Origin of the sequence: Streptomyces luomodiensis (assembly GCF_031679605.1) — a bacterium.
GTDB classification, from domain to species: Bacteria; Actinomycetota; Actinomycetes; order Streptomycetales; family Streptomycetaceae; genus Streptomyces; species Streptomyces luomodiensis.
In genome coordinates, this window is the sequence record NZ_CP117522.1 from 1,662,638 (window position 1) to 1,719,209 (window position 56,572).

At 73.1% G+C, this 56,572-nt stretch carries 50 protein-coding genes and 3 pseudogenes (2 of these 53 cut by a window edge); 33 read left to right on the forward strand and 20 right to left on the reverse strand.

Annotated elements, in window-relative coordinates; translation table 11 throughout:
- The 7 genes from dhaK to PS467_RS06915 all read left to right on the forward strand — a co-directional run.
- Positions 1 to 877, forward strand: partial view of a dihydroxyacetone kinase subunit DhaK gene (dhaK, locus tag PS467_RS06885; RefSeq protein ID WP_311034463.1) — the 3' portion only. It extends 116 nt beyond the left edge of the window; only the last 877 of its 993 coding nucleotides appear in the window; its start codon lies beyond the left edge, outside the window; it ends in the stop codon at positions 875 to 877.
- Between the two features lie 57 nt (positions 878 to 934).
- Entirely contained in the window at positions 935 to 1,570 is a 636-nt protein-coding gene (gene dhaL / locus PS467_RS06890; protein WP_311034464.1) for a dihydroxyacetone kinase subunit DhaL, read from the forward strand.
- Positions 1,567 to 1,983, forward strand: coding sequence for a dihydroxyacetone kinase phosphoryl donor subunit DhaM (gene dhaM / locus PS467_RS06895; protein WP_311034465.1), 417 nt, complete (start codon positions 1,567 to 1,569; stop codon positions 1,981 to 1,983). The genes dhaL and dhaM overlap by 4 nt, the downstream gene beginning before the upstream one ends.
- 695 nt (positions 1,984 to 2,678) lie before the next feature.
- A complete protein-coding gene (locus PS467_RS06900) occupies positions 2,679 to 3,758 on the forward strand; it encodes a polyprenyl synthetase family protein (RefSeq protein WP_268970623.1) in 1,080 nt (359 codons plus the stop codon).
- On the forward strand, positions 3,755 to 4,678 hold the full coding sequence (locus PS467_RS06905) for a terpene synthase family protein (RefSeq protein ID WP_311034466.1): 924 nt from the start codon (positions 3,755 to 3,757) through the stop codon (positions 4,676 to 4,678). Before PS467_RS06900 ends, PS467_RS06905 begins: the two co-directional genes overlap by 4 nt.
- 13 nt (positions 4,679 to 4,691) lie before the next feature.
- Positions 4,692 to 6,053, forward strand: coding sequence for a cytochrome P450 (locus tag PS467_RS06910; protein ID WP_311034467.1), 1,362 nt, complete (start codon positions 4,692 to 4,694; stop codon positions 6,051 to 6,053).
- Between the two features lie 83 nt (positions 6,054 to 6,136).
- The gene (locus PS467_RS06915) at positions 6,137 to 7,498 is read left to right on the forward strand and encodes a cytochrome P450 (protein WP_311034468.1); all 1,362 of its coding nucleotides are present in this window, start codon (positions 6,137 to 6,139) and stop codon (positions 7,496 to 7,498) included.
- A 53-nt stretch (positions 7,499 to 7,551) separates the two neighbouring features.
- Here PS467_RS06915 and PS467_RS06920 read toward each other — a convergent pair whose 3' ends face one another.
- Positions 7,552 to 8,766: a cytochrome P450 family protein gene (locus PS467_RS06920; protein ID WP_311034469.1), complete on the reverse strand. Its 1,215-nt coding sequence runs from the start codon at positions 8,764 to 8,766 to the stop codon at positions 7,552 to 7,554.
- Between the two features lie 137 nt (positions 8,767 to 8,903).
- Between PS467_RS06920 and PS467_RS06925 the strand changes: the two genes are divergently transcribed.
- Positions 8,904 to 9,584, forward strand: a complete 681-nt coding sequence (locus PS467_RS06925) for a TetR/AcrR family transcriptional regulator (RefSeq protein ID WP_268970628.1) — start codon at positions 8,904 to 8,906, stop codon at positions 9,582 to 9,584.
- 4 nt (positions 9,585 to 9,588) lie between these two features.
- On the opposite strand, the gene PS467_RS06930 is transcribed toward PS467_RS06925, so the two are convergent.
- Together PS467_RS06930 and PS467_RS06935 are read right to left on the reverse strand one after the other, a co-directional pair.
- Positions 9,589 to 10,191 (reverse strand): oxygenase MpaB family protein, encoded by a 603-nt coding sequence (locus PS467_RS06930; protein ID WP_311034470.1) that lies wholly within the window; start codon positions 10,189 to 10,191, stop codon positions 9,589 to 9,591.
- 97 nt (positions 10,192 to 10,288) lie between these two features.
- Positions 10,289 to 11,455, reverse strand: a complete 1,167-nt coding sequence (locus tag PS467_RS06935) for an acyl-CoA dehydrogenase family protein (protein WP_311034471.1) — start codon at positions 11,453 to 11,455, stop codon at positions 10,289 to 10,291.
- A gap of 188 nt (positions 11,456 to 11,643) precedes the next feature.
- On the opposite strand from PS467_RS06935, the gene PS467_RS06940 reads away from it, so the two are divergent.
- From PS467_RS06940 to PS467_RS06950, 3 genes are all read left to right on the forward strand, one after another.
- Positions 11,644 to 12,597, forward strand: coding sequence for a LysR family transcriptional regulator (locus tag PS467_RS06940; RefSeq protein ID WP_311034472.1), 954 nt, complete (start codon positions 11,644 to 11,646; stop codon positions 12,595 to 12,597).
- Positions 12,598 to 12,865: 268 nt separating this feature from the next.
- Positions 12,866 to 13,738: an HTD2 family dehydratase gene (locus tag PS467_RS06945; RefSeq protein ID WP_311034473.1), complete on the forward strand. Its 873-nt coding sequence runs from the start codon at positions 12,866 to 12,868 to the stop codon at positions 13,736 to 13,738.
- 208 nt (positions 13,739 to 13,946) lie between these two features.
- Positions 13,947 to 15,440, forward strand: coding sequence for an MFS transporter (locus PS467_RS06950; RefSeq protein ID WP_311034474.1), 1,494 nt, complete (start codon positions 13,947 to 13,949; stop codon positions 15,438 to 15,440).
- On the opposite strand, the gene PS467_RS06955 is transcribed toward PS467_RS06950, so the two are convergent.
- From PS467_RS06955 to PS467_RS06965, 3 genes are all read right to left on the reverse strand, one after another.
- On the reverse strand, positions 15,434 to 17,965 hold the full coding sequence (locus PS467_RS06955; RefSeq protein ID WP_311034475.1) for a GAF domain-containing protein: 2,532 nt from the start codon (positions 17,963 to 17,965) through the stop codon (positions 15,434 to 15,436). The two genes, PS467_RS06950 and PS467_RS06955, sit on opposite strands and share 7 nt — an antisense overlap.
- 404 nt (positions 17,966 to 18,369) lie before the next feature.
- Positions 18,370 to 19,176, reverse strand: a complete 807-nt coding sequence (locus PS467_RS06960) for a 3-hydroxybutyrate dehydrogenase (RefSeq protein ID WP_311034476.1) — start codon at positions 19,174 to 19,176, stop codon at positions 18,370 to 18,372.
- 55 nt (positions 19,177 to 19,231) lie between these two features.
- A complete protein-coding gene (locus tag PS467_RS06965; protein ID WP_311034477.1) occupies positions 19,232 to 19,711 on the reverse strand; it encodes an NUDIX hydrolase in 480 nt (159 codons plus the stop codon).
- Between the two features lie 212 nt (positions 19,712 to 19,923).
- Here PS467_RS06965 and PS467_RS06970 point away from each other — a divergent pair, with 212 nt between their 5' ends.
- Complete coding sequence (locus PS467_RS06970) at positions 19,924 to 20,946, forward strand: O-antigen ligase family protein (protein ID WP_311034478.1); 1,023 nt, start codon at positions 19,924 to 19,926, stop codon at positions 20,944 to 20,946.
- A gap of 151 nt (positions 20,947 to 21,097) precedes the next feature.
- On the opposite strand, the gene PS467_RS06975 is transcribed toward PS467_RS06970, so the two are convergent.
- A complete protein-coding gene (locus tag PS467_RS06975; protein WP_268970638.1) occupies positions 21,098 to 21,655 on the reverse strand; it encodes a hypothetical protein in 558 nt (185 codons plus the stop codon).
- Positions 21,656 to 21,753: 98 nt separating this feature from the next.
- On the reverse strand, positions 21,754 to 22,548 hold the full coding sequence (locus PS467_RS06980) for a glutamate racemase (RefSeq protein WP_311034479.1): 795 nt from the start codon (positions 22,546 to 22,548) through the stop codon (positions 21,754 to 21,756).
- 80 nt (positions 22,549 to 22,628) lie between these two features.
- Here PS467_RS06980 and PS467_RS06985 point away from each other — a divergent pair, with 80 nt between their 5' ends.
- Complete coding sequence (locus tag PS467_RS06985) at positions 22,629 to 23,870, forward strand: glycosyltransferase (RefSeq protein ID WP_311039778.1); 1,242 nt, start codon at positions 22,629 to 22,631, stop codon at positions 23,868 to 23,870.
- A 46-nt stretch (positions 23,871 to 23,916) separates the two neighbouring features.
- Here the strand turns inward: PS467_RS06985 and PS467_RS06990 are convergent, their stop codons facing one another.
- On the reverse strand, positions 23,917 to 25,284 hold the full coding sequence (locus tag PS467_RS06990) for a TerD family protein (protein ID WP_311039779.1): 1,368 nt from the start codon (positions 25,282 to 25,284) through the stop codon (positions 23,917 to 23,919).
- A 241-nt stretch (positions 25,285 to 25,525) separates the two neighbouring features.
- On the opposite strand from PS467_RS06990, the gene PS467_RS06995 reads away from it, so the two are divergent.
- Positions 25,526 to 26,026: a DUF6643 family protein gene (locus tag PS467_RS06995; protein WP_268970641.1), complete on the forward strand. Its 501-nt coding sequence runs from the start codon at positions 25,526 to 25,528 to the stop codon at positions 26,024 to 26,026.
- Positions 26,027 to 26,424: 398 nt separating this feature from the next.
- On the opposite strand, the pseudogene PS467_RS07000 reads toward PS467_RS06995, so the two are convergent.
- Positions 26,425 to 27,118: pseudogene (locus tag PS467_RS07000) on the reverse strand (response regulator).
- Positions 27,119 to 27,242: 124 nt separating this feature from the next.
- A complete protein-coding gene (locus PS467_RS07005) occupies positions 27,243 to 27,692 on the reverse strand; it encodes a cyclic nucleotide-binding domain-containing protein (RefSeq protein WP_311034480.1) in 450 nt (149 codons plus the stop codon).
- Between the two features lie 246 nt (positions 27,693 to 27,938).
- On the opposite strand from PS467_RS07005, the gene PS467_RS07010 reads away from it, so the two are divergent.
- The 5 genes from PS467_RS07010 (at position 27,939) to PS467_RS07030 (ending at position 34,544) form a co-directional block, all read left to right on the forward strand.
- Positions 27,939 to 28,364 carry an ATP-binding protein gene (locus PS467_RS07010; protein WP_311034481.1) on the forward strand — a complete coding sequence of 142 codons (426 nt, stop codon included), beginning with the start codon at positions 27,939 to 27,941 and terminating at the stop codon, positions 28,362 to 28,364.
- 87 nt (positions 28,365 to 28,451) lie between these two features.
- Positions 28,452 to 29,339 (forward strand): universal stress protein, encoded by an 888-nt coding sequence (locus PS467_RS07015; RefSeq protein ID WP_311034482.1) that lies wholly within the window; start codon positions 28,452 to 28,454, stop codon positions 29,337 to 29,339.
- A 113-nt stretch (positions 29,340 to 29,452) separates the two neighbouring features.
- Positions 29,453 to 31,201 carry a sensor histidine kinase gene (locus PS467_RS07020; RefSeq protein WP_311034483.1) on the forward strand — a complete coding sequence of 583 codons (1,749 nt, stop codon included), beginning with the start codon at positions 29,453 to 29,455 and terminating at the stop codon, positions 31,199 to 31,201.
- An 88-nt stretch (positions 31,202 to 31,289) separates the two neighbouring features.
- Entirely contained in the window at positions 31,290 to 31,892 is a 603-nt protein-coding gene (locus tag PS467_RS07025) for an Rv1733c family protein (RefSeq protein ID WP_311034484.1), read from the forward strand.
- 213 nt (positions 31,893 to 32,105) lie between these two features.
- A complete protein-coding gene (locus tag PS467_RS07030; protein ID WP_311034485.1) occupies positions 32,106 to 34,544 on the forward strand; it encodes a right-handed parallel beta-helix repeat-containing protein in 2,439 nt (812 codons plus the stop codon).
- Here the strand turns inward: PS467_RS07030 and PS467_RS07035 are convergent.
- Positions 34,514 to 36,925 carry a hypothetical protein gene (locus PS467_RS07035; protein WP_432280548.1) on the reverse strand — a complete coding sequence of 804 codons (2,412 nt, stop codon included), beginning with the start codon at positions 36,923 to 36,925 and terminating at the stop codon, positions 34,514 to 34,516. The two genes, PS467_RS07030 and PS467_RS07035, sit on opposite strands and share 31 nt — an antisense overlap.
- A gap of 189 nt (positions 36,926 to 37,114) precedes the next feature.
- On the opposite strand from PS467_RS07035, the gene PS467_RS07040 reads away from it, so the two are divergent.
- Both PS467_RS07040 and PS467_RS07045 read left to right on the forward strand, forming a co-directional pair.
- Positions 37,115 to 37,960 carry a DeoR/GlpR family DNA-binding transcription regulator gene (locus PS467_RS07040; RefSeq protein WP_311034486.1) on the forward strand — a complete coding sequence of 282 codons (846 nt, stop codon included), beginning with the start codon at positions 37,115 to 37,117 and terminating at the stop codon, positions 37,958 to 37,960.
- Between the two features lie 24 nt (positions 37,961 to 37,984).
- Positions 37,985 to 38,455, forward strand: coding sequence for an SRPBCC family protein (locus tag PS467_RS07045; RefSeq protein ID WP_311034487.1), 471 nt, complete (start codon positions 37,985 to 37,987; stop codon positions 38,453 to 38,455).
- A gap of 79 nt (positions 38,456 to 38,534) precedes the next feature.
- Here the strand turns inward: PS467_RS07045 and cds1 are convergent, their stop codons facing one another.
- On the reverse strand, positions 38,535 to 39,656 hold the full coding sequence (gene cds1, locus PS467_RS07050) for an L-cysteine desulfhydrase Cds1 (protein WP_311034488.1): 1,122 nt from the start codon (positions 39,654 to 39,656) through the stop codon (positions 38,535 to 38,537).
- A 179-nt stretch (positions 39,657 to 39,835) separates the two neighbouring features.
- Here cds1 and PS467_RS07055 point away from each other — a divergent pair, with 179 nt between their 5' ends.
- The 3 genes and pseudogenes from PS467_RS07055 (at position 39,836) to PS467_RS07065 (ending at position 41,767) form a co-directional block, all read left to right on the forward strand.
- Complete coding sequence (locus PS467_RS07055) at positions 39,836 to 40,168, forward strand: hypothetical protein (protein ID WP_268970650.1); 333 nt, start codon at positions 39,836 to 39,838, stop codon at positions 40,166 to 40,168.
- Positions 40,169 to 40,356: 188 nt separating this feature from the next.
- Positions 40,357 to 40,812, forward strand: a pseudogene (locus PS467_RS07060) (ATP-binding protein); the annotation flags it as partial.
- Between the two features lie 367 nt (positions 40,813 to 41,179).
- Positions 41,180 to 41,767, forward strand: a complete 588-nt coding sequence (locus tag PS467_RS07065) for a DUF4865 family protein (protein ID WP_311039781.1) — start codon at positions 41,180 to 41,182, stop codon at positions 41,765 to 41,767.
- A gap of 85 nt (positions 41,768 to 41,852) precedes the next feature.
- Here the strand turns inward: PS467_RS07065 and PS467_RS07070 are convergent, their stop codons facing one another.
- Positions 41,853 to 43,082, reverse strand: coding sequence for an ROK family protein (locus tag PS467_RS07070; protein ID WP_311034489.1), 1,230 nt, complete (start codon positions 43,080 to 43,082; stop codon positions 41,853 to 41,855).
- Between the two features lie 17 nt (positions 43,083 to 43,099).
- On the opposite strand from PS467_RS07070, the gene PS467_RS07075 reads away from it, so the two are divergent.
- From PS467_RS07075 to PS467_RS07095, 5 genes are all read left to right on the forward strand, one after another.
- Entirely contained in the window at positions 43,100 to 44,389 is a 1,290-nt protein-coding gene (locus PS467_RS07075) for an MFS transporter (protein WP_311034490.1), read from the forward strand.
- 84 nt (positions 44,390 to 44,473) lie between these two features.
- Positions 44,474 to 45,208: a maleylpyruvate isomerase family mycothiol-dependent enzyme gene (locus PS467_RS07080; RefSeq protein WP_311034491.1), complete on the forward strand. Its 735-nt coding sequence runs from the start codon at positions 44,474 to 44,476 to the stop codon at positions 45,206 to 45,208.
- Positions 45,209 to 45,261: 53 nt separating this feature from the next.
- Positions 45,262 to 45,747, forward strand: coding sequence for a DUF4442 domain-containing protein (locus tag PS467_RS07085; RefSeq protein WP_311034492.1), 486 nt, complete (start codon positions 45,262 to 45,264; stop codon positions 45,745 to 45,747).
- Positions 45,748 to 45,793: 46 nt separating this feature from the next.
- On the forward strand, positions 45,794 to 46,036 hold the full coding sequence (locus tag PS467_RS07090) for a DUF6332 family protein (RefSeq protein ID WP_311034493.1): 243 nt from the start codon (positions 45,794 to 45,796) through the stop codon (positions 46,034 to 46,036).
- Entirely contained in the window at positions 46,036 to 46,941 is a 906-nt protein-coding gene (locus PS467_RS07095; RefSeq protein WP_432280721.1) for a DUF2797 domain-containing protein, read from the forward strand. Before PS467_RS07090 ends, PS467_RS07095 begins: the two co-directional genes overlap by 1 nt.
- Before the next feature lie 27 nt (positions 46,942 to 46,968).
- Here the strand turns inward: PS467_RS07095 and PS467_RS07100 are convergent.
- Positions 46,969 to 47,178, reverse strand: a pseudogene (locus PS467_RS07100) (LuxR C-terminal-related transcriptional regulator); the annotation flags it as partial.
- A 450-nt stretch (positions 47,179 to 47,628) separates the two neighbouring features.
- Positions 47,629 to 48,834: a geranylgeranyl reductase family protein gene (locus PS467_RS07105; protein WP_311034495.1), complete on the reverse strand. Its 1,206-nt coding sequence runs from the start codon at positions 48,832 to 48,834 to the stop codon at positions 47,629 to 47,631.
- A 169-nt stretch (positions 48,835 to 49,003) separates the two neighbouring features.
- On the opposite strand from PS467_RS07105, the gene PS467_RS07110 reads away from it, so the two are divergent.
- Positions 49,004 to 50,365, forward strand: a complete 1,362-nt coding sequence (locus PS467_RS07110) for a dipeptidase (protein WP_311034496.1) — start codon at positions 49,004 to 49,006, stop codon at positions 50,363 to 50,365.
- A gap of 110 nt (positions 50,366 to 50,475) precedes the next feature.
- On the opposite strand, the gene PS467_RS07115 is transcribed toward PS467_RS07110, so the two are convergent.
- A complete protein-coding gene (locus PS467_RS07115; protein WP_311034497.1) occupies positions 50,476 to 51,558 on the reverse strand; it encodes an NUDIX hydrolase in 1,083 nt (360 codons plus the stop codon).
- A 305-nt stretch (positions 51,559 to 51,863) separates the two neighbouring features.
- Positions 51,864 to 52,841 carry an ROK family protein gene (locus PS467_RS07120; protein WP_311034498.1) on the reverse strand — a complete coding sequence of 326 codons (978 nt, stop codon included), beginning with the start codon at positions 52,839 to 52,841 and terminating at the stop codon, positions 51,864 to 51,866.
- 143 nt (positions 52,842 to 52,984) lie between these two features.
- On the opposite strand from PS467_RS07120, the gene PS467_RS07125 reads away from it, so the two are divergent.
- Positions 52,985 to 54,058 carry a LacI family DNA-binding transcriptional regulator gene (locus PS467_RS07125; RefSeq protein ID WP_311034499.1) on the forward strand — a complete coding sequence of 358 codons (1,074 nt, stop codon included), beginning with the start codon at positions 52,985 to 52,987 and terminating at the stop codon, positions 54,056 to 54,058.
- A 159-nt stretch (positions 54,059 to 54,217) separates the two neighbouring features.
- On the forward strand, positions 54,218 to 54,670 hold the full coding sequence (locus PS467_RS07130) for a hypothetical protein (protein WP_311034500.1): 453 nt from the start codon (positions 54,218 to 54,220) through the stop codon (positions 54,668 to 54,670).
- Between the two features lie 40 nt (positions 54,671 to 54,710).
- Here the strand turns inward: PS467_RS07130 and PS467_RS07135 are convergent, their stop codons facing one another.
- Positions 54,711 to 55,094: an SHOCT domain-containing protein gene (locus PS467_RS07135; protein WP_311034501.1), complete on the reverse strand. Its 384-nt coding sequence runs from the start codon at positions 55,092 to 55,094 to the stop codon at positions 54,711 to 54,713.
- A gap of 178 nt (positions 55,095 to 55,272) precedes the next feature.
- On the opposite strand from PS467_RS07135, the gene PS467_RS07140 reads away from it, so the two are divergent.
- Complete coding sequence (locus PS467_RS07140; protein WP_311034502.1) at positions 55,273 to 55,905, forward strand: GAP family protein; 633 nt, start codon at positions 55,273 to 55,275, stop codon at positions 55,903 to 55,905.
- A gap of 32 nt (positions 55,906 to 55,937) precedes the next feature.
- Here PS467_RS07140 and PS467_RS07145 read toward each other — a convergent pair whose 3' ends face one another.
- On the reverse strand, positions 55,938 to 56,572 hold the 3' portion of the coding sequence (locus PS467_RS07145) for a hypothetical protein (protein WP_311034503.1). Its footprint extends 583 nt past the window's final position; the window shows 635 of its 1,218 coding nt (coding positions 584-1,218); the start codon falls outside the window, past its right edge; it ends in the stop codon at positions 55,938 to 55,940.

The window sequence follows — 56,572 nt, forward strand, 5'->3', positions numbered from 1 at the left end:
CGCGCCCGTCGAGGGCAAGGTGGCACTGGTCTCCGGCGGCGGATCGGGGCACGAGCCGCTGCACGGCGGTTTCGTGGGGCCCGGCATGCTGGACGCCGCCTGCCCCGGCGAGGTGTTCACCTCCCCGGTGCCGGACCAGATGGTGCGCGCCGCGGCGGCGGTGGACAGCGGCCAGGGCGTGCTGTTCGTCGTCAAGAGCTACACGGGCGACGTGCTCAACTTCGACATGGCCGCCGAGCTCGCCGAGGACGAGGGCATCCAGGTCGCCAAGGTCCTGGTCAACGACGATGTGGCGGTCGACGACGGCCTCTCCACGGCGGGCCGGCGCGGCACCGGGGCCACCGTGTTCGTGGAGAAGCTCGCGGGCGCGGCGGCCGAGGAGGGCGCGCCGCTGGAGCGGGTGGAGTCCATCGCCCGGCGGGTGAACGAGCTCTCGCGGAGCTTCGGGGTCGCGCTCAGCGCCTGCTCGACCCCGGCCAAGGGCGGCCCCACCTTCGACCTGCCCGCGGGCGAGCTGGAGTTGGGGGTGGGCATCCACGGCGAGCCGGGGCGTGAACGGCGGGCGATGATGACCTCCCGTGAGATCGCCGACTACGCGGTGGAGACGGTGGTGGCCGACCTGCGCCCGGACAATCCGGTGCTGCTGCTGGTGGGCGGCATGGGCGCGACCCCGCAGCTGGAGCTGTACGGCTTCGCCGCCGAGGTGCACCGGGCGCTCGGCGAGCGCCGGGTGGCGGTGGCGCGTACGCTCGTCGGCAACTACGTCACATCACTCGACATGGCGGGCGCCTCGATCTCCCTGTGCCAGGTCGACGAGGACCTCCTGCGGCTGTGGGACGCGCCCGTGCGGACCGCCGGGCTGCGCTGGGGCGCCTGAGGCCGGCCGGTTCCGATACGAACGCTGTCGCCGTTGGCTACGACCGAGGAGGCGCCTGTGTCCAGCAGTGAACCCGCCGTCGACGACGTGCTCGACACCCCTTTCTTCCTCCGCTGGCTCACCGCCGCGGCCGCGTCCGTGAGCCGTGAGGCGGCCCGTCTCACCGACCTGGACGCCGCGATCGGCGACGCCGACCACGGCACCAACATGCAGCGCGGCTTCGCCGCCGTGACCGAGGCGCTGGAGAAGGAGCCGCCGGGCTCGCCCGGGGCCGCGCTGATCCTGGCCGGGCGCCAGCTGATCTCCAAGGTGGGCGGCGCCTCCGGACCGCTGTACGGGACACTGCTGCGGCGCGCCGGCAAGGCGCTCGGCGACGCCGAGCGGATCACCCCGCAGCAGCTGGCGGACGCGCTGCGGGCCGGCGCGGACGCGGTGGCCCAGCTGGGCGGCGCCGCGGCCGGCGACAAGACGATGCTGGACGCGCTGTTCCCCGCCGTCGAGGCGCTGGGCGCGGGCGCCGGGTCGTTCGCGGCCGCGGGCGAGGCCGCCGAGAAGGGGGCGCTGGCCACCGTGCCGATGACGGCCCGCAAGGGCAGGGCCAGCTATCTGGGTGAGCGCAGCGCCGGCCACCAGGACCCGGGCGCCACCTCCTCTGCGCTGATCATCGCGGCGTTGGCGGAGGCGGCCCGATGACCGACGAGGGTGAGAAGGAGCTGGTCGGGATAGTCCTGGTGTCGCACAGCGCGGCGGTGGCGGACTCGGTGGCCGAGCTGGCGAAGGAGCTGTCCGGCGGTGGCGCGGCGCCGGTCCGCGCCGCGGGCGGCACCCCGGACGGCGGATTCGGCACCAGTCCGGAGCTGATAGCCGAGGCGGCCCAGGCGGTCGACCGGGGTGCCGGGGTGGCGGTGCTGGTGGACCTGGGCAGCGCGGTGCTGGCCGTCAAGGCGCTGCTGGCCGAGGGCGACGAACTGCCGGAGGGCACCCGATTGGTGGACGCGCCGCTGGTGGAAGGCGCGGTGGCGGCGGTCGTCACCGCCTCCACCGGGGCCGATGTGGACGCGGTGCTCCAGGCGGCCACGGAGGCCTATGACTACCGCAAGGCCTGAACGGTCCGGGCCACACGCCGGACGTCCAGCGCCCTATTGAACGGGGCCCCGCCGGTGAAGGCGGGGCCCCGTTCAGTTGCCCGTTCCCTCTTGCCCCGTTCAGCTTTCAACGAACTCTCCGCACCCCTATTGCACACCCGCTTATTTCCCTGATACTTCGCACGTACGGGGCGAGTTGCCCGGTTTCGGCCCGCACCGGACGCGGCGGCTGCTTCCCCGCCCGCGCGACCCACAAGTGATAGGCGGGATAGCAGAACGGGCTTCCGAATCCGTCGATCTTGCGTCTAGACTGCACACGTCCATTGGGGGGACCGGCGGCACTCAGGGGGAATACATGGGCGTCATTGAGTGTACCCGCGCACACCTGGCAGCCATCGAACCGATGATGCCCACGCGGATGCCGCGCCGACCAGGGTCCCCTTGCGGCCCGGTCTGTAATCACGTGCGGAAATGACCGCCCGCGTCACCCGGATGGCTCCCTGAGCGCCTGAGCTTCACACCCTTCGCAGCGCGTTCGACATTTCGACCAGGCACCGCAGTCGCGTCATGCGACTGCCTTCATGGTGTCGTGCACAGCGCCATACACCGCATGGGCGGCAGTCCGTCCATTCCACCCGAGCCAAGGGTTTCCGCGTGCCTGTTTTCGTCTCCTTGATCAACGGATTTCGACATCTCGACGTGGAGGAGTCACTCGTATGACCGCACCCACGCTCATCCCCGGCCGCTTGGACGCCGATGCCGTCCGGGAGTCGGTGGACGTCGTACTCGAAGACTTTCTGACGGCCAAGGCCCGTACCACTCCGCAACACCATCTGCCGTATCTCTCCGGACTGCTCAAGGATTTCCTGTCCGGCGGAAAGCGCATACGGCCCCTGTTGTGTATCACCGGCTGGCAGGCCGTCGGCGGCGGCGGGGACGGCGAGGCGGTGATCCGGGTGGCCGCCTGTCTGGAGATGTTCCACGCCTTCGCGCTGATCCACGACGACGTCATGGACGACAGCGACACCCGCCGCGGCCGGCCGACCATCCACCGCACCCTGGCCGCGCTGTGCGCCGCCGGCCGCAGCCCCGACCAGATCGAGCGGTTCGGGGTCAGCGGGGCGGTGCTGCTCGGCGACCTCGCCCTCGCCTGGTCGGACGAGCTCCTGCACTCGGCCGGTCTCACCCCCGCCCAGTTCGACGCCGTGCTCCCGCTGCTGTCGGAAATGCGCACCGAGGTGATGCTGGGCCAGTACCTCGACCTGGCGGCCACCGGCGAGCTGACCGACGATGTCGAGGCCACCCTCACCGTCAACCGGTACAAGACCGCCAAGTACACCATCGAGCGTCCGCTGCACCTCGGAGCCGCCATCGCGGGCGCCGGCCCCGCGGCCATGGAGGCGTTCACCGCCTACGCCCTGCCGCTGGGCGAGGCGTTCCAGCTCCGGGACGATCTGCTGGGCGTGTACGGCGATCCGGAGTCGACCGGCAAGTCCCAGCTGGACGATCTGCGGGCCGGGAAGAACACCACCTTGACCGCGCTGGCCCTGCGCGGCTCCGACCGCGCCCAGGCGGCGCGGCTGCGCAGCCTCATCGGCAATCCGCTGCTGGACGAGAAGGGCGCCGCGACCATCCAGGAGATCTTCGCCGCCACCACCGCCCGGGAGGCCGTCGAGCAGATGATCGACGACCGCCGGACGCAGGCCCTGCGGGCCCTCGACGACGCCCCCTTCACCGCGGACGCGGTCAACGCGCTGACCCGGATCGCCCGCATGGCCACTGTGAGGAACTCATGACGACCGATCTCTTCCCGGCCGGGGCCCAGGACATCAGCCACCGCACCGTCCGCCCCTATCTGGAGGACTGCACCCGCCGCTTCCAGGAGATGTTCGACCGCCATATCGTCACCCGGCCCACCAAGGTGGAATTGACCGACGCCGAACTGCGCGAGGTCATTGACGACTGCAACGCGGCGGTGGCTCCTCTCGGAAAATCGGTTTCCGATGAACGCTGGATCTCCTATGTGGGGGTGGTCCTCTGGTCCCAGAGTCCCCGCCATATCAAGGACATGGAGGCGTTCAAGGCCGTCTGCGTCCTGAACTGCGTGACATTCGTCTGGGACGACATGGATCCCGCGCTGCACGACTTCGATCTCTTCCTGCCCCAACTGCGCAAGGTCTGCGAGAAGTACTACGACCCCGAGGACGCGGAGGTCGCGTACGAGGCGGCCCGCGCCTTCGTCACCAGCGACCATATGTTCCGCGACTCGCCCGTCAAGGCGGCGCTGTGCACCACCTCCCCGGAGCAGTATTTCCGTTTCCGGGTCACCGACATCGGAGTCGACTTCTGGATGAAGATGTCGTACCCGATCTACCGGCACCCGGAGTTCACCGAACACGCCAAGACGAGTCTGATCGCGCGGATGACCACCCGCGGACTCACCATCGTCAATGACTTCTACTCCTATGACCGCGAGGTCTCCCTGAACCAGATCACCAATTGTTTCCGGCTCTGCGATGTGAGCGACGAGGCGGCGTTCGAGGAGTTCTTCCAGGCCCGGCTCGACGACATGATCGAGGACATCGAGTGCATCAAGGCGTTCGACCCGCTGACGCGCGACGTCTGCCTCGATCTGATCTACGGCAACTTCGTGTGGACCATCGGCAACAAGCGCTACAAGGCGGCCGTCAACGACGTCAACTCCCGTATTCAGTAAGGAAAGGGGGACCGTGACTTCCGCGAAGAGCTCCGCACCGCCGGAGCGCCCCTGGACCACCGGCACGGCGCCCGGCTCGGTGCCACTGCTGGGACACACCCTGGCGCTGTGGCGCCGGCCGCTCCAGTTCCTGGCCTCCCTGCCCGCCCACGGCGATCTGGTGGAGGTCAGGCTGGGGCCCAGCCGCGCCTATCTGGTCTGCCATCCCGAGCTGGTCCGCCATGTGCTGCTCAATCCCCGGGTGTTCGACAAGGGCGGCGTCTTCGACAAGGCGCGGCAGCTGCTCGGGAACAGCCTCTCGGTCTCCCGGGGCGAGGACCACCGCTACCAGCGGCGGATGATCCAGCCCGCGTTCCACCCGCCCAGGATCGCCGCCTACACCGCCGCCGTCGCCGATGACACCCGCACCGCGACCGGCTCCTGGCAGCCGGGGCGGACCCTGGACATCAGCGACACCATGCACGCCCTGCTGATGCGGGTCGCCGCGCGGACGCTGTTCTCCACCGGGGTCGACGAGGCGACGATCGACGAGGCGCGCCACTGCCTGCGCATCGTCTCGCACGGCATCTACAAGCGCACCATGGCGCCGTTGGGGATCATGGAGAAGCTCCCCACCCCCGGCAACCGGCGCTATGACCGGGCCAATGCCCGGCTGCGGCAGATCGTGGACCAGATGATCAGCGACCGCCGGCGGTCCGGCGCCGACCACGGCGATCTGCTCTCCACGCTGCTGCGCGCCGAACACCCCGAGACCGGGCAGGGGCTGGCCGACGGCGAGGTCCTCGACCAGGTGGTCACCTTCCTGGTCGCCGGGAGCGAGACCACCGCCTCGACCCTCGCCTTCGTCTTCCATCTCCTGGGCGCCCACCCGGAGGTGGAGAAGCGGGTGCACGCCGAGATCGACGAGGTGCTCCAGGGCCGCTCGCCCGCCGCTGAGGACCTGCCGTCGTTGGAGTACACCCGCGCGGTCATCACCGAGTCGCTGCGGCTGTATCCGCCGTCGTGGATGGCGATGCGGGTCACGGCGGCCGAGACCGAACTCGGTGGCCGGACCGTCCCGGCGGGCACCATGATCCTCTACAGCGCCCAGGCGCTGCACCACAATCCCGAACTGTTCCCCGATCCCGAGCGGTTCGACCCGGAGCGCTGGCTCCCCGACCGCGCGGGGGAGGTGCCGCGCGGGGCGCTGCTCCCGTTCGGCGCGGGCAGTCACAAGTGCATCGGGGACGTCCTGGCACTCACCGAGACCGCCCTCATCGTGGCCACGATCGCGAGCCGGTGGCGGCTTCGCCCGGTGCCCGGGACGGCCTTGCGCCCCGAGCCGAAGGCGACGCTCGAACCCGGCCCGCTGCCCATGGTGTGCGTGCCACGCTGACGGCGCGCCATCGGGGGTCCGCCCCGGACCGGGCGCGCCCCGGACCTTCCGTACCCGACCTCGCGAGTGAAGGACTCTTCCGCATGAGGACCGCGCAGCAACCGGCGACGCGCCACTGGCGGCACGCCCTCGCCCCCGGCGGGCTTCCGCTGGCCGGCCACGCCCTGCTCATGGGCCGCAAACCGCTTCAGTTCCTGGCCTCCCTGCCCGCCCACGGCGATCTGGTCGAACTCCGGCTGGGACCCCGGCCCGCGTATCTGCCCTGTCATCCGGAGCTGGTCCAGCAGGTGCTGGTGAACGCGCGGGTCTACGACACCGGCGGGCCGGTGAAGGAGAAGGCCAAGCCGATCCTGGGCAACGGCCTGATCACCTCCGACTGGGCGGACCACCGCAGGCAGCGCCGACTGGTGCAGCCCGCCTTCCAGGCCGCCCGGATCGCCCGGTACGCGGAGGTGATGGAGCGCGAGTGCGCGGCCGAGTCGACGGCGTGGACGGCGGGCCGGCCCGTCGACGTCAGCCATGAGATGCTCGCGCTCACCGCGCGGGTGACGGCGGGTGCGCTGTTCTCCACCGATATGGCGCCGCATGCCGTGGCCGAGATCCAGCACTGTCTGCCGGTCGTCGTGGAGGGCGCCTACCGGCAGGCGGTCGATCCCACCGGCCTGCTGGCCAGGCTTCCGATCGCGGCGAACCGGCGCTTCGACGACGCGCTCGGCCGGCTCAACCGGCTCATCGACCGCATGATCGACGACTACCGGGCGGCGGACCGCGGCGACCGCGGCGATGTGCTGTCGGCGCTCTTCGCCGCCCAGGACGACGAGACCGGCGGCACCCTGTCCGACCAGGAGATCCACGACCAGGTGATGACCCTGCTGCTGGCCGGGATCGAGACCACCGCCTCGGCGCTGACCTGGACCTGGTTCCTGCTCGGCCGCAATCCGCGGGCCGAGGCCGCGCTGCACGCCGAGGTCGACGAGGTGCTGGGCGGGCGGGCCCCGGTCTACGCCGATGTCCCCCGGCTCGCGTACACCCAGCGGGTGTTCAGCGAGGCGCTGCGGCTCTTCCCGCCCGCGTGGCTCTTCACCCGGACCACCACCGAGGCCACCGAACTCGGCGGGCGGCGGCTGCCCCCGGCGTCGGACGTGCTGATCAGCCCGTATGTGCTGCACCGCGATCCGGCCCTGTTCCCCGACCCGGAGTCCTTCGACCCCGACCGCTGGCTCCCGGAGCGGGCCAAGGACGTGGCACGCGGCGCGTATCTGCCCTTCGGCGGCGGCAGCCGCAAGTGCATCGGCGATGTCTTCGGCATGACGGAGGCGACGCTGGCCCTGGCCGCGATCGCGGGCCGCTGGCGGATGCGCCCGATTCCGGGGACGAAGATCCGGCCGAGGCCGCAGATGAGCCTCACCGCCGGTCCGCTGCGCATGCTTCCGCGGCCGCGCTGAACGCGCTGCCCCACGGACCGCGGTGGCCGTCCGCCGCGGTCCGTCGACACCCCTCAGGCGCCGGCGGCGCGGGCACCGGCGCCGGGAGTGGGGGTGGACCGCACCGGCAGCCGGCGCGGCCCGCGCAGCATCAGGCCGGGCCGCCAGGCGAGGTCGGCCGGATCGGCGTCCAGGGCGAGGCCGGGGCAGCGCTCCAGCAGGGTCCGGACGGCGATGGCCCCTTCGAGCCGGGCCAGCGGGGCGCCCAGGCAGTGGTGGACACCGTGCCCGAAGGCGAGGTGGCCGCGCGGCGAGCGCCGGATGTCGAAGCGGTCCGGGTCGGCGAACCGGCGGGGGTCCCGCGACCCGGAGGCCAGGACCACCGCGACGGACTCCCCGGCCGGAATGGCGGTGCCGGCGATCTCCACCGGCTTCCTGGTGAAGCGGAACGCGGCGCTCTCCACCGGGCCGTCATAGCGCAGCATCTCCTCGATCGCGCCCTCCAGCAGCGACCAGTCGGCGCGCAGCGCGGCCAGTTGCCCGGGGTGGCGGAGCAGCGCGAGGGTGCCGCTGGAGATCAGGCTGGCGGAGGTCTCGTAGCCGGCCACCAGCAGGACGAACGCCATGCCGAGCATCTCCTCGGCGCACAGCGCGTCACCGCCCGCGTCCATGGTGCGGACCAGGGAGCTGAGCAGATCGTCTCCGGGGGCGCGGCGCCTGGACGCGATGAGTTCCGCGAAGTAGCCGGTCAGGTCCTGGACGGCGGCACCGGCGGCCTCCGGCCGGGTCGGGTCGGAGCTGTCCAGGTACCAGCCGTGGAACGCCTTGCGATCCGCCTCCGGCACGCCCAGCAGCTCGCAGATGACGGCCAGCGGCAGCGGCAGCGCGTAGTCCTCGACGAGGTCGGCCCGGCCCGACGGGGTCATCACGTCCAGGAGTCCGTCCGCGATCCGCTGCACGCGGGGGCGCAGGGCCTCGATCCGGCCCGGGGTGAACGCGCGGGCCACCAGCCCCCGCAGCCGGGTGTGGTGCGGCGGGTCGGTCTGCACCATGTTCCGCCCGATGGCGTTGCCGCCGTCGTCCCGCCAGGTGGCCGAGTGACGGATGTCATTGCTCAGCCGGGGGTCGGTCAGCGCGGCGCGGGCCTCCTCGTGGCCGACGACGAGCCAGAACTCACCGGAGGTGTCGGTGCGCACCCGGTGGACCGGGCCCCGTTCCCGCAGCCGCGCGTAGACCGGATACGGATCGGCGATGAAATCCGCGCCGAGCGCGGACAGATCCTGGGGCATGGCGATCCCGTCAGTCGGTTGGTGGCTTCCCCCGAAACCAGAACCGGGGACCAGAACCGGGGACCGTTCCCCGTTCTCTCGATGATCTTAGCACCTAACCGGAGAGATTCCCCCGGTTAGTGTTAGGGTTGCGGGCCATGGGCAGCCGTGTGGAGAAAGAGACACCGTTGCGCCGAGACGCACGGCGCAACCGCGAGATGCTGATAGCAGCCGCCCGGGAGATCTACACGGATCAGGGTGTGGACGCCCCGCTCGACGACATCGCCCGTCGGGCCGGGGTCGGCAGCGCCACCCTCTACCGGCGGTTCGCCGGCCGGGCGGAACTCATCGAGGCGGTATTCGGCGACTCCCTGCGGGACATCCTGCGGGCCGCCGAGGAGGCCCGCTCGGCGCCCGACGCCTGGGCCGGTCTGACGGCCTATCTGGAGCGCATCTTCGGGCTGCTCGCCGCCGACCGGGGCACCAACGACCTGATGACCACCGGCATCCAGGGCGTCCCCTCGCTGGACGCGCTCCGCAAGGAGAACCACAAGACGCTGGACGTCCTGCTGCGCCGTGCCCAGCGGCAGGGCGCGGCCCGGGACGACGCCACCGCGGAGGACCTGCTGTTCCTGCTGGCCGCGCTCGGCCGCGCGGTCCCCGGCTCGACCGCCGCCGCTCCGCTGGCCTGGCGCCGCTATCTGGCCCTGCTGCTCGACGGGCTCCGCCCCGAGGGCGCCCACGCGCTCCCCGCCCCCTCGCTCACCCCGGACCAGCTCGGCGCCGCCATGCTCCAGCTCGGCAAGGCACGGCGGCCGCGCGCGGGGCGCGCGGACTAGCCGGTCAGCGGGGTGGCCGGGCGGCCCGGCGGGCCGCGCGCGCCGTGGGGAGGTAGCGCAGCCGCTCGGGCAGCAGCGGGACGAGGACGCGGACGCGGACCACGGCGCCGAACCGGCGCAGCCGCCGCTCGTCCCGGCGGGTCCAGGTCAGCCCGAGGCGTTCCCGGACGACGGGCGGGAGCAGGCCGGTGGTGACGAACACGTGCAGCCGCGCCAGCGGCCGGCACAGCGCGGGCCACAGGGTGCGCAGCGGCGCGCGGGAGCCGGGGGCGGCGGGAGCCGGGGGGCGCGGATCGAGCAGTTCCCGTGCCACGGCCGTCAGCTCCAGCTCCTCGCGGACCATCGCCTCGAAGTACGGCCAGTACTCCTCGGGCGTCGCGGGCATGTCACGCCGCTTGATGCCGAGGATGTCGCCGAGCCGCAGCAGCTCGTCGTAGAGGCGGCGTTCCTGGCGTTCGTCGAGCGGGCGGGCCAGATAGCGCGCGGCCCGCAGGAAGGCGGGGCAGGCGGTGGCGTGCACCCAGGCGTAGTAGGCGGGGGTCAGCGCGTGGTAGGAGCGGAGGTCGCCGAGCGCCACGTCCTGCTCAGCCTGGGCACGGTGGGGCATCCTGGAGCGGTGACCGGCCAGAGCGCGGCTCAGCCGCGCACCCCACGGACCGCAAACGGCTCCCGGACCGGCGGACCGGGCCGCTGACGGTGTACGTTCACACGTCGAGTCCTCCTCGCTTGACCAGCTGGTTCGCGATCACGTTCCGCTGGATCTCGTTGGTGCCCTCGCCGACGATCATCAGCGGGGCGTCCCGGAAGTAACGCTCCACGTCGAACTCGGTCGAGTAGCCGTATCCTCCGTGGATGCGGACCGCGTTGAGCGCGATCTGCATGGCCGTCTCGGAGGCGAACAGTTTGGCCATGCCCGCTTCCATGTCCACGCGCCGGCCGGCATCGGCCTCACGGGCGGCATAGAGGGTGAGCTGACGGGCTGCCGTGAGGGAGGTGGCCATGTCGGCGAGGTAGTTGCCGATGGACTGGTGCTTCCAGATGGGCTTGCCGAACGACTCACGGTCCTGTGCGTAGGCGAGCGCGTCCTCCAGGGCGGCGCGGCCGACGCCGAGTGCGCGGGCCGCCACCTGGAGACGCCCGGTCTCCAGACCCTTCATCATCTGGGCGAAGCCCTTGCCCTCGACACCGCCGAGCACCGCGTCCTCGGGAGCGTGGTAGTCCTCGAAGGACAGCTCGCAGCTCTCCACGCCCTTGTAGCCGAGCTTGGGCAGGTCCCGGGAGACCGTGAGTCCCGGCCCGTGCTCGACGAGCAGGATGGAGATGCCCTTGTGTGCGGGGGATGCCTCGGGATCGGTCTTGCACAGCAGGGCGATCAGCTGTGAGCGGCGGGAGTTGGTGATCCAGGTCTTGGTCCCGTTGACCACGTAGCCGTCGTCGTCCTTACGGGCGATGGTGCGCATGGCCTGGAGGTCGGAGCCGCCGCCCGGCTCGGTGAGGGCCATGGTGGCCCGTATCTCACCGGTGGCCATCCTCGGCAGGTACCGCTGTTTCTGCTCTTCCGTGCCGAAGTGCAGCAGCAGCTTGGCGACGACGGTGTGCCCGCCCATGGCACCGGCCAGGCTCATCCAGCCCCGTGCCAGCTCCTCGGTGATCAGGACGTAGCAGGGGGTGGACACCGGAGCGCCGCCGTACTCCTCCGGGACGGCGAGGCCGAAGATGCCGAGGGCCTTCATCCGCTCGATGAGCGCCTCGGGATAGGTGTTGGTGTGGTCGAGTTCCCGCGCGACGGACTTGATGTCCTTGTCGACGAAGTCGTGCACCGTCCGGACGATGAACTGCTCGTCCTCGGACAGGATGTCGAGGGTGCTCATGGGAAGAGGTCTCCTTGCCGCGGTCTGGGGAGTGGCTTCGAGGGGGTCAGACGGCCATGCGTTGACCTCCGGAGGTATGGGTGGCCCGGACTCGAGTAACATCATCGGCACTCATGAGCGGCTATGTGAAATAGCGATCCATGATGGATCCATACGGGCCGCGGATGGCCGGGAAGGAGGCACCCCTGATGGACGTCAAACAGCTGAAGGCGCTCGTCACGGTCGCCGAGGTGGGCAGCGTGACCCGCGCCGCGGAGCTGCTGCACCTGGTGCAGCCCGCCGTCACCCGGCAGATCCGCACACTGGAGGAGGAACTCGGCGTCTCCCTCTTCCAGCGCACACGACAGGGCATGCGGCCCACCGAGGCGGGCGAGATCCTGGTGGACCGGGCGCGCCGGGCCCTGAACGAGCTGGAGCGGGCGCGCGCCGAGGTACAGCCCCGCCCCGGAGAGGTGACCGGCATCGTCACCCTCGGCCTGCTGGAGAGCACCAGCGACCTGCTGGCCGAGCCGCTGGTGTCGGCCGTCGGCGTCGCCCACCCGGGTGTGGAGCTGCGTCTGCTGACCGCTTATTCCGGCCATCTCCAGCAGTGGCTGGACGACGGCGACCTGGACCTGTCCCTGCTGTACAACCTGGACAGCTCTCCGTCCCTCAACGCCCGCCCCCTGGTCCGTGAGCGCCTGTGGGCGGTGGCCCCCACCGCGGCCGGGCTGCGCGCGGATCGCCCGGTGCCGTTCGCGGAGGTCGCGGCGCGCCCCCTCGTGATGCCGGCCTCCGGCCACGCCCTGCGCACACTGATCGATGGCGCGGCGGCCCGTTCGGGGGTCGCCATGGACATCACCGTGCAGACCAACTCCCTGCGCGTGCAGAAACAGCTCGTCCTGGCCGGACACGGCTGGACCATCCTGCCCGGCGTCGGCATCGCCGACGACGTCGCGAACGGCGCGCTCAGCGCCGCTCCCCTGTCCGAGCCCGACGTATGGCGGTCGATCGTCCTGGGGACCCCGCGGTACGGACGCGTCCCACCGGCCGTCGAGATCGTCGCGCGGGAACTGACCCGCCTGATCGACTCGGCCGCGTCACACGGGCGGTGGCCCTCCGCCCGGTTGCACACGCCGGACGGACCGGGCGCGGACGCGTGACGCCGATGCCGCCGCGCGCCGATGATCGAACCGACGCTTCCGCCCGTACCGATGACGGGATCCCGGTGGCGTACCAGGCCCACGACGCGGCTCGCCACCGGCGCGGCGGAGCGCGCCGCACCGTCCGGCCCGGAACCGTCGCGCGCCTCCCATCTGGACGCCGCCCAGACGCCCGCCGCCGCCCACAACCGTCGAAGACCGCATCGATCGCATCGAAAACCGCATCGAAGACCGCACCCCTCACCTGAAGCGCGAGGTCACACCTACCATGCAGCCCGGTACCGCCCCCCTCAGCTCCTACGTCGAAACGTGGCACCCCGAGCCGGTCACCGCGCACGACCCGATGGACCCGGGCCCCACCGCCGCCGTGTCGGCCCTCCTGGACCTGCCCGGACCCGCCGCGAAGGCCGGTGACCCGCTCCCTCCGCTGTGGCAGTGGTTCCACTTCCTGCACTGGCCCGCCCAGCACGACCTCGGCCCCGACGGCCATCTGCGCGCCGCCCGCTTCCTGCCGCCGCTGCCCGACCGGCAGCGCATGTTCGCCGGAGGGCGCTGCGAGATCGTCGAGCCGCTGCGACTGGGCGAACCGGCCGAGCGGACCAGCAGCCTCGCCGCGGTGACCCCGAAGCGGGGCCGCAGCGGCGAGCTGCTGTTCGTCACCGAGCGCCAGGAGTTCCGCCAGTCGGGCCGGGTGTGCATGGCGGAGGAACAGGACATCGTCTACCGATCCGGCCGCAGCGGCGGCGGACGGCACCCGGCCACCATCGACGACGGTTCCACGCCCGATCCCGAGAGCCCCTGGCACCTGCGCCTCCAGCCCGGCCCGACGCTGCTGTTCCGGCTCAGCGCCCTCACCGCCAACGCCCACCGCATCCACTACGACGCCCCGTACTGCCGCGACACGGAGGGCTACCCCGGCCTGGTCGTCCACGGCCCGCTGCTCGCCCTGCTCATGCTCGACGTGGTGCGCCGCAACGCCCCCGAACGCCGGGTGCGCTCGCTGTCCTTCCGGCTGCGGCGGCCGGTATTCGCCGGCGAGCACATCCTCGCCGAGGGCACACCTTCCGACACCACCGTCCACCTGCGCACCGCGACCCACCGCGACGCCCAGCACGCCACCGCCGAGGTGACCTTCGCATAACCAGGGGCATCCGAACCGCACACCGCGGCCCAACGCACCGGTTCCGTCCCCTCGGGTCCCCGAACCGCCCATCCGCGAGCGGGCATGATGGCCACACGCATAACCGGCCGCGGAACTATGTCGCCCCACCACATGTGCGCCTGATCCGAGCCTTCCTACCGTGTGCCCGACACGTACCGTCCCCACCGCACACGAGGAAGTGGCGCACATGGCCTCGGCATCAACCGCTCCCCCACCTCCCGGCAACCTCCGGCGCATCGTCGCCGCGAGCCTCATCGGCACCACCATCGAGTGGTACGACTTCTTCCTCTACGGGTCGGCGGCCGCACTCGTCTTCAACCAGCTCTTCTTCCCCGACTCCGATCCGCTCGTCGGCACCCTGCTGTCGTTCCTGACCTACGCGGTCGGCTTCGCCGCCCGGCCGATCGGCGCCCTGGTCTTCGGCCACTACGGCGACCGGCTCGGCCGTAAGAAGCTGCTGATCCTGAGCCTGCTGATGATGGGCGGCGCCACCTGCGCCATCGGGCTGCTGCCCACCCACGCCACGGTCGGCTCGGCGGCGCCCGTCCTGCTCACCGCGCTGCGCCTGATCCAGGGCTTCGCGCTCGGCGGCGAATGGGGCGGGGCGGTGCTGCTGGTGTCGGAGCACGGGGACGCGCGGCGGCGCGGGTTCTGGGCGTCCTGGCCGCAGACCGGCGCCCCCGCCGGACAGTTGCTGGCCACCGGGGTGCTCTCCGCGCTGACCGCGCTGCTCTCCGACGGCGCCTTCGCGTCATGGGGGTGGCGGGTGCCGTTCCTGCTCTCGGGCGTGCTGGTACTGGTCGGCTTGTGGATTCGGCTCTCTGTCGATGAATCGCCCGTGTTCAAGGCGGCGCTGGCCCAGGCCGAGGCCCGTAAGGCCGCCACGGGCCGGGACGGTGCCGCCGCCGAGAAGCTGCCGCTGGTGGCGGTCCTGCGCCACCACTGGCGGGATGTGCTGGTCGCCATGGGCGCGCGGATGGCGGAGAACATCAGCTACTACGTCATCACCGCCTTCGTCCTCGTCTACGCGACCTCCGACCACGTGGGCCTGGACAAGCAGACCGCGCTGAACGCCGTACTGATCGCCTCGACCGTGCACTTCGCGGTCATTCCCGCATGGGGCGCGCTGTCGGACCGGATCGGACGCCGCCCGGTGTATCTGCTGGGCGCGGCGGGTGTGGGCGCGTGGGCCTTCCCCTTCTTCCTCCTCATCGACACCCAGGACTTCCCGGCCCTGGTGCTCGCCGTGACGGTCGGGCTGGTCTTCCACGGGGCGATGTACGCGCCCCAGGCGGCCTTCTTCTCCGAGATGTTCGCGACCCGGATGCGGTATTCGGGGGCGTCGATCGGGGCGCAGTTCTCATCGGTCGCGGCCGGCGCGCCCGCCCCGCTGATCGCCACCGCGCTCCTGGCCGACTACGACAGCGCCACGCCGATCGCCCTCTATGTGATCGCGGCGGCCCTGCTCACCCTGGTGGCCGTGGGCGCCGCCAAGGAGACCCGGGACCGCGATCTGGCCGCCGTCGAACCGGCCACGGCGCCCTCCCCGCGGCCGGCGGGGAGGACGGAGAGCGAGACGGGAACGGGACCGGGAACGGGACCGGGAACGAGGACAGGGACGGGGACGGAGACAGAGACAGAGACGACGGAGCGCCCGGCCCGTTCGTCCTCGGCTCAGTAGCCCAGGGCCGAGGCCAGGCGGTGCAGCCGCAGGGCGAGCTGGATCTCCAGGGAGCGGGCGGGCGACTGCCAGTCGGGGCCGAGCAGCCGCCCGACCCGCTCCAGCCGCTGCGCCACCGTGTTGACGTGCACGTGGAGCGCGTCCTTCGTCCGGGCCGGGCTCATCCCGCCGGCGAAGTACGCGTCGAGCGTGCGGATCAACTCGGTGCCGCGCCGCTCGTCGTAGTCGAGGACCGGACCCAGGGTGCGGGTCACGAAGTCCTGGACGCCGGTGCCGTCCGGGGCGCCGTCGCGGGTACCGGCCAGCAGCAGGCCGAGGAAGCCGAAGTCCTCGGCGGCGGCGCCCTGTCCGGCCCGGCCCAGCGCCCGCAGGGCGGCCAGACAGCGCCGCGCCTCGGCGTAGCCGGCCGCCACCTCCCCCGGCCGCCCGGCGGGCGCGGCCACCGGTGCGGAGGCGCCGACGGTGACCGGGGCGTGCACGGCGGTGCCCAGCTGCCGGGCGGTGCGGCGGGCGAGGGCGTCGGCGGTGTCGCCCTCGGCCAGCGGCAGCAGCAGCACGGTGCCGCCGTCACGGGTGGCGGCCAGACCGTGCCGGGTGGCCGCCAGATGGGAAGCGGCGGACCACAACCTCCGGCGCCCGGCGGCATCCTCAGCATGCGCACCGCCGGCCCCGCTTCCGGCCGCACCGCCGGACCCGCTTCTCGATGCGCCGCCAGGCGCGCCACCAGGCGTCCCGCCAGACCCGCCTACAGGCGCGCCACAAGGTCCGCTTCTCGGTGCGTCGTTGGATCCGCTCCGGGGCATGCCCCCAGACCCGCCTCCGGGCGCGCCACCAGACCCACCTCCGGGTCTGCCTGCGGACCCGCTTCTGTGCGTGCCACCAGGCCCGTTTCTCGGTGCGTCGTTGGATCCGCTCCGGGGCATGCCCCCAGACCCGCCTCCGGGCGCGCCACCAGGTCCGCTTCTCGGTGCGTCGCCGAATCCACTCCGGGGCGCGCCCCCAGACCCGGCGGGTGCGCCCCCGGACCCGCCTCCGGGCGCACCACCAGACCCACCCCCGGGCGCGCTTCCGGGCGCGCCACCAGGCCCACTTCTCGATGCGCCACCGAATCCACTCCGGGGCATGCCCCCGGACCGACCTCCGGCTGTGCCACCAGGCCCACCTCCGGGTGCGCCGCCGGGTCCGCATCGGAATGCGCCATCGAACCCGCCCGTGGGTGTCCCACCGGGCCCGCCCGCAGATGACCCACCGGGCCCGGCGGCGGGTGTGCCGGTGTCCGGGGCTTCGATGCTCGCGGCGAGCACCACGTGGGGCGCGTCCAGGTCCGCCCGGAGCCGTGCCGCGCGTTCGCGCAACAGCCGGGGTTCGCGGTCGGGGGCGTCGAGGAGGTCGTCCAGGAGCTCACCGCGCACCCGCTGTTCGGCCTCGCCCGCCGAGCGGCGGGCGAGTTGCAGCAGCGAGGTGACCATCGCTGCCCGCTCCAGGGTGCGCTGGTCCACGGGGTCCAGCCGGGGGTGGCCGCGCAAGATGAGCGCGCCGAGCAGTTCGCCGCCCGCCGAAACGGCGGCGACCCAGTCCTGCTCGCCGTCGCGCACCGCGCGGCCGTCGGCCCGGGACCGGTCGACGGCCGCCGCGGGCGCCTCGTCGGCCTCGACGAACTCCACGGAACCGCTGAGCACTTCGGCCACGGCGTCGGCCACGTCATGCACCCCGCCACCGCGCAGCACCAGCTCGGTGAGCCGGTCGTGGACGTCGGAGGCGCGCTCGATGACCCCGCTGCGGTCCCGGATGATCTCGTTGGCGGCCTCCAGCTCGGTGAGCGCCGTACGGGTCTCGGCGAGCAGATGGGCGGTGTCGATCGCCACGGCGGCGTGGGCGGCGAACGAGCCGAGCAGCGCTATCTGTTCGCGCTCGAACACCCGGGCCCGCCGGTCGGCCGCGAACAGCACGCCGATGACGCCGCTGCCGAGCAGCAGCGGCACCCCGAGGATGGCCACGAGTCCCTCGTCCCTGACACCCGCGTCGATGGTGCCGGTGTGCTGGAACCGCGGATCGTGGAAGTAGCTTTCGGTCACATAGGGACGGGCGGTCTGGGCGACCAGGCCGCCGAGCCCCTCCCCCATGCCGAGCCGCAACTGCTGGAAGCGGGCCGAGACCGAACCGTCGGTGACCCTCATATAGGTGTCACCGGCCGTCGGGTCGTTGAGCGTCAGATAGGCGACCTCGGTGCCCAGCAGGGAGCGGGCGCGCTGCACGATCGCCTGGAGCACCGCGTCCAGATCGCGCAGCCCCGCCAGGTCGTGGGCGGTTTCGAAGAGCGCGGACAGCTCGGCCTCACGACGCCGCCGTCCCTCCAGCTCACCGCGCACCCGCAGGGCGAGCAGCTTGGCGCGCTCCAGGGCCGCCAGCCGGTCGGCCGGGGCCTTGTCCGCGCGGGCGCGCAGCACCGGGCGCTCGTACGCCTCGGCGGGCGCGCCGCGTACGAGCAGTTCCAGGTAGGGGGTCTCCGGCTGGTCGTCGGGCATGGGCACAGACATACTCCCGACGGGCGCGGCGGCACCAGGCGCGGGGCGGCCCGGTGACGTCACCTCGACGGGGCGGCCGGGCAGGACGCGGTCCGGTGGCTGAGCCAATGGGCCACCATCGGACGGTGGCTGAGCCAATCGGCCCTCATGGCTGCGTGGCTGAGGCTGAGGCTGAGCCAACCGGCTTTCGTGGCCGGGTGGCTGAGCCAATCGACCTTCCCCACCACCTGGCTGAGCCAATCGGCCCTCTCCACCCCGTGGCTCAGCCAATCGCCCCTCTCCACCGCGTGGCTGAGCCAATCGGCCTTCCCCACCACCTGGCTGAGCCAATCGGCCTTCCCCACCCCATGTCTGAGCCAATCGGCCTTCATCAACTGGTGGCCGGTCCTGTGGCTGTGGGCCGCTCAGTGGGCGGTCCATCCGCCGTCCATGCTGAGCGAGGCGCCGGTGACGAAGGACGCGTGCGGACCGCAGAGGTACGCGACGGCCTCGGCGACCTCCTCGGGTTCGACCAGCCGCTTGACCGCCGCGTCGGCCAGCAGCACCTCGGAGACGACCCGTTCCGGCGAGATCCCGTGGGCCTCGGCCTGGTCGGCGATCTGCCGCTCGACGAGCGGGGTGCGCACATAGCCGGGATTGACGCAGTTGGAGGTCACCCCGTGCGCCGCGCCCTCCAGGGCGGCGACCTTGGAGAGCCCCTCCAGACCGTGTTTGGCGGCCACATAGGCCGACTTGTACGGCGAGGCGCGCAGCCCGTGCACCGACGAAACGTTCACGATCCGGCCCCAGCCACGCGCGTACATATGGGGCAGCGCGCCACGCACCAGCCGGAACGGGGCCTCCAGCATCACGGTGAGCACGCGGGAGAAGACCTCGGGCGGGAAGTCCTCGATGGGCCGGACGAGTTGCAGCCCGGCGTTGTTGACCAGGATGTCGGTGCCGGCGGCGGCCCGTTCGGCGGCGTCGAGGTCGGTGAGGTCGAGGGGGTGGGCCTCGACCGGACCGGGCAGCCCGGAGGCCGCGGCGACCAGGTCGGCGAGGCCCGCGGCGTCCAGATCGACGGCCCGCACCCGCGCCCCGGCGGTGGCCAGCCGCAGCGCGCAGGCCCGGCCGATGCCCCCCGCGGCGCCCGTGACGAGTGCGGTACGGCCGGACAGATCGAGGCCGTCGGACGGCCGGGGGGCCGGCCCTGGTGTGGTGGACGCGCTCATGAGGGGCACATTAGGCAGCCGTCGCGCCCGGACCGATGTGCCGACGCCACATACTTCACTCCGCGGCGATGGGGTCGAACAACGCCGGGCCGTCGTCGAGCGCCTGCTTGATCCGGGACAGGGAGAAGTCCTCCATCTCCGGCAGCGCGTCGAGCGGGAACCAGCCCACGTCCAGCGACTCGTCGTCGTTCACCCGCGCCTCGCCGCCGACCGCGCGGCAGCGGAAGCAGATGTCCACGAACTGGCACACGTCGTCGTTGGGGTAGGTCACCGGCGCCAGCGTCCGTACGAGCACGATGCGCTCGGGGACACAGCGCACCGCGGTCTCCTCCTCCACCTCGCGGACCACCGCGGTGCCCGGCTGCTCACCGGGCTCGGGGATGCCGCAGATGATCGTCCAGCGACCGTTGTCGGCCCGGCGGCCCAGCAGCACCCGGCCCTGGTCGTCGAAGACCACGGCACTCACGCCCGGCAGATAGAGCAGTTGGTGGCCGATGGAGGCCCTGAGGTCGCGGATGAAGTCGGGGGTCGCCATGGGCAGAGGGTATCGGGCGGAAAAGGGAACGCGCCCGGTGGCCGTACCTCGCGTCCCACGCCCGGTGATTCACGTGATGACGGCCGACTCATCGTTTCTGCGCACCATATACACATTCCTCACGACAAGCGCTACTGTTCCGGATGTCATGGCTCGTATCCCGGCCGTAAGGCCGCCGGATGCGATGCCCGTCACGACGGGGGGTCGGCGGGATGACGTCATCAGTGGTGGAACCGGTCGTCCAGGGCCACGGCAGACCGGCCGAGGGGCGCGCCGGGGCATCCGATGTCGCGGGGGTCCTGATCCTGGGCGGCTGCGCCGTCTGGGCCCTGATCGCCGCCATGGGGCGGCCGGCCCGCCCCGAGGGGGTGCTGCTGGCCGTGCTGGCGGTGGCCGCCGGTTACGCATGCGGCCGGATGGCCGGATCGCTGCTGCCGGTCACCTCGACGGCCGCCGCCGGACTCGCGGGACTCGCCCTGGCCTGCACCTCGCCGCACGGGATCACCGGCCATGAGGGGCCGGGCGCGGCCCAGCTCACTCTGGCCACCGGCGCGGTCTGCTGCGCGGCCTGGGCCGCACCGCATGTCCTCCGCCCGGCCCTGTGGCTGCTGGCCGCGGCGGTCACGCTGACGGCCGTGGTGGGCGGCTCGACGGCGGGCGCGGCGGCGAGCGGCGCCGTCCTGCTGTGCTCGCTCGCCGCCGCCCGGCCGCGGCGGCTGCCGGCGCTCGCCGCGTGCGCGCTGATCGCGGCGGTCGCGGTGGGCGGCACCTGGGCGGTGGCCAAGGGCGCGGTCCCGGGCGGGCTGCCGTCCGCCCTGCGGGCCCAGCTCACCGAGCACCGGGTCCGGCTGTGGCAGGACGCGGCCCGTATCGGCGAGACGGACTGGGTGCGCGGTGTGGGCCCGGACCGGTTCGGCGAGCTGAGCTCGGCGGCGGCCCGGCCGGACGGCCTGGAGGCCAAGCCCCATTCGGCGCCGCTCCAGCAGGCGGTCGGCCAGGGGCTGCCGGGGGTGGCCCTGCTGGGCGCGGCCTTCGGCTGGCTGCTGCACGCCCTGTGGCGCTCCCCGCGTCCCACTCCGGTGGTCCTTACGGCGGCCGCGACCCTGACGGCCCTGGCCGTCGAGTCCTGTCTGGGCAACGCCCTCAGCTTCTCCGAGATCACCGCGGGAGCGGGCCTCCTGGCCGGACTGGCGACCGCCAGCCGCCTGGACGACGGCCCGGGAACGCTTCCCTGACACCGGGTACGGCCGGCGGGGGCGCCTGGCTCGAGGTGAGCGTTCCCCGGACAGAAAACGCGTCCCCCTCTTACGGGGGACGCGGACTCCTCTTACGGGGGACCCGGACTCCTACGGGGGACTGGACCGGCTTTCGGGGAACGCGGACCGGCTAGACCTGGGATGCGCGGGCCGCGATCAGCCGCAGCCGGTCGCGGATGACCCGGACGGCCGCCTCCGCGTCGTCCACCGTGACCGTGAAGACGCGGCCGTCCCCGAGGCGGACCACCAGGCCCTCGCCCCGGCGCACCACCACCGCCGTGCCCTTCTCGGGGCGCCAGCGGTAGCCCCAGCCGCCCCACTGGCAGGGGGTGACCTTGTGGGCCACATCGGCGTGGACCACATCGCTGAGCGGGATGCGGCGGCGCGGGAGCCCGATATGGCCGCAGCGGACCTCCAGCACCTCGTCGTCGACCCGCACCGCCACATGGACGAAGGCGAGGGTGCCGAAGAGCATCAGCAGTCCGGCGGTGACACAGCCGATGACGGACATCAGCAGCGGGGCGAGGCCCGAGCCCCACGGCGAGTCGACGGCGAGGTCGACACCGAGCGCCAGGCACGCGGCGCCCGCCACGGCCAGCACCCACTGCACGCGATTGTGGGCGCGGCCGGTCCAGACCTCGGGCGGCTGCCCGTGGGCGGTCGGCTTGCCGTGGTCGTGGTGCCTCATGGTTGGCAGCGTACTCACCTTCCGGCACCACGGCAGCGGGGCGGATGAAACCGCTGGTGGGGCGCGTTTCGGTCAGCTCATCGCACGACGCGTTCCGGTCAACCGCGCGCCGGGGCGACGGGCGCCAGCAGCGCTCCCTCGGCGTAGGCCAGGGCGGCCTCCGGCAGGGTGGCCTCGCGTCCGCTGAGGAGGACGGTCAGACCGCCCGGGGGTACCTCGCCGGCCGGGGGGAAGGGGTCGGCGCCGATCCGGCGCAGGGCCTGGGCGGCGACGGCCCCGGCCGAGCCGTGGAGGGCGATCGGGGGCGCGTCGGGCTGTTGCACGGCGGCGCGGATGCGGTCGGCGACCAGTTCGTAATGGGTGCAGCCCAGGACGACGGTCGTTACCTCGCGTGGGGTGCGGGCCGCCGCGGCGGCCACCGCGGCGTCGATGCCCTCGGAGTCGGCGTGCTGCACCGCGTCCGCGAGCCCCGGGCACGGGACCTCGGTGACCTCGACGCCGTCCGCGAAGTCGCGGATCAGTCCGCGCTGGTACGGGCTGCCGGTGGTGGCCGGGGTGGCCCAGATCGCGATCGGCCCGCCACCGGCCGCCGCGGGCTTGATCGCGGGCACGGTGCCGATGACCGGCAGTCCGGGCTCCAGCTCAGCCCGCAGCGCGGGCAGGGCGTGGACGGAGGCGGTGTTGCAGGCGATGATCAGCGCGTCGGGGCCCTGGGCGGCGGCGGCCCGCGCGCAGCCCAGGGCGCGTTCGGTGACGTCCTCGGGGGTGCGCGGTCCCCACGGCATGGTGGCGGGGTCGGAGGAGAGGACGAGATCGGCGTCCGGCCGCAGTCTGCGCATCGCGGCGGCGGCGGGCAAAAGCCCGATTCCGGAATCCATAAGCGCGATCTTCACCCGGTCACTTTAAGGGATCGGTCCCGTGCGCCCGACGGCCGGGCCCGCCTTCCGGCAGACTTCGGCGGGTGAGCGCGCTGATGTGGATCGCCGCCGGGTCCCTGGCCGCATGGCTGTGGCTACTGCTGGGTCAGGGCTTCTTCTGGCGTACGGACGTCCGACTGCCCCTGACCGGCCCGCCGGACCCGTCCGGCCCACCGAACCCATCCGGGTCACCGGGCCCGTCCGGGTCCCCGGAGTCCGCCGGATGGCCCTCGGTGGCCGTCGTGGTGCCCGCCCGGGACGAGTCCGCGGTGCTTCCGGAGAGCCTGCCCTCGCTGCTCGCCCAGGACTATCCGGGGCCCGCGGAGATCTTCCTGATCGACGACGGCAGCTCGGACGGCACCGGAAAGCTGGCCCGTGAACTGGCGGACGGGTACGGCGGGCTGCCGCTGACCGTCGACTCCCCCGGCGAACCCGGTCCCGGCTGGACCGGCAAGCTGTGGGCGGTGCGGCACGGCATGGCGCTCGCGGCGCAACGTCCCGCCGTCGACCGTAAGGACGGCGGCGGCGTCGACTATCTGCTGCTGACGGACGCGGACATCGCCCATGAACCCGATTCCCTGCGGGAGTTGGTGCGCGCGGCCGAGGAGAACGGGCTGGACCTGGTCTCCCAGATGGCGCGGCTGCGGGTGGCGACCTACTGGGAGCGGCTGATCGTGCCCGCGTTCGTCTACTTCTTCGCACAGCTGTACCCCTTCCGGTGGGTCAACCGGCCTCGGGGGCGCACGGCGGCGGCCGCGGGCGGCTGTGTACTGCTGCGCCGGGAGGCGGCCGAGCGGGCCGGGGTCCCGGAGGCGATCCGGAAGTCGGTCATCGACGACGTGGCGCTGGCCCGCGCGGTGAAACGGTCCGGCGGACGGATCTGGCTGGGTCTCGCCGACCGGGTCGACAGCGTGCGGCCGTATCCGCGCCTGGGCGAGCTGTGGCGGATGGTCTCGCGCAGCGCGTACACCCAGCTGCGGCACAATCCGCTGCTGTTGCTGGTGACGGTCGCGGGACTGGCGGTGGTGTATCTCGTACCGCCCGCCGCGGTGGCCGCCGGAGTGCTGACGGGGCGCCCCGCGCCGCTGGCGGCGGGCGCCGCCGCCTGGCTCCTGATGGCGGGCACCTACGTCCCGATGCTGCACTACTACCGGCAGACCCTGTGGCTGGCGCCGCTGCTGCCCCTGACGGCCCTTCTGTATCTGCTGATGACCGTGGACTCGGCGGTGCGGCACCACCTCGGGCAGGGCGCGGCCTGGAAGGGGCGCACCTACGCCCGCCCCAGCGCCGCGCCCTGACGGCCGCGCCGCGCATCCCGGATCGTCAGCCGCGCATCCCGGATCGTCACTTGCGGCCTGGGGTCCAGTTCATGCCCCAGCCGTAGGCGTGATCGAGGGTGCGCTGCGGGCTGACACCGCGCTCCGGCACCAGGTAGCGGGCCTCGCGCTGGACGACGAGGTCGCCGCCGGTGTTGGTGATGAGCGCGAGCGCGCAGACCGGGGACGGGACGGTGCACTCGTCGAGCGAGAAGTCGATCGGGGCGCCGAACTGCGGTTGCAGGGTGACCGTGGCGTGGAGGTTGGCGAAGCTGCGGGCGCCCTCGTAGATGGTCACGAAGACCAGGATCCGGCGGAACGACTGCCGGTGGTCGAGGTTGATGGTGAGGTTCTCACCGGCCGCCCGCGCACCGGTCCGGTCGTCGGCGTCCAGGTGGATGAAGGGCGGTTGGTGGAGTGAGCCGAAGGAGTTGCCGAGCGCCTGGACCACGCCCTTGCTGCCGTCGGCGAGTTCGAACAGCGCCCCCAGGTCGAGATCGAGGTCGTTGTGCATGGCCATGGCCTTGCCGAGCTTGGAGGCCCAGCCCGAGAACTGCTTCTGCATCTGCCAGTTGAGGTTGATCCGCATGGTGCCGGAGGTGCCGCCCTGCTTGGTGAGCGAGACCGAGGGCGCCTCCTTCGTCAGGGTGACCTTGCTGAGGCTCACCGGCGTCGGGGCGGGGGCGGGCGGTGCGGCGGGCGGGGGCGGCGGAAGGGGCGTGGAGACGGCGGTGGGCGGCGGAGGCGGGTACGCCCCGGCCGGAGGGCCGGACGGCGGCGCGGGGGCCGCGTACGGGGTCTGGGCCGCGTAGGGGTTCTGTCCGACGTTCGGCGGGCCGGCCGGAGCGGGGGCGGCGGGCGGGGGCGGCGTCTGCCGCGGTTCGTCGACGCTGATGCCGAAGTCCGTGGCGAGCCCCGCCAGCCCGCTCTGGTACCCCTGGCCCACCGCGCGGAATTTCCAGGCGCCCTGCCTGCGGTACAACTCGCCCAGGACGAAGGCCGTCTCGACCGTGGCGTCGTCGCTGTCGAAGCGGGCGATCTCCGCGCCGCCGGCCGCGTCCAGCACCCGGATGTGCAGACCGGGGACCCGCCCGAACGTCCCTCCGTCGGCTGAGCCCGCGAGGACCACGGTGTCGATGGCCGGTTCGACCCGGGCGAGGTCCACCGAGAGGGTGTCGGTCACCGCGTCACCCGTGGTCCGCTTCCCCTCGTGGCGCACCGCGCCCGAGGAGTGCGCCGCCTGGTTGTAGAACACGAAGTCCCCGTCGGACCTGACCTTTCCGGACACCAGCAGCAGCGCCGAGGCGTCCACGTCCGGCACCCCCGGCCCGGTGCGCCAGCCGAGCTCGATCCGCACCGCGTCCGCCGGTACTGGCGTGTTACCGCCCTTGCGCATGGCCATTGTGTCCCCCTGCCTCTCTCTTCTCCTCGGTCACCCGGGTCACCCGGCCGCCGAACCACGTCGTACGACCGGCGGTTACCCAGTGAAAACGCGCTCTTTACACGAACTCAACGTACCCTGACGACCGATTTTCCCGGGTTCGCTCTGATTGGGGATCCGCGGCCACTCCGAACACTGAAAACAACCCTCCTACCGGGCTCCCCAATCAGCACATCGTGGGCTTAACTTATGGTCTATGACCTCCCCCCGCAGCACTTACGGTGGCGGCTACTACTCCTCGCCGTCCTTCCCGGACACCCCCATCTACGACAGCCTTGTCGCCGAGCGGGGGACACCGCAGATCGCACCCATCAGGGTGCCGTCCGCCTACGACACCGGAAGTCATCTTCCGGCCCTGCCCTCGGCGCTTCCGGCACTGCCGGCCGCTCCCTCCCCGCAGCCCCCGCAGCAGGGATACCAGCAGCACACGCCGCAGCCCACCGGTCTGCAGCAGGCGCACACGCCCTACATCCCGCAGCAGCCCACGGGGCCGCGGGGCTACCCGGGCGCCCAGCAGCCGCAGGCGCAGCGGCCCAGCCCTGCCGCGCCGATGGGGTACGAGGCGATGCGCCCGGCCATGACCCGTCCGGTCGCGCCCCGCCCGGCGGCGCCCGCGCCGTCTCCTTACGACGACCCTTACGGTCGTCAGCAGCAGTACCCGGGCGGCCGGTCGCCGCAGCCGGGAGGCGGCTACTGACACGATTCGGGAGGTGAAGCGACCGGGCCGGTGCCCGGTCGCGGGAAGGATCGGGCCGGACGGGGTCTCCCCGTCCGGCCCCAGACGTGTCCGGGCCCCTGACCCCGGTCGCCGAGGGCCGTTCGGCCCCTCCCCGGCGGCGGGGCGCACCGCGATGCTGGACCGAGCAGTACCGCGAGCCGGTCTCCGTCGCCGGGGGCGGGCCGGGCTCTCACTCCACTGCGGTGATGAGCGTCATCGACCGGCGCGCCCCCGTTCGGCGTGGGGCGCGGGACCGGAGGGGAGCCGGTCCCGCGCTTCGCGCGACAGGTGCTCCCGGCCCGCCGTAAGGGCGTTCTCTCACCCTTACGGCCGTGCTCCGCACGGGCTCACCGGCCGGTGCCGCACTCCGCACGGGCTCACTGGCCCGTTTCGCGCTCCCTGAGCCGCTCGGCGATCACCGCGGCCTGAATGCGCCGTCCCACGCCCAGCTTGGACAGGATCGCGGAGATGCGGTTCTTGACGGTCTTCTCGGCCAGGAACAGCCGCTCGGCGATCTGCCGGTTGGTCAGCCCGTCGCCGATCAGCAGGAGGATCTCCCGCTCCCGGGGGGGAGAGCTGCTCCAGTTCCACCGGCCCGCTGGGCGCGGGTCCGCGCAGCCGGGCCATCACCCGGGCGGTCGCGCCGGGGTCGAGCATGGAGCGGCCGCCGGCCACGGTGCGCACCGCCGACACCAGATCGGATCCGTTGATCTGCTTGAGCACATAGCCGGCGGCGCCGGCCATGATGGCGTCGAAGAGCGCCTCGTCGTCGTCGAAGGACGTCAGCATCAGACAGGCGAGGTCGGGGAGGCGGGTCCGCAACTCCCGGCAGACCTCGATCCCTTCGTGGTCCCCGCCGTCGCCCGAGGAGCCGAGCCGTACGTCGAGCACCGCGACCCGGGGCCGTACGGCGGGGGCGCGGGCGAGGGCCTCGCGGGCGTTCGCCGCCTCGCCGACCACCTTCAGATCGGACTCGGCGTCGAGCAGATCGCGCAGTCCGCGCCGCACCACCTCGTGGTCGTCGAGCAGAAAGACCCCGATGGGGCCGTCGGGGTCGGCTGTCTGGGGCACGGCCTCTCCTCCATCGGCGCGCGGGTCGCCGGTCGCGATCCGGCTGCCCAGCTTTACGGTCTGCCGCGGGGAAGCGTAAGGGGCCGTTCGGCCCCCGGGCCGCCCGCCGCACCCACCGTCCCGATCATGGCGAGATCCCGCCCGCGTATGGCCCGTAAAGGTCCAGCAGCCGGGTGCGGGCGCTCTGTAGTCTGCGCCCGATCACCTGGGCACAGGCCAGCGCGAGGGCGTAGCCGAGCGCCGGGTCCTCGTCGCACAGCCGGCGCACCGCCTCCGCGTCGAACTCGTGCGCGCGCACCGGGCTGAGCGCCTCCGCGCCCAGATGCCAGGTGTCCGGCGGGAACAGCCAGGACCAGCCGATGAGCTCCCCGGGGCCGAGGGTCTCGATCACCGCGGCCCGCCGCCCCGGCACATGCAGATCGAGGGTGACCGCGCCGGTGCGGATGATCCAGAAGCGGTCGGCCTTGCGGCCCTCCTCGAAGATGCGCGCCCCCGAGGGGAAGGACACATCGTGGGCGAGCGCCATCACCCGCTCCCGGTGTTCGGTCTTCAGCGCGCTCAGAAGTCCCATCATGACCTCACTCTGCCGTCTCCTCTCCCCCCTCGCCCCTCGGCGGTCACTATGCGCATGAGAGGCGGACGATCCAAAGCGATACACCGACGAACGGGTATCGCTTCGCCCTTACCCATTTCCGGTCACGTTTCCGATATGACACGTCATTTATGGTCGTGACAACCGATGAGGCCAGACTCCTCGTACCCTCGGCTGCTTCACCGACCCTGTGATGTCGCTCGTACTCGTCACCAACGGGAGGCACTGGTGCTAGCCGACCCTCGTCGTCGGTCCGCCGATCGAGCCGGAGAACACCTGCTTCAGCGCCGTTTCACCGCTGACGAGCTGCCTCGGCTACGGGTGCAGGTCGAGGAGTGCGCGGCCTGGGCCGGGCTCAGCGAGACCCGCCGCGGCGACTTCGTGCTGGCCGTCGACGAGATCGCCAACAACGCCGTCGAGCACGCGGGCGGCACCGGATCCCTGCTGCTGCGGCGGATCGGCGACGAGCTGGAGTGCCGGATCAGCGACTCCGGCCCCGGCTTCTCCGAGGACGTCATCCCGCAGATCCTGCCGGGGCTGGACGGCGCGACCAACGGCCGCGGACTGTGGCTGACCCGGCTGGTCACCGACCGGCTGGCGATCAGCGCGGGGGCGGTGGGCGCCGTGGTGACGCTGGCCATGCGGCTGCGCTGAGTGAGCCGCCGGCCTCCCTCGGCCACGGAATCGGCGGGACGACGGGACAATGGGAAGAGACATATCCATGTGCCGGCGGGAGAGGCGGTGGGCACGGTGGAGCTTCCTGTGGTCGTGGGGGTCCACGGTTCGGACGCCGCCTCGGACGCACTGGACTGGGCGGCCGAGGCGGCCGGGCGCCGCGGCCTTCCGCTGCGCATCGTCCACGCCTCCCTGTGGGAGCGGTACGAAGGGTACGTTCCGGGCACGGCCGCCGACCGTCCCGCCGAGCGGCTGCACAGCGAGGCGGTGCTGGCCACCGCGGCCGAGCGGGCCGGGCGGCGGGTGCCGGCCCTGAAGGTGATGACCGACCTGGCCGCCGACGACGCGGTCACCGCCCTGCTGCGCGCCGGGCAGAGCGCCGAGGCGCTGGTGGTCGGCTCGCGCGGCCGCGGCGAGTTCGCCTCCCTGCTGCTGGGCTCGGTCGGACTGGGCATCGCGGCGCGCGCCCAGTGCCCGGTGGTCGTGGTGCGCGGCCACCCGGAGAACGTGCACGGCGGGACGCACCGGGTGGTGGTCGGGATCGCCGAGCGCGAGCGCCCCGGCGAGCAGGAGCCCACGCCGCCCTCCGCCGCGGTCGCGTTCGCCCTCCGCGAGGCGCGGCTGCGCGGCGGCGAGCTGACGGCCGTGCACGCATGGCGCTGCGCGGGCCCCGAGGACCACGGGGCGCGCGAGGACCACGCACGGCGCGCCGCCGCACTGCTGGACGAGGCGCTGGGCGGCGCCACGGCGGCCGGGCTGGCGCCGGTGCCGGTGGCGCACCGCCCGGTCGAGGGCTCGGCGCGCAAGGCGCTGCTGGACGCCTCGGCGCACGCCGATCTGCTGGTGGTGGGGGCCAGGCGGCGGCAGGGGCACTTCGGCATGCAACTGGGGCTTGTCAACCACGCCGTTCTGCATCACGCCAAGTGTCCGGCCGCCGTGGTGCCGGATTCCTAGGCATCGGCCCCCGGCGGCCCACCGACCCTGGCCGAGTTCCTTCGCTCGCCGTCACCATCCGTGCCCGCCCCGGATACCCTGCTGGTGAGAGGCGCGAGGGGGATGGAGGCCAGGTGTCGGGCAGCGCGGACCAAGGACGCCATCCGGCCCTCCCCCAGCTCCGGCTCGATCAGCTTCTCGACGAGCTCCAGGCGCGGCTGGACGCCGCCCGGTCCACCCAGGACCGGATGCACAACCTGCTGGAGGCCGTGCTCAGTGTGGGCCGCGAGCTGGATCTGGAGCAGGTGCTGCGCCGGATCGTGGAGTCCGCGGTGGTGCTGGCCGACGCGGAGTACGGCGCGCTGGGCGTGGTCGACCGGCATCGGCTCTCCCAGTTCCTGCCGGTCGGCATGTCCGGGGAACAGGCGCGCCGCATCGGTCCGTTACCCAGTGGCCACGGACTGCTCGGCGAGCTGATCCGTCACCCCCAGCCGCTGCGGCTCACCGATCTGTCGGAGCATCCGGCGAGCTACGGCTTTCCCGAGCACCATCCGCCGATGCGGTCCTTCCTGGGCGTGCCGATCCGGGTCCGGGACGAGGTCTTCGGGAATCTGTATCTGACCGAGAAGCGCGGCGGCGCCCAGTTCGACCCCGACGACGAGGCGGTGCTGACCACCCTGTCGGTCGCCGCCGGGGTGGCCATCGACAACGCCCGGCTGTACCACGAGAGCCGGCGCCGCGAGCAGTGGCTGGAAGCGCTCGGCGTCATCACCCGTACGCTGCTGGCGGGCACCCCGGCGGGCGAGGTGCTGAGCATGATCGCCCGGCTCGCCCTCCAGGTGGCCCTCGCCGACTCGGCGGCGATCCTGCTGCCCGCCGCGGGCACCGATTCCCTGGTGGTCGAGGTGGCCGAGGGGCATGACGCGGAGCGCGTCGGCGGGCTCGTGGTGCCGTCCGACGGCTCGCTGGCCGGGCTCGCCGCCCGCACCGGGCGCCCCGCGGTCGCCTCGGACATACGGGTGGACTCGCGGGCCCGGTCCTGGCCGCTGCCGGCTCCGGAGAGCGAGTTCGGCCCGGTGGTGGCCGTCCCCCTGGTGGCCAACGAGCGGGCCTCGGGTGCGCTGCGGCTGTGCCGGCTCGCCGGGCGGCCGCCCTTCGACGACCATGAGGTGCAGCTGCTGTCGGGGTTCGCGGCGCAGGCGGCCCTCGCCCTGGAACTGGCCCGGCACCGCGCCGAGTCCGAGCACATGGCGCTGCTCCAGGACCGTGACCGGATCGCCCGGGACCTTCACGATCTGGCCATTCAGCGGCTCTTCGCGACCGGGCTGACCCTGCAGAGCGCGGGCCGGCTGATCGAACGCCCGGAGGCGTCCGAACGGGTGCGGCGGGCCGTCGACGACCTGGACGAGACCATCAGGATCATCCGCTCCACGATTTTCGCTCTGCGCACGGTCGGGGACGACGACGGCGAACCCGCCACTTTGCGGCGCCGGCTGGTCAAGGCCGTCCGGTCGGCCTCCGACACCCTGGGGTTCGCACCGTCGCTGCTGATGGACGGCCCGGTCGACACCGATGTGCCGGACGAGACCGGCGACCATGTGCTGGCGGTGCTCGCCGAGGCGCTCAGCAACACCGTGCGGCACGCCCACGCCCAGCGGGCGGAGGTGCGGCTGACCGTCGACGGCGCCATCACCCTGACGGTCACGGACAACGGGGTGGGCATCGGGGATGCCGCCCCCAGTGGCGGGCTGGTCAACATGCGCTCCCGGGCCGAACTCCTGGGCGGCACTCTGGACATCGAGGCGCCCGAGGCGGGCGGCACACGGCTGGTCTGGTGTGTCCCCCTGACCGCCGACGGCCCGCCGGAACGGCGAAAGGGCTGACCCCGTGATATTGCTCTCTCTTCACCGAATCAGCGCATATCCGGCCCGCGATGCGGTACCCACGAACGGGAAAGGGGGTGTGTGATCCATGCGAACGATCTGGGGGCTGTGGCGCTGGCGGTGCAACCCGCTGCGCCGTAGGACCGACCTGCTGGAGGCGTACGCGGCGCTGGTGGCCGCGTCGCTCATCCTGCTCGTCGCCCCCGTTGTCGGCTGGATGTCGGGGTCCTGGGCGCACGGGGCGCTGGAGAAGGTCGCGCGCGAGCAGCGCGCCGAGCGTCATCCGCTCTCGGCCACCGTGCTGAAGGTGCTGCCGCAGCCACCCATCGACTCCGATCCCGAGACCGCCTCCGCCGCGGACGCCCACCGTCGTGTCCTCGCCCGCTGGACGGGGCCGGACGGCAGCAGCCACCAAGGCGCCCTGGCGGCCCGTCCCGACGCCGACCCCGGTGAGCGGTTCCGGATCTGGACCGACGACCACGGCCGCCCGGTGGACCGCCCGCTGGACGCCGCCACGACCACCACGCACGCCGTGCTGGCCGGAGTCGGCGCGGCCGCGGGGACGGTGGTCCTGGTGGACGGCGCCCGGCGGCTGGTCGTATGGCGGCTCATGCGCCGGCGCTACACACAGTGGGACATCGCCTGGGCGCGAGCCGGCCAGGACTGGGGCCGGGCGGACGCCGACAGCTAGCGTCGGCGGGCGGGCCACGCTCAGGCGTTACGGGCGCCCATGGACGGGCCGTTAATTGTCATATGAACGCCAATCCCGCCCGTGGTCCACAGGCACGTCAACTCACGGTGCCGTGCGCACGCTACGGTGGGCACTCCATATGCGCAGCGGCAGTCGGCAGCGGCGGTCAGGCGCGCACACCGACAACGCACGAGGTGGGGGCACAGCAGCACCATGGCACAGGGCTCGGTCGTCCAGGTGACGCACAGCGGAACGTCGCGGTGGCGGCGCCGCACCGGAGAGTACGCCTCCCTCACGGCTGCCCTGGAGGCCGCCGGGGACGGTGATGTGCTCTCCATCTCGCCCGGCACCTACCGCGAGAATCTGGTGGTGGGCCGGGCCGTCACCCTGCGCGGGCCCGAGGGCTCCGCCCGCGGTTCGGTGCGGATCGCACCGGTGGACGGCGTCGCGCTGACGATACGGGCCTCCGCCACGGTCCAGGATCTGCATGTCGAGGGCCAGGACTCGGCCGCCCCCGCGCTGCTGATCGAGGACGGCACCGCGGAGCTGGCGGACGTCCGGGTCGCCACCCGCTCGGCGGTCGGCATCGAGGTGCGCGGCGGCGCCCGGCCGACCGTGCGGCGCTGCACCGTGGACAACCCCGCGGGCGTCGGGCTCAGCGTGCTGGACGGCGCGGGCGGGGTGTTCGAGGAGTGCGAGGTGGTGGCCGCCGGGCAGTCCGGGGTGGCGGTGCGCGGCGGCGCCCGGCCGCGCCTGGAGCGCTGCCGGATCCACCACGCCTCCGGGGCCGGGCTCTCGCTGACCGGTGAGCACACCTCCCTGGAGGCCGTCGGCTGCGAGGTGTACGAGATCCGGGGCGCCGGGGTGCAGGTCTCCGGGCGCGCGACCGGGCATCTGACCGACTGCCGGGTGCACCGCACCACGTCCGACGGGGTGAACCTGGACACGGACGCGGTGCTCACGCTCGCCGACTGCGAGATCCACGACATCCCGGAGAACGCGATCGATCTGAGGTCGCGTTCGGTGCTGACGCTGACCCGCTCCACGGTGCGCCGCTTCGGGCGCAACGGCCTGTCGGTGTGGGACCCGGGTACCCGGGTCGACGCCAACCAGTGCGAGCTGCACGAGAGCACCGGCGACTACCCGGCGGTGTGGGTGAGCGACGGGGCCACCGCCGTGCTCGACTCGTGCCGGGTGCGCGAGGTGCCGGACGCGCTGTTCGTCCTGGACCGGGGGTCGCGGGTCGATGTGGTCGACAGCGATCTGTCGCAGGTGCGGTCCACCGCGGTCTCGGTGAGCGACGGGGCCATCGTCCAGCTGGACGACTGCCGGATCCGGGAGGCGGCCACCGGGGCGTGGTTCCGTGACCACGGCAGCGGCGGCACGCTCGCCAACTGCACCATAGACGGCGCCTCCACCGGAGTGATCGTCACCAAGGGTGCCGATCCGACGGTCGAGCGCACCACGGTCTCCGGGCCGACGGAGGCCGGGTTCTATGTCTCCGCCGAGGGCCGCGGCACGTTCACCGGCTGCCGGGTGACCGGCAGCGGGGGCTATGGCTTCCACATCATCGATGGCTGCCGCACCACCTTGACCCGGTGCCGTACGGAGCGGTGCGCGCGCGGCGGTTATGAGTTCTCCGAGGCGGGTCCGGTCGTCGAGGACTGCACCAGCGACGAGAGCGCCACCACGGCGCCGGGCTCTCCGGCCGTGCCCGCCGCGCCCGGTGTCACCGCGCCCGCCGTGCAGACCGCCGCCTCGACGGGCGGGCTGCTGGGCGGGGTCCCGGCGCAGCGGTCCGCCCAGACCGCCGCGCCCGCCGCCGAGCCCCCGGTCGCCGTCCGCCCCTCCACCGAGGTGCTGGGCGAACTGGACGCGCTGGTCGGGCTGGAGAGCGTCAAGCGCGAGGTGCGGGCCCTCACCGACATGATCGAGGTGGGCCGGCGGCGTCAGCAGGCCGGGCTCAAGGCCGCCTCCGTCCGCCGCCATCTGGTCTTCACCGGCTCCCCCGGCACCGGTAAGACGACGGTCGCCCGGCTCTACGGCGAGATCCTGGCCTCCCTCGGGGTGCTGGAGCGCGGCCATCTGGTGGAGGTCTCCCGGGTGGATCTGGTCGGTGAGCACATCGGCTCCACGGCCATCCGCACCCAGGAGGCGTTCGACCGGGCGCGCGGCGGAGTGCTGTTCATCGACGAGGCGTACGCCCTCTCGCCGGAGGACTCCGGCCGGGACTTCGGCCGGGAGGCCATCGACACCCTGGTGAAGCTCATGGAGGACCACCGGGACGAGGTCGTGGTCATCGTCGCCGGGTACACCGCCGAGATGGAGCGCTTCCTGACCGTCAACCCCGGTGTGGCCTCCCGTTTCTCGCGCACCATCACCTTCGGCGACTACGCCCCCGAGGAGCTGCTGCGGATCGTGGAGCAGCAGGCCGAGGAGCAGGAGTACCGGATCGGCGAGGGGGCGGCGGAGGCGCTGCTGAAGTACTTCACCGCGCTGCCGAAGGGCCCGGCGTTCGGCAACGGCCGCACCGCCCGGCAGACCTTCGAGGCGATGGTGGAGCGGCACGCGGGCCGGGTCGCCCAGCTGAGCGACCCGACCACGGACGACCTCACGCTGCTCTATCCGGAGGACCTGCCGGAGCTCATCTGACCGGCCTCCTCCGGCGGCGGCGTCTGCTCCGGCAGCCGGGCCAGCAGCCCGGCCCGCTCCCGGTCGAAGAGCGGGTCGGCCTGGTAGTCCCCGTGCCCCAGGATCGGCGCGGGCAGCGGGTGTTCGGGCGTACGGCCGTAGACCATCGGGTCCTTGAACGGGTCGCAGTCGACCTCGGGCCCGCTGCCGTCGGGCAGCCGGATGGGGCCGCCTATGGGGTCGGTGTACCGCCACAGGTTGCGCCAGCGGCGCATCTCGCCGTGGAGCGAGAGCAGCTGGTCGGGGCCGAAGTAGGCGGGGAACCAGCGCCCGTAGAGCCGCTCCAGCGGTGAGCCGTAGGTGAGCAGCGCGATCCGGCCGCGGGTGCGGTGGTCCACCTGCCAGGCCGCGGCGGCGGCCAGCACACTGCCCTGGGAGTGGCCGGAGATGACCAGCCGGCCGCCGTACCGGCGGGTCCAGGTCTCCATCCGCCAGGTCAGATCGGGCACCGCCCGCTCGGCGTAGCACGGCGGCGCGAAGGGGTGGGCGGCGCGCGGCCAGAAGGTGCCCACGTCCCACAGGATGCCGATGGTGCGGCGGGCGGCGGGGCTGCGGTAGGCGCGGCGGGCCCAGGTGATCAGCATCAGGAAGGCCAGCCCCATCAGCCAGGAGCCCAGTGCCTGCGCGGTCTGGGCGGCGGCGTCCACGACCCCGGGCGCGCCGTCGGCGGCCCGTCCCGGCACCTCGTCCGTGACCCAGGCCCCGACGATGGCGAGGGCGCCGAGCAGCAGGGTGAACAGCGCGACGGGGCCCACGATCCACGGGACGGAGTCGGTGAGGCCGGCGCGGGCGATCGTGCCCGCGATCCGCCGGGTGCGCACGGCGTCGGGGCGCTCCTCCGGATAGCCGTCCATGATGGTCGGCAGCAGCCGGTTGCGCACCCGCCACACCCTGACGCTGAAGATCAGCAGCAGTCCGAGCAGGACCAGCAGCAGTGCGGGGATGGCCGTGGCCAGCCAGGTCAGCAGAACCGGCGGGGCGATGCCCGGCCCCTCACCGGGGGTGGCGCCGCCGTCCAGCCAGTCGGCGAACCGCTGGGCGACACCGCCGGCCAGCACCGCGCCGAGCCCGCAGGCGAGCGTGGCGACGGCGGGTCCGGCCAGCCCGAGCAGCGGGGTGCGGCCCAGGGCGTATCCGCCGTGTCCGGAGCGCGCGGCCCGGTGGAGGGCAAGGGCGCACACCGCCATGGCCACGATCAGCGCGCCCTCCCCGATGACGATGGCGCAGAACGCCTGGTTGCCCGGGAGCTTGCCGGTGGAGACCCAGCCGGGGCGGGACCAGCCGGCGTGCAGGACGGAGAGCGCCAGCACGGCGAGGGCCGCGCCGGGCAGCGCGGTGATGGTGATGCGGTCCAGCTCCCCGTCGACCTTGGTCTCGCTGCGGCCGCGGTGGCACACCACGGCCACCACCGCGGCCGCGCCCAGGGTGATCAGCGCCAGCAGCGCCCAGCCCGCGGCGTCCTGGAGGCCGCTGCCGCCCGGTTTGCGGTCGTAGGTGGTGGTGGGCAGGGTCAGGCCCGCCGCGATGGTGAGGAACCCGGCGGCGGTGTGCGCGGCGCGCAGCCGGGCCACGATCCGGCGGCCGTACCAGAAGCCGGGCAGGCACAGCGCGGGGCGGTTGCCGGCCTCGGGGGCGGCCTCGTCGACGGGGCGCTCCAGCGGCGGGGAGGACTCGTACGCGCTCCAGGTGCGGTTGGACAGGTACCACAGCAGTCCGGTGAGCGCGCCGGGCAGCACCGCGGCCAGCGCGAGCCTGCGGCCGGGCTGGCTCCACCAGCCGTGGTTCTCCGGGGAGAGGAAGGCCAGCCAGGACGTGTCCGCGGCGCAGTCGGCCGAACCGGCACACTGCCAGGCGACCAGGTCCAGGGCCACCTCACAGGCACCGGCGATCAGCAGCACGGTCAGGCTGAGCGCCACGAGCCGTACGAACAGGCCGTAGGTGCGCACGGTCCGCTCGCGCCGGTCGGCCGGGGGCCGCATCCAGTGGGCGAGGTTGGCGACCATGAAGGGCAGCAGGAGCAGCCACAGGGCGCGGGAGCTGTTGCCCGAGGTGAGGTTGCACCATACGTACGCCTCGCGGATCGGGCCCTCGCGGCCCGGCTCCTCGCGCTCATGCGGCGGGCGCCGCTCGGCGTCCACGTCCTCGGCCCTGCGGTAGACCGCGGCGGTCTCGTCGCCGGTGACCAGGCTGGTGCACGGATCGTCCAGCATCTCCTGGGGGGTGGTGCCGCCCACTCCGTGGACGAGCAGTTCCAGGTCGGGCGGCGGCGCTCCGCCCGCACCGGCCGACGTCGCCGGCTGCGTCGCGTCGGCCGGTGTGTCCGTACGCGTGGTCGATGCCACCGTGTCCCCCGATCCGGTGCGGTGCGGTCGTTCTGCTCCCAGAGTGTGCCCACCGGTCCCCGCTCCCGACCCTGACGGGGCGGGCGTGGCGAAATCGTGACCCGGGGTACTGCGCCCCTCGGCTGTCCCCGCCCCGTGCGAAGATGAACGCGCGGGCGACGAGGGCCGACCGGAAGGAGACGAGGCAGGGTGAGCGACAACCACAACCTGCTCGCGGAGCAGCGGCGTGCCCTGATCCTCGATGAGGTCAGGCGGCGCGGCGGGGTGCGGGTCAACGAGCTGACGCGCAAGCTCAATGTCTCGGACATGACGGTCCGTCGCGATCTCGACGCGCTGGCGCGGCTGGGCGTGGTGGAGAAGGTGCACGGCGGGGCCGTGCCGGTGGCCGAGGCGAGCACGTACGAACCGGGGTTCGAGGCCAAGTCGGAGCTCGAGCTGAGCGCCAAGGAGGACATCGCGAAGGCGGCGGCCGCGATGGCCACGCCCGGCACCGCGATCGGCCTGGCCGGGGGTACCACGGCCTTCACGCTGGCCCAGCATCTGCTCGAGGTGCCGGATCTGACCGTGGTGACGAACTCGGTCCGGGTGGCCGATGTGTTCTACAACGCCCAGCGGTCGGCGGCGCTCGGCGGCGTGGGCCCGCGCCCCGGCGCGGCCACCGTCGTGCTCACCGGCGGGGTGCGGACGCCGTCGGACACGCTGGTGGGGCCGGTCGCGGACGCGGCGGTGCGCTCGCTCCACTTCGATGTGCTGTTCCTGGGGGTGCACGGCATATCGGTGGAGGCGGGCCTGTCGACGCCGAACCTCGCGGAGGCGGAGACCAACCGCCACTTCGTCCGGGCCGCGCGGCGGGTGGTGGTGGTCGCGGACCACACCAAGTGGGGCACGGTGGGGCTGAGTTCCTTCGCCTCGCTGGACCAGGTCGACGCGCTGGTCACGGACCCGGGGCTGCCGGAGGACGCGCGGGCGGAGATCTCCGAGTACCTGCCGGAGCTGGTGGTGGCGGGCGAGCCGTCGCGCACCGCAGACATCTGACGTCATGTCATTTATCGTGTGTCCATGACACACCGGCTGCGTTCCGTCGGACTGGAGTACGCCGAGACCGCCCCGGTGCGGCTCGTCTTCGTCGCCGAGATCTCGGCCGCTCCGGAGGCGGTGTTCGAGGCGCTCGCCGACGTCGAGGGCTGGCCGCGGTGGTACCGGCAGGTGACCGGGGCCCGCCCCACGGACGGCGGCAAGGGCAGGGAGATCCGTCTCAAGGGCGGCACCCTCTTCCATGAGACGGTCATGGCGGCGGATCCGCACGAGCGCTACGCCTACCGCGTCGACGAGACCAACGCACCGGGGCTGCGGGCCCTGCTGGAGGAGTGGACGCTGCGGCCCTCGGGCGGCGGGACCGTGGTGCGCTACGTCTTCGCGCTGGACGGCACGGCGCTGCTGCGCGGTGCCGTGCGGGTGCTGCGGCCGGGTCTGCGGCGCGCGTTCCACCAGGCGGTGCGGACCCTGGACCGCCGGCTGGCGGCGGCCTGACGTCCGTACCGGCCCGGGGTCGGCCGGTACGTCAATCGGGCCGCCAGTCGGCCCGCCAGTCGGTCCGTCAGTCGGTACGTCAGTCGGTCCAGGTGCCGGTGGCGAGAAAGACGTCGAGCGTCTTCGCATGGGGCTCGATGTCCAGTCCCTGCTCCTCCAGCCACGCGTCCGAGTAGTACTTGTCCAGATACCGCTCCCCCGGATCGCACAACAGCGTCACCACGCTCCCGGTCCGCCCCGCGGCGACCATCTCGGCGACGATCCGCAGCGCGCTCCACAGCCCGGTCCCCGTGGAGCCGCCCGCCCTGCGGCCGATGACCCGCTCCAGGGCGCGGACGGCCGCGACGCTCGCCGCGTCCGGGACCTTCATCATCCGGTCGATCGCGCCCGGTACGAAGCTGGGCTCCATCCGGGGGCGGCCGATGCCCTCGATGCGTGAGCCGTGGTCGCTGGAGGCACCGGTGTCGTGGTGCACCCAGCCGTCGAAGAAGCAGGAGTTCTCCGGGTCGGCGACGCACACCCGGGTGTCGTACTGCATGTAGTGGACGTAGCGGGCGATGGTCGCCGAGGTGCCGCCGGTACCCGCCGTGGCCACGACCCACGCCGGTTCGGGATAGCGCTCCAGACGCAGCTGCTGATAGATCGACTCGGCGATGTTGTTGTTGCCGCGCCAGTCCGTGGCCCGCTCGGCGTAGGTGAACTGGTCCATGTAGTGGCCCCCGGACTCCGCCGCGAGGGTGATGGACTCCTCGTACATCGTCCGCGGGTCGTCCACGAAATGGCATTGGCCGCCATGGAATTCGATCAGGCGGCACTTCTCCCGGCTGGTCGTGCGGGGCATCACCGCGATGAAGGGCACTCCGATCAGCTTGGCGAAGTACGCCTCGGATACGGCGGTCGAGCCGCTGGATGCCTCGATCACGGGCTTGCCCGGCCGGATCCAGCCGTTGCACAGCCCGTAGAGGAACAGCGAACGTGCCAGACGGTGCTTGAGACTCCCCGTGGGGTGGGTGGACTCGTCCTTGAGGTAGAGGTCGATCCCCCAGCGCTCGGGCAGCGGGAAGCTCAGCAGATGGGTGTCCGCGGACCGCTGGGCGTCCGCCTGCACCTTGCGGACCGCCTCCTTCAGCCACCCGCGGTAGCCGTGGTCGCTGCGGTCCACGTCGATCGTCTCGGTGATTCCGCCCGCCGTGCCGTCCAACGCCCACTCCTCCTGCTTGTGCCCGTGCCCAGCCCGAGTGGCATACTCGTGCCGGTTCGCTCCTCATTGTCCCCCGGTGCGCCCTGGTGTCCCGGGCCGGTCACGGGCACACTGCGCAGCAGGGAAAATGAGAGGCGGCGGCACATGTGCCCGTCGGAGCCATCGGGGAGGCGGTTGTGATGGCCGATACCGAGTTCAACGCCAGGGGAGTGCGGATCGAGCGGTTCCTGCGCTCGGTCACCCGCGCCGGACAGGTCTTGATCAAGGACGGCAGGCTGGAGTTGCTGACCAGTTACGGCCGCGAGATCGACAGCGCGCCGGTGCAGTCGGTCCGCGCCAGCAAGCCCTGGTTCGTGGACGGGGACCAGGCCATGGCCACCGTGAACGGCACCCGCTACCGCCTCACCCTCGGCTCCCAGGACACCAAGTCCACCTCGGCCAAGTCCGGCTCCGGCACCGCCAGCCGCTTCCTCGACGCCGTCCGGTCGGCCCGGGGGCGCACCCGGAAGTAGGGGGGCGGCCGAGTTGCGCAGGCGCGCGGTGGGACCGACCCTGGACGCGTATCAGTATCACTGAGGGTCAACAAGCGGTGACGCTGAGAACCGTCCCACCGGTCGCGCCCAGCAGCCACCACTGCTGAACGTGTTCGTCGCCCGCATCTGCATCAGGCTAGCCCCAACTTCTTCAGGGAGTCGCAGCCGTGATCAGTCGTCCTAGCAGGCATTGCACGGTGGAGCTCCAGGCCCTGCCGTCGCGGATCGGACAGGTCCGCAGAATCGTGTCGGCGCAACTGCGCTACTGGCATCTGGATCCGCTCATCGACCCGGCGGCGCTCGGCGTCACCGAACTGCTCACCAATGTGCATCGGCACGCCGAGCCGGACAAACAGTGCACGGTGGAGATCGCCCTCATGCTGGACCGGCTGACGGTTTCGGTCCGCGACCAGGATCCCCGGCTGCCCCGCCTCCGCGACTGTGATCCCGTCTCCACGCACGGCAGGGGGCTCGCGCTGGTCGCGGCCGTCAGCCAGAGCTGGGGAATGCACGCGCGGGACGACGGCAGCGGGAAGGTGGTCTGGTTCACGCTGGCCGTGCCGCGCTCCACCACCACCGCCACGTCGCCCTTCGCGGCGCATGGAGCGGGCCGCAGCGCGCCGCCCCGCCGCACGGACGTCTCCCGCCCGGCACCGGCGCCCGCCGCGCCCATCACCGGTCCCGCGCCCATCACCGGCCCGGCGCCGATCAGCGGTCCCGCGCCCGAGCCCGCCACCGCCCCGGCGCCGGCCCCCGCACCCGTCACCCCGGCTCCCGCACCCGTGGCTCCGGCACCGGCCCCGACCCCCGTCGCCCCGGCGCCCGCACCGGCCGTCGCGCCCGCTCCGGCGCCCGCAGTGCGCGATCGAGCCCCCGCGGCCGCCCGGTCGGCCGTATCCCCCTGAGCGAGCGTCCCGCCTCCCGCGAGGCGGGACGGCCTGACAACGTTCTGTACCTACTAGTGTGTACGCTGACGCCATGACGTCACCGATGCTCGCCATGCAGTACCGGATCACCCTGCCCGCCGACTACGACATGCGGATCATCCGGCGCCGGGTGGAGACGAAAGGGCCGCTGCTCGACGACTTCCCGGGACTGGGCCTCAAGGCGTACGGCATCCGTGAGCGCGGTGTGGACGGCTCGCCGGTCCATCAGTACGCCCCGTTCTATCTGTGGACCGCGCCCGAGGCCATGAACCGCTTCCTGTGGGGGCCCGGATTCCAGGGCATCGTCCGGGACTTCGGCAGGCCCCCGGTCGAGCACTGGCACGGGCTCGCCTTCGAACGGGGCCCGGCCACGGGCGCCGTACCACGCGCCGCCACCCGCCACGCCACGCCGGTCCCGGCCGCCGCCGACCCGGCGGCCGCCGTCGAGGACGCGCTGGCGCGGCTGGCCGAACGGGCCCTCACGGACGGCGTCCACGCGGCGGCCCTCGGCATCGACCCGCGCGGCTGGGAGCTGATCCACTTCACCCTCTGGGAGGACTCCGCACCGCCCTCGGAGCCCGGCGACCGCTACCAGGTGCTCCATGTGTCGGCCCCGGACCTGGACGCACTCCCCCGGGGACGGCAGTGGTGACCGCCGTAAGGACGGCTCCCGGCGGCCTCGGCGACCTCGCCGCACGGCCTGGCGCGGCGGTTCGCCCGGTCCGGCAGCAGCCGGCTCAGCTCACGCCCAGCGCCGCCAAGGGGTCGTCCAGTACCGGCTGCCACGCCAACTCCGCCGCCCCCACCAGGCTGTTGTAGTCCAGCGTGCACGGCAGGATCGGGACGCCCCCGCTCCGGCCCCACAGGCTCCGCTCCGCCACCACCGCGCGCAGCCGCTCCGGGTCGGCCTCCAGGAGCTCGCGGTGCAGCCCGCCGAGGATGATGCGGTCGGGATTGAGGATGTTGACCAGGTTGGCGAGTCCGAGGCCGAGGCGGTCGATGAGCTGCTCGACGGCGGCCCGTACGGACCCATCCGTGGGGTACTCCTCGCGCAGCAGGTCGCGGGCCTGCTGCAACAGGGACAGCTCCGGGCCCGGGTCGCGCCCGGCCGCCGTGAGGAAGGCGAGCGGGTCGGCCTCGATGTCCAGACAGCCACGGCTGCCGCAGTGACAGGGCGGGCCCTCGGGGTTGACGGTCAGATGGCCCACCTCGAGGGCGAGCCCCGCGCTGCCCGTGTGCAGCCGTCCGTCCAGCACCAGCGCGCCGCCGACGCCCCGGTGCCCGGTGGCGACACAGAGCAGGTGCTGGGCGCCGCCGCCCGCGCCGTGGCGGTGTTCGGCGAGCGCGGCCAGGTTGACGTCGTTGCCCGCGAAGCCCATGAGCGGCCCCCGGTCGTCGCCGCGGACGCCCGCGGCGGCCAGGCTGCGGGTGAACAGCTCGCGCACCGGAGCGCCCGCGGGCCAGGCGACGTGCAGCGGGTTCAGGGCGGTGCCCTCCGGTTCGGCGACCGCGGACGGGACGGCGAGCCCCGCGCCCACACAGCGGCGGCCGGTTTCCCGCAGCAGCTGGGCACCGGCCTCGACGACCGCGTCGATGACGTGTGCCGGGTCCGCGGGCACGGTCATGCAGCCCGGGGCGGTGGCCACGATCCGGCCGCCGAGCCCGACGAGCGCCGCCCGGAAACCGTCGGCGTGCACCTGGGCGGCGAGCACGACCGGCCCGTGGGGGGCGATCGAGAGCCGGTGCGAGGGACGACCCTGCGCCCCGGCGGCCCCGAGCGGCCGCGAGTCCACCTGGATCAGGCCGAGCGCCTCCAACTCGGCGGCGACGGCGCCCGCGGTCGCGCGGGTCACCCCGAGTTCGGCCGTGAGCACGGCGCGGGTGGGGGCGCGGCCGGTGTGGACGAGCTCCAGCGCCGGGCCGAGAGCGCTTCGGCCGCGCTCGAGCCTTGTCCGTGTCTGGGTCACGCCCCTATTCTCACTTTGTGCCGACTCGAAACAAAACACGGACGGCCACCCGGGGCGCGCGCCGCTCCGCCACCACCGATCGTGACCTCGCCCGACTCCGCGCCGCCATCACCGCGTTCTTCTTCCTCGACGGCTTCGTGTTCGCCGGATGGGTCGCCCGTATCCCCGCGGTCAAGGACCAGACGAGCGCCTCGGAGGGCGCGCTGGGGCTGGCCCTGCTCGGGGTGTCCGCGGGCGGGACGGCCACGATGATGGCGACCGGACGGCTCTGCCGTCGCTTCGGCAACCACCCGACGACGGTCGCCGCCGGGGCGCTGTTCGCGGCCTCCGTCGCGCTGCCGCCGCTGACCCACTCCGCACTCGCCCTCGGGCTGGTGCTGCTCGTCTTCGGCACCGGGTTCGGCGCGCTCAACGTGGCCATGAACAGCGCGGCCGTCGATCTCATCGCCGCCCTGCGCCGTCCGGTCATGCCCGGTTTCCACGCCGCCTTCAGCCTGGGCGGGATGGCCGGGGCCGGGCTGGGCGGACTGATAGCCGATCACCTCTCCCCCACCCGCCATCTGGCGCTGCTCGCGGTCTTCGGGCTGCTGCTCGCGGCGGCCGCGGGCCGGACGCTGCTCACGCAGCCGGTGCCCTCGCCACCGGTGCCCTCGCCGCCGGGGGACGTCGAGCCGCCGGCCGAGTCGGCAGCCGGGCCGGGGTCCGGGGCGGCTGCCGCCGCCCCCGAGCCATCGCCCGGGGCGCGGCCGGGCCGCGTCCGGTGGCTCGTCGCCGTCTTCGGCCTGATCGCGCTCTGCACGGCGTACGGCGAGGGCGCGATGGCCGACTGGGCCGCGCTCCATCTGCACCAGGACCTCGACGCGTCCGCCGGACTCGCCGCCGCGGGCTACTCCGTCTTCGCCCTGATGATGGCCGTCGGCCGGCTGACCGGCACCGCGCTGCTCGAACGGCTCGGCCAGACCAGGACGTTGATCGCGGGCGGCGCCACCGCCGCGGCCGGCATGCTGCTGGGCTCGCTCGCGCCCACGGTCTGGCTCGCGCTCCTCGGCTTCGCGGTCACCGGGCTGGGGCTGGCCAACCTCTTCCCGGTCGCGATCGCACGGGCCGGCGCGCTGACCGGACCGGGCGGGGTCGCCGCGGCCTCCACACTCGGCTACGGCGGCATGCTGCTGGGCCCGCCCACGATCGGCTTCCTCGCCGACTGGTACTCGCTGCCCGTCGCGCTCACCACGGTCGCGGCGCTGGCGGCGGTGGCGGCGGTCGTCGCGTACGGGACGCGGAACGCCACGCGGCCGTCCGGGAGTTGACCCCTCCCCGGCCGGCCGCCCCTTCGCCCGCCCCTCCTCCGGCGCGGCTCGGGTTCTGTCGGTGGTGGCTGGCATGATGCGCCCATGGAGACTGCCGCGTTGATCGAGATCCTGGACCGCGAGGGCCGGCTGCTGGCCGCCGCCGCGGCCGAGGCCGGGGTGGACGCCCCGGTGCCCACCTGTCCCGGCTGGCGGGTCAGGGATCTGCTGGAGCATCTGGGCGGGGTGCATCTGTGGGCCACGCGCTTCGTCGCCGAGGGGCTGACGGAGCGGGTGCCGGCGCCGGCCGCGCCGGAGCTGGACGCGGCCGGGCTGGTGGCGTGGTACCGCGAGTGCCACCGCGCGCTCGTGGACACGCTGACCGCCGCCGATCCGGAGGTGAAGTGCTTCACCTTTCTGCCCGCGCCGTCCCCGCTGGAGTTCTGGGCCCGGCGCCAGGCCCATGAGACGGCCGTCCACCGGGTCGACGCGGAAGCGGCGCGGGGCGGGGACTTCTCCCGGTGCACCCCGGAGTTCGCCGCCGACGGGGTCGACGAGCTGCTGATCGGCTTCCACAGCCTGGCGCGGTCCCGGGTGCGCACGGAGGTCCCGCGCACCCTCCGCGTGAGCGCCTCGGACCGGGACGCGGTCTGGACGATACGGCTGTCGGAAGACGTACCGCGGATCGAGCGCGGCGGTGAGGGCGCGGCCGACTGTGAGCTCGGCGGGCCGGCCCACGATCTCTATCTCGCGCTCTGGAACCGGCTGCCGATCACCGCGCTGAGCGTGGCGGGCGACGCGGAGCTGGCCACGCTCTGGCGGGAGCGCTCGGGCGTCTGATGCGCCGGTCACATCGGTTACCGGCGAGTAGGGTGTCGTGTTAGCTTCGCGTCATGTCTCGTCGTTCGATGTCTCCGCGCGGTCTGCGGCGCGCGATGAACTGCTGGCCGCCCTACCTGTTCGCCGGGGTACGGGTGGTCCACCTGGCCGAGGACTGGAGCAGCGCTCGGGTCAGGCTGCGGCTGCGCCGCTTCAACGCCAACTACGTGGGCACCCAATTCGGCGGTTCGCTGTTCTCGATGAGTGACCCGTTCTGGATGCTGCTGGTGATGAACCGGCTGGGCCGGGAGTACATCGTCTGGGACAAGGCCGGCGAGATCGACTTCGTCTCGCCCGGCCGCGGCGATGTGTTCGCCGACTTCAAGCTCACCGAGGAGCGCCTGGAGGAGATCCTGGAGGCCACGGCGGACGGCGGCAAGGCGCTGCCGTGGTTCGAGAACGACGTCGTCGCCGCGGACGGTACGGTCGTGGCACGCGTGCGGAAGCAACTGTATGTGCGCCGGAAGCGTCGTGACGGGCAGCGGGCCGGGGCGGACTGACCCGGCACCGGCCGACGGACACCAGGCGACGGAGGGCTGATACGAGATGACCGGACCCCGTTCCCAGGACGAACGCGACGCGCTCACCGTCGAGATCGTGTTCGCCCTCGTCACGGCCGCTCTGCTGGCGGCCGTGCTCTACGTCGCGGTCGCGAGCCCCGCGCTCTTCGACGACCTGGGCCGGGCCCAGGAGACGGCTTGGCAGACGGCCGCCTTCGCCGCGGCCACCGTCGGGTTCACGGTCCGCCTGGTGCGGGTGCTGTGGCTCTTCTCCCGGCAGCGGCGCTGATGGCCCCGGGTCCGCGGCCGTCACACTGGCAATGCGCGGGATCGCGCTGGGACCGCCGCGGGCCCGCGCTGGTCTGGCGCCACCCGCTCCACGGTGAACGGATCTCCCCGCTGACGCCGGACCGCCCGCTCTCCTTCACCACCGGGCCCCGGCGCGAGTGCGTCGGCGTCCGCAGGGGCGCCCGGCACACCCCCTGCCCGGCCGGGGCCGAGGTCCCGGCCGCCGCCGTCCCCGCCCAGTGCCCGGACTGCGCCCGGCTGGACCGCTCGTACTCCGTGGCCGCCGACACCCGTACCGACGATCCGCGCCCTTACGACGTCTATCTCGCCTGGTTCGGCCCGGAACTGCTCAAGGTCGGGATCACCGCGGCCGAGCGGGAGGGGGCCCGGCTGCTGGAGCAGGCCGCGCTCTCGTACTGCCTGCTGGGCCGTGGCCCGCTGATGGCCGCGCGGCGCGCCGAGGCCGTGCTGGGCGCCGCGCTCGGCGTCCCGGACCGCTTCCCCTACGCCGCCAAGCGCGCCGCCCGCGAGGCCCCGCCGCCCCCGGAGCGGCGGGCGGCCGACCTCGCCGCGCTCCACCGGCGGGCGCGCGGCCTGAGCGGTCTGCCGGAGTCGCTGGCCCTGGCGCCGTTCGAGCCCGTGCACCATGACGCGGCGTTCCATCTGGACCGGGTGCGCCCCGCGCTGGGGCTGATCCAGCTCGTCCCCGGGGCCACCGTGGTCGGCCGTATCGACGCCGTGGCGGGCCCGGACATCCATCTGACCTCGACGGACGGCCGGACCCTGCTGCTGGACACCCGCCGGCTGGCGGGCTGGCCCCTGGCTTCGGCCGCGGCGGACGCCCCGACGACGGCGCCGGTGGCGGCGTGGGAACGGGAAGCCGAGGCCCCAGAGGGACTGTTCTGACCGCCGCGTACCCGGGAGCCGTTACGTTCAGCCGAACCAACTGGGCCGGACCAGGCCCGACGTGTAGGCGAGCACGAGGAGTCGGGCGTGGTCCCGGGCCCCGGGTTCGACCATGGTGCGGCTCACATGGGTCGTGGCGGTGAGCGGGCCGGCCTCAAGTCGGCGAGCGATCTCCTGGTTCGACGGCCCCATGCCCACCAGGGCCGTCACCTCCCGCTCCCGCTCGGTCAACTCCGCGTCGGGGCCTCGCGGACCAACCTCGATGTCCGGCTGCGCCGACGGCAGGGCGTGGAGACCGGCGCGTACCAGGACCTGGTCATCGGCGGCCCGGGACCGGTGTGTTCCTCCTGTCCGAGACCGGAATCCGGGCCCGGACGCGGACCCCGCCGTCATGCCGACCAGACCGTTACCGCCGCCCGTCACCCCGCCCCCGGTCGCGGGGCGTCGTCGTCCACCCGCGGCTCCAGCCCACCCGTGGCGGATGACGCTCGGGCCCTGTCCGGTGGGCGCCTCGCCGAGACGCACCCCTCGCGCAGGGCGCCGTCGCTCGGGAAGCCCCCAACCCAGGCCACGCCCCTCCCTGAACCGGCATCACCCAGGCCGTACCCCGCCCCGTCCCGGGCCGGCGTCGCTCACGACGCACCCGCCCGGAGCGATGCCCGCCCCGGGGCCGGTATCGCTGCGGGCCTAGCCCCGGTCCATCGCCGCCAGGGCGCGGCGGGCGGCCGGGTGGGTGCGGACGAGGTCGCCCAGGGTCGTGGTGCCGCGGGTGATCTTCGTGAAGGCGCGCCAGGCCGGGCGGAAGCCGGTGATCGCCGCGTGGAACATCCCGGGGCGGCGGGCGAAGACCGCGTAGAGGCGGCGGCCGACGCCCATCTCCACTCCGAGCCCCGCCTTGATCGCGAAGGCGTAGTTCAGGGCCTGGCGGCGGGCGTCCACCGCGTCGTGCGCCTCGGCGACGCGCACCGCCCACTCCCCCGCGAGGCGGCCCGAGCGCAGCGCGTAGGAGATGCCCTCGCGCGTCCACGGCTCCAGCAGCCCGGCCGCGTCCCCGCAGACCAGCACCCGGCCGCGCGACAGCGGCGAGTCGTCGGAGCGGCAGCGGGTCAGATGGCCGGAGGAGATGCTCGGCTCGAATCCGGCGAGGCCGAGCCGGGCGATGAAGTCCTCCAGATAGCGCTTGGTCCCGGCGCCCTCGCCGCGCGCCGAGATGACGCCGACGGTCAGGGTGTCGCCCTTGGGGAAGACCCAGCCGTAACTCCCTGGCATCGGGCCCCAGTCGATGAGCACCCGGCCCGCCCAGTCCTCCGCGACGGTCGGCGGAACGGGGATCTCCGCCTCCAGGCCGAGATCCACCTGGTCGAGCTTCACGCCGACATGCGCGCCTATGCGGCTGGCGCTGCCGTCCGCGCCGACCACGGCCCGCGCCAGCACCGTCTCACCGTCGGCGAGCACCACGGCGACCGTGCGCCGGTCCGGCACGGCCGGGCCGTGCTGCTCGACGCGGGTGACCGCGACGCCCGTACGGACCTCGGCGCCCGCGTCCTTGGCTGCCTCGACCAGGGCGGCGTCGAACTCCGGCCGGTTGATCAGCCCGAAGAGCGCCTGCTTGGAGCGGCGGGTACGGGCCAGCTTGCCGTTCAGCGAGAAGGTCACCGCGTGCACCCGCTCCCGCAGCGGCAGTTCGAACCCCGGCGGGAGCGCGTCGCGCGAGGGGCCGATGATGCCGCCGCCGCAGGTCTTGTAGCGCGGCAGTTCGGCCTTCTCCAGCAGCAGCACCCGGCGCCCGGCGCAGGCGGCGGCGTGGGCCGCGGAGGCACCCGCGGGGCCCGCGCCCACCACGACCACGTCCCATACCGTCTCATTGTCCGGGGCTGCGTTGTCGCTGCTCACGTGTGGATCCGCTCCCAATCGACCGATCTGATCCGCCTACCCGGCATCCTACGGCTCGCCGATGGATGACCCCGCTGTGGGATGATCGGCCACGCGGTCACGAGCCGTACAAACGTGCCCATCGCAGCGCATCCCGCCGCTTGCCCGTCGCAACCCAGGAGTGTCACCCATGGAGCAGGCACCTCTCGCCGCCACCGTCGCCGCCCTACAGCCGCGCGCCAGGGCCGAACTGGCCGAGTTGGTGACCTTCAAGTCGGTCGCGGACCCGGCGCAGTTCCCACGCGACGAATGCGAGGCCGCGGCGCGCTGGGTCGCCGACGCGCTGCGCGCCGAGGGGTTCGAGGACGTGGCGCTGCTGGACACCCCCGACGGCACCCAGTCCGTCTACGGCTTCCTGCCCGGCCCGGCCGGCGCCCCGACCGTGCTGCTCTACGCGCATTACGACGTGCAGCCCCCGCTGGACGAGGACGCCTGGCTCACCCCGCCCTTCGAGCTGACCGAGCGCGACGGCCGCTGGTACGGGCGGGGCGCGGCGGACTGCAAGGGCGGCGTGATCATGCACCTCACGGCCCTGCGCGCGCTCAAGGAGCACGGCGGGGTCCCGGTCAACGTCAAGGTGATCGTGGAGGGTTCCGAGGAGCAGGGCACGGGCGGGCTCGAGCGCTACGCCGAGGCCCACCCCGAGCTGCTGGCCGCCGACACGATCGTGATCGGCGACGCGGGCAACTTCCGGGTCGGGCTGCCGACGGTCACGGCCACGCTGCGCGGTATGACGATGCTGCGGGTCTCGGTGGAGACCCTGGCGGGGAACCTGCACTCCGGCCAGTTCGGCGGGGCCGCCCCGGACGCGCTCGCCGCGCTGATCCGCGTCCTGGACTCGCTGCGCGCCGAGGACGGCTCGACGGTGGTCAAGGGCCTGGCGGCGGACGCGGTGTGGGACGGACTTCAGTATCCGGAAGAGGAGTTCCGCAACGACGCCAAGGTGCTCGACGGGGTCGGGCTGATCGGCTCGGGTACGGTCGCCGACCGCATCTGGGCACGTCCCGCGGTCACCGTGATCGGCATCGACTGCCCGCCGGTGGTCGGCGCCACCCCGTCCGTCCAGGCGAGCGCGCGGGCGCTGATCAGCCTGCGGGTGCCGCCGGGCGTGGACGCGGCCGAGGCGAACCGGCTGCTGACCGAGCACCTCCAGTCCTCGGTGCCGTGGGGCGCGCGGCTCTCGGTGGAGCAGGTCGGTCAGGGCCAGCCGTTCCGCGCGGACACCACGAGCCCGGCGTACACGGCGATGCGGGAGGCGATGCGCCTGGCGTACGACGGGCAGGAGATGGCGATCGCCGGACAGGGCGGCTCGATCCCGCTGTGCAACACCCTGGCCTCGCTCTACCCGGAGGCGGAGATCCTGCTGATCGGGCTGAGCGAGCCGGAGGCCCAGATCCACGCGGTCAACGAGAGCGTCTCCCCGCAGGAGTTGGAGAAGCTCTCGCTCACCGAGGCGCTGTTCCTGGGGATGTACGCGGCGGGCAAGGGCTGAGCCTCCCCTTCCTGGCCGCTTTGGGTGGCGGCGCTTTCCGTGGCGCCGCTTCCCGTTGCCCTGCTTTACGTGGCCGCGTTTTCCCCCGCACCGCTTGCCGTCGCACCGCTTTACGTGGCCGCGCTTTCCGTCGCACCGCGGCGGTCAGCCGGTGAGGGGCAGCCCGTGGGGACGCCCGCTTCGAGGTAGAGCGGGCGGCCCTGCTCGCGGGCGCGCAGCGCCCAGCGGAGCCTGCTCAGCCGTACCGGCGGCAGCAGCGCGGCGGCCTCGGTCTCGGTGACGAAGCGCCAGCCGCGCAGCTCGGAACCGGGCAGCAGCACCTCGCGGGCGGCCTCGGTGGAGAGCTTGCCGCCGTCGAAGAGCAGCCGCAGGCCCCCGTAGCCGGGCGGCTGGGGGCGCTCCCAGTCGGCGACCAGCAGCCGCAGCGGTTCATCGAGCCGTACGCCCAGTTCCTCGGTGACCTCGCGCACCCCGGCGCACATCGGGGGTTCGCCCGGCTCGACGACGCCGCCGGGGAACTCCCAGCCGGGTTTGTAGGTGGGGTCGACGAGCAGCACCCGGTCCTCCTCGTCGAACAGCAGCACTCCGGCGGCCAGCGTCTCCGCCGTCGGCTCCGGGGTCTGCACGATGTCGCAGCTCCCGGCGCCCCCGCGGACGGCGTCGGCGATGTGCTCGGCGGTCTGGCGCGGGGTGAGCCCGGTGGTGTCCACGACATGGGCGTCGGCGGTCAGCCAGGTCAGGGCCGCTCGGTAGGGCGCGAGATGGGCCAGGCACCACTGGCGTACGGACTCGCTCGCGTGCGCGTCCCCGGGTATCTCCTCGCGTTCGGCTATCCGCTTGCGAAGGATCGTTTCATCGGTGTGCAGCAGCACATGCCGCACGGGGATGCGACGAGCGGCGAAACCGCCGAAGATCTCATCCCGGTACTCCTGCCGGAGGACCGTCATCGGGACCACGAGCGGGCCGCCGACCTCCGCGATCAGTGCCGCTCCGGTGTCCACGACCAGCCGGCGCCACGAGGGCAGATCCTGGTAGTCGGACACCTGTTCAAGACGTTTGCGCGGGAGCATCATCCGCAGACCGTTACCGACCAGCTCCGGGTCGTAGAACGTGCTGCCGGGCATGAAGTCCACCAGTTCACGGGCCGCGGCGGTCTTACCCGCACCGAATGCACCGTTCAGCCAGACGATCACATTTCCCCCTATTCCATCGCCTCCTGACAGTTGCCCGCATCACCCTGCCACGGAAACGCCCGAAGACGACCGAGTGACGGATCGCGCGGCCCCGGATACCGCGCCCGGTGAAGGGCTCGCGCTCGTCCCTCTGACGGGCTTCGACGCCCCGCGGTTCGCCGACGGGGGCATCGGCTACCTCGAGGACGGGGGCATCGACCACCTCGCGTACGACAACTGCGATAACCAGGGTGTCGACGCCAAGCGGCGCCACCGCCGCGTTCCGGGCGCACGGCCCAGGGGGGAAGAGACGGCGGCAGCGGGGCTCAGCCGCCGGTCGGGGATGTGCCCGCCACCGGGCCGAAGCCCTCCAGCCGGGCCTCCTGCGCCGCCGCGGCGGCCGCGCCCACCAGTCCCGCGTCGGTGCCCATCTGCGCCGGGAGGACCTCCAGTCCCTGGACGAACGACAAGGTCGCGTAGTCGCGCAGGGCGCGCCGCAGGGGCGCGAACAACACGTCCCCGGCGCCCGCCACCCCGCCTCCGACGACCGCCACCTCGATCTCGACGAGCGCCGCGGTCGCGGCGATCCCGGCGGCCAGGGCCTGAGCGGCCCGTTCGAAGGAGGCCCGCGCGACCGGGTCACCGGCCCGCGCCGAGGCGGCGACGGCCTGGGCGCTGGTGTCGCCGTCCGGACCCGGGCGCCAGCCGGCGTCCAGGGCGCGGCGGGCGATGTTGGGGCCGCTGGCGATCCGCTCCACGCAGCCGCGTCCGCCACAGGGGCACAGGTCCCCGTCCAGCTCCACGCTGATGTGGCCGATGTGCCCGGCGTTGCCGGTCGGGCCCGGGTGCAGCCGGCCGCCCAGCACCAGTCCGCCGCCCACGCCGGTGGAGACGACCATGCACAGGGCGTTCTCCCGGCCGCGCGCCGCGCCCTGCCAGTGCTCGGCGGCCGTCATCGCCGGCCCGTCACCGACCAGCGACAGCGGCAGGGCGCCGGTGGTCTCCCGGACCCCGGCGACCAGCGGGAAGTCACGCCAGCCGGGGATGTTGACGGGGCTCACGGTGCCCACGGACGCATCCACCGGGCCCGCGCTGCCGATGCCGACGGCGGCGACCCGGGACCAGTGCGCGGTGGCCGACAGTTCCTTGAGCACGGCGGTGACCTGCCGCATCACCGTCGTGCCGGCCTCCTGGGCGCGGGTGGCGCGGCGGGCGCGTACGACCAGCTTGCCGCTTCCGTCCACCAGGGCGCCCGCGATCTTGGTCCCGCCGATGTCGAGTGCGGCGATGAGGTCACGTGGCATAGGTGTCGACTCTCCTGGTGGGCGTGCTGGTGGCCATGGGCGTTCGGTGTGCGGCACCAGTCTTCCCGCGACTGACAACGTTGTCCAGGGGCTATGCTCGACACTCCTTTCCCCACGACGACCAGCGACGGGACGAGCGCACCGTGACCGACACCGCCCCGGACACCGCCAGCCGCACCCCCACACGCCGTTACGGCACCCGGCCCACCATGAAGGACGTCGCCGCACGGGCCGGGGTCGGCCTCAAGACCGTCTCCAGAGTGGTCAACGGCGAACCGGGCGTCACCCCCGACACCGAGCGCCGCGTCCAGGAGGCCATCACCGCACTCGGTTTCCGCCGCAACGACAGCGCCCGCATTCTGCGCAAGGGCCGTACGGCGAGCATCGGGCTGGTCCTGGAGGATCTGGCCGACCCCTTCTACGGTCCGCTGAGCCGCGCCGTCGAGGAGGTCGCCCGTGCCCACGGCGCGCTGCTGATCAACGGATCCAGCGCGGAGGACCCCGAGCGCGAGCAGGAGCTGGTGCTCGCCCTGTGCGCGCGCCGGGTCGACGGCCTCGTCATCATCCCGGCCGGCCATGACCACCGCTATCTGGCCCCCGAGATGGCGGCCGGGGTCGCCACCGTCTTCGTCGACCGGCCCGCCGGCCGGATCGACGCCGACGCCGTCCTCTCCGACAGCTTCGGCGGCTCCCGCGACGCGGTCGCCCATCTGATCGCCCACGGCCACCGCCGGATCGGCTTCCTCGGCGACCTGCCGGGCATCCACACCGCCGCCGAGCGGCTGCGCGGCTATCACGCGGCGATGAGCGAGGCCGGACTGCCGGTCCACGACGCCTGGGTCTCGCCCGGCCCCACCGACCCGGAGCGGGTCCGGGCCGCGGCCACCGCGATGCTGAACGCCGCCGAGCCGGTCACCGCGCTCTTCGCGGGCAACAACCGGGTGACGGTCACGGTCGTACGGGTCCTGGCCGAGCGCCCCGCGCCCGCCGCGCCGGTGGCCCTCGTCGGCTTCGACGACTTCGAGCTCGCCGATCTGCTCTCCCCCGGGATCAGCGTCATAGCCCAGGACTCGGCCCAGCTCGGCCGCACCGCCGCCGATCTGCTCTTCCGCCGCCTCGACGGCGCGGGCGGGGACCCGCGGCGGGTCGTTCTGCCGACCCGGCTGATCCCGCGCGGGTCGGGCGAACTGCCTCCGCCCGCGACCTCCACGCCCTGAACCGCCCTTCATCGCCCCTGTCCCGTCGCCGCCCGCTCCCCCGAACACCGCTCCCTCTCCGAACGCCTGAACGGCCCCGTCCCGGTTGCCCCGGCCCCCCGTCGCCCCGAGGGTGGACGCGGAGGGCCGGGACCCGGCCGGCGGAACGAGGGAGACGCGATGAGCGGGCGCCGAACGCGGACGATCTGCGCGGTGAGCCTCATGGCCGTGCTGGCGCCGGCCGCCGTCGGCTGTTCGGACGGCGGGGGCAGCCCGTCGTCCCAGGTGTCCCGGGCCTCCGCCGCGATCGCGTCCGCGAAGGCGTCGGCCAAGGCCGAACTGGACAAGATCAAGGGCGGTGCCCAGGCCAAGCGCGAGGTGAAGGTGGGCCGGGTGACCCACGGCGCCGGGGGACGGGCCGTGGCACCGCTGACCGTGACCAACAAGAGCGCGCACACCGCGAACTACGCCGTGGAGGTCACCTTCCGGAACGCGGACGGCGATGTGGTCGACGCCGTCGTGCTGCGCCTTTCCACAGTGCCGCCGCACCGGCCCACCAAGGCCACCGCGCGCAGCCACCGCGCGCTCACCGGCCGCATCACGGCACAGGTGGGCACGGCGGTGCGGTACTGATCCATCGCCACGGTGCCCGTTTGCCCTCTTCTCCGGCCGCTCAGGCCGCGAGCACCTTGGCCTTGGCCCGCTCGTACTCCTCGGGGGTGAGGTCGCCGTGGTTCTTGAGCTCCACGAGATGCTCGAGCTCCTCCGCCCGGCCGGTGGTGGCGGTCGTCCGCACGAACTCCCGGAAGTCCGCCTCCGCCTTCTCGGCCCGCTTCATCTCGCGCACACCCATCTCGCGGCCCCGTGCCACCAGGTACACGAAAACGCCGAGGAAGGGCAGCACCAGGACGAAGACGGTCCAGCCCGCCTTGGCCCATCCGTTCAGCGAGTCATCGCGGAAGAGATCGGCGAAGACACGGAACAGCAGAAACAGCCACAGGATCCACAGAAAGACCCACATCGTGGTCAGAAAGACATTCAGCAGTGGGTAGTCCATCGTCTGCCTCCCGTCGGACACGCCCGGCGGGACCGCGAGGGCCCCACCAGAGCCCACGACCTCAGCTTACGGCGGCCCACCCCGGCGGGGCAGCAGCGGATGCCGTGGGGACGGCCGGGGCGTAGGAATGGGAAGGCGGGGCGTCACCACACGGCGGAGACCGGAAGGGCGGGCGGCCATGGACCTCCGGATCCTTCCACTCGCCGTCACCATGATGGCCGGGCCGCAGATCGTGGCCGCCGTCATCCTGGTGACCACCGCGCGACCGGTGCGGGTGTGCCTGGCGTTCCTCCTCGGGGTGGCGGCCGCGACGACGGCGGGGGTCGCTCTCGCCCTGGGGCTGTGCGGACTGCTGGGGCAGGCCGTCCCACAGGGCAGCCCGGCCGACCCGGGGTCGGCCGCCTCGGTCGTCCAGCTGGTGCTGGTGGGACTGCTGGCGCTGGTCGCGGTGAAGAACGTGGTGCGGCGGCGGACGGTCGAGCCGCCGAAGTGGCTGGGCTCGCTGATGGAAGCCGGTCCCCGTAAGGCGCTCACGACCGGCTTTCTGATCATCCTGTTCATGCCGTCCGACATCGTGGTCATGCTGACCGTGGGGGTGAATCTGGAGCAGCACGAGGCGGGGTTGGCGGCGGCCGTGCCGTTCATCGCCGCCACCGTGCTGATCGCGGCACTGCCGCTGCTGCTCTACCTCCTCCTCGGCGAGCGGGCGCGGCGCGCGATGCCCCGGCTCCGGGAATGGCTCACCACCCACAGCTGGGTGATCAATGTCGCCGCGTGCCTGATCTTCATCGTGCTCATCCTGACGCCCTGACGGCCTGATGACGGCCTGTGGGGCTGGGGGACCTAACCAGAACGCTCCCTGCCGTGCGCCCCCGCCCGGCCCATGGCGGCCAGGAGGGCGACCACCGCGAGGGCGGCCAGCAGGACCACCACCAGGAAGAGCACGGTCAGCACCGTGGGATGGTTCCACAGGGCGAACACCGCGGCCGGCACCAGCAGGACCGCCGTCGTCAGCCCCCGCCGGTGGTCCGCGGTCCAGGTGCCGGCCCGTCCGGTGCGCATTCCGTGGTCCGCGCCCCAGCGGGCCGCGCTGTCGGCGAGGATCTCGGCCCGGCCGCGTACCCTGCTCGGCAGCCGTCCGGGGCCGGCCAGATAGGCGCCGGCCGCCACCACGACGCCGAGCACCAGCACGGTGAGCACGGTGACCCGCAAGAAGCGCACCACCGTGTCGAAGAGGACCGCGGCGGCCTCCCGGGACAGCACGCTCGCCGGCACGTGGTCGAGGCAGTAGCGGCGGCCCACCACGAGGGCCAGCGCCAGGGCGAGGGAGGTCAGCGCGGTGCCCAGGGCCGCGCGGGCGAGCGCCCGGCGGCGCCGACGGGCGAGCAGCACTCCGATGCCGCCGAGGGTCACCGTCAGCGCGGGCAGCCAGTTGCCGGCCAGATCGAGGAAGTGCGCCGACCTCCTGATGGTGGCGA

Bases quoted from the DNA above. Each gene is read 5' to 3' on its own strand.
- PS467_RS07095 (WP_432280721.1), top strand. From the start codon at position 46,036: ATGGCCCCGGGTCCGCGGCCGTCACACTGGCAATGCGCGGGATCGCGC.
- PS467_RS07030 (WP_311034485.1), top strand. From the start codon at position 32,106: ATGGCACAGGGCTCGGTCGTCCAGGTGACGCACAGCGGAACGTCGCGG.
- PS467_RS06925 (WP_268970628.1), top strand. From the start codon at position 8,904: ATGGGCAGCCGTGTGGAGAAAGAGACACCGTTGCGCCGAGACGCACGG.
- PS467_RS06935 (WP_311034471.1), bottom strand. From the start codon at position 11,455: ATGAGCACCCTCGACATCCTGTCCGAGGACGAGCAGTTCATCGTCCGG.
- PS467_RS06955 (WP_311034475.1), bottom strand. From the start codon at position 17,965: ATGCCCGACGACCAGCCGGAGACCCCCTACCTGGAACTGCTCGTACGC.
- PS467_RS07120 (WP_311034498.1), bottom strand. From the start codon at position 52,841: ATGCCACGTGACCTCATCGCCGCACTCGACATCGGCGGGACCAAGATC.
- PS467_RS06905 (WP_311034466.1), top strand. From the start codon at position 3,755: ATGACGACCGATCTCTTCCCGGCCGGGGCCCAGGACATCAGCCACCGC.
- PS467_RS06940 (WP_311034472.1), top strand. From the start codon at position 11,644: ATGGACGTCAAACAGCTGAAGGCGCTCGTCACGGTCGCCGAGGTGGGC.
- PS467_RS07110 (WP_311034496.1), top strand. From the start codon at position 49,004: ATGGAGCAGGCACCTCTCGCCGCCACCGTCGCCGCCCTACAGCCGCGC.
- PS467_RS06995 (WP_268970641.1), top strand. From the start codon at position 25,526: ATGACCTCCCCCCGCAGCACTTACGGTGGCGGCTACTACTCCTCGCCG.
- PS467_RS06950 (WP_311034474.1), top strand. From the start codon at position 13,947: ATGGCCTCGGCATCAACCGCTCCCCCACCTCCCGGCAACCTCCGGCGC.
- PS467_RS07085 (WP_311034492.1), top strand. From the start codon at position 45,262: ATGTCTCGTCGTTCGATGTCTCCGCGCGGTCTGCGGCGCGCGATGAAC.
- dhaM (WP_311034465.1), top strand. From the start codon at position 1,567: ATGACCGACGAGGGTGAGAAGGAGCTGGTCGGGATAGTCCTGGTGTCG.
- PS467_RS07090 (WP_311034493.1), top strand. From the start codon at position 45,794: ATGACCGGACCCCGTTCCCAGGACGAACGCGACGCGCTCACCGTCGAG.
- PS467_RS06990 (WP_311039779.1), bottom strand. From the start codon at position 25,284: ATGCGCAAGGGCGGTAACACGCCAGTACCGGCGGACGCGGTGCGGATC.
- PS467_RS06960 (WP_311034476.1), bottom strand. From the start codon at position 19,176: ATGAGCGCGTCCACCACACCAGGGCCGGCCCCCCGGCCGTCCGACGGC.
- PS467_RS07130 (WP_311034500.1), top strand. From the start codon at position 54,218: ATGAGCGGGCGCCGAACGCGGACGATCTGCGCGGTGAGCCTCATGGCC.
- PS467_RS06930 (WP_311034470.1), bottom strand. From the start codon at position 10,191: ATGCCCCACCGTGCCCAGGCTGAGCAGGACGTGGCGCTCGGCGACCTC.
- PS467_RS06975 (WP_268970638.1), bottom strand. From the start codon at position 21,655: ATGAGGCACCACGACCACGGCAAGCCGACCGCCCACGGGCAGCCGCCC.
- PS467_RS07055 (WP_268970650.1), top strand. From the start codon at position 39,836: ATGGCCGATACCGAGTTCAACGCCAGGGGAGTGCGGATCGAGCGGTTC.
- PS467_RS06915 (WP_311034468.1), top strand. From the start codon at position 6,137: ATGAGGACCGCGCAGCAACCGGCGACGCGCCACTGGCGGCACGCCCTC.
- PS467_RS07025 (WP_311034484.1), top strand. From the start codon at position 31,290: ATGCGAACGATCTGGGGGCTGTGGCGCTGGCGGTGCAACCCGCTGCGC.
- PS467_RS07135 (WP_311034501.1), bottom strand. From the start codon at position 55,094: ATGGACTACCCACTGCTGAATGTCTTTCTGACCACGATGTGGGTCTTT.
- PS467_RS07080 (WP_311034491.1), top strand. From the start codon at position 44,474: ATGGAGACTGCCGCGTTGATCGAGATCCTGGACCGCGAGGGCCGGCTG.
- PS467_RS06945 (WP_311034473.1), top strand. From the start codon at position 12,866: ATGCAGCCCGGTACCGCCCCCCTCAGCTCCTACGTCGAAACGTGGCAC.
- PS467_RS07065 (WP_311039781.1), top strand. From the start codon at position 41,180: ATGCTCGCCATGCAGTACCGGATCACCCTGCCCGCCGACTACGACATG.
- PS467_RS06965 (WP_311034477.1), bottom strand. From the start codon at position 19,711: ATGGCGACCCCCGACTTCATCCGCGACCTCAGGGCCTCCATCGGCCAC.
- PS467_RS07045 (WP_311034487.1), top strand. From the start codon at position 37,985: ATGACACACCGGCTGCGTTCCGTCGGACTGGAGTACGCCGAGACCGCC.
- PS467_RS06920 (WP_311034469.1), bottom strand. From the start codon at position 8,766: ATGCCCCAGGATCTGTCCGCGCTCGGCGCGGATTTCATCGCCGATCCG.
- PS467_RS07005 (WP_311034480.1), bottom strand. From the start codon at position 27,692: ATGATGGGACTTCTGAGCGCGCTGAAGACCGAACACCGGGAGCGGGTG.
- PS467_RS06970 (WP_311034478.1), top strand. From the start codon at position 19,924: ATGACGTCATCAGTGGTGGAACCGGTCGTCCAGGGCCACGGCAGACCG.
- PS467_RS06900 (WP_268970623.1), top strand. From the start codon at position 2,679: ATGACCGCACCCACGCTCATCCCCGGCCGCTTGGACGCCGATGCCGTC.
- PS467_RS07140 (WP_311034502.1), top strand. From the start codon at position 55,273: ATGGACCTCCGGATCCTTCCACTCGCCGTCACCATGATGGCCGGGCCG.
- PS467_RS06985 (WP_311039778.1), top strand. From the start codon at position 22,629: ATGTGGATCGCCGCCGGGTCCCTGGCCGCATGGCTGTGGCTACTGCTG.